The organism is Paenibacillus sp. FSL H7-0918 (genome assembly GCF_038007025.1).
GTDB lineage: Bacteria > Bacillota > Bacilli > Paenibacillales > Paenibacillaceae > Paenibacillus_AQ > Paenibacillus_AQ odorifer.
In genome coordinates this window covers 1-57,671 of the sequence record NZ_JBBOWJ010000006.1, presented here as the reverse complement: position 1 = coordinate 57,671, position 57,671 = coordinate 1, and the positions used below count along the sequence as shown (strand labels likewise).

Below are 57,671 nucleotides of genomic sequence, written 5' to 3'. Positions count from 1 at the left end.
GGAAATACCCAGCCACCATGATGTGTTTTTACTAAAAGAATATCTCCCTCTTCATTTATTGCAATTCCACCCACCGCTACAATATGTGTTGGCCAAGCCATAGATAGCACCTCTTTTTTTAGAAGAGTCTAGCAATTTATCGATAATCTGTAAACGATATTTTTCTATTCCATAACGCTTTAAAAGCTTCGCACTGTTCTATTAAATCATCAAACTTCCCTTCCCCAACAATTGATCCTTGATCCACTACCAATATCTTATCAACGTCTTTTATAAAATTAAGCCTGTGGGCCACAATGATGATAGTTTTATCCTTAAATTCATTCAAAATCGTCTCCATAAGACTTTGCTCAGTGATATTATCAAGCGCTGACACGGGCTCATCCAGAATTAGAATATTTCTTTTTTGGGCAATGACTCTGGCAAACGCTAATCGCTGTCTTTCGCCTCCTGATAATTTGAGACCTTTTTCGCCCACCAAAGTATCTAAGCGATCCGGTAAATGGCTTACTTTTTCCTGCAAATGAACTTTTCCCAGAATCTCATATAGCTCTTCATCCGACAGAGTATCCTCATCAAATACAATATTATCCCTTATCGTAGCATCAAAAATCGGCGTATCTTGGGATAGATAGGAAATATGATCATAGTAGCTATTCAAACGAATCTCATCGATATCCTTACCGTCCAGTAAGAGTTCACCTTCGCCCTTTTTTAATAACCCCACAATCAATTTAATCAGCGTAGATTTCCCGCCTCCACTTAATCCGACAATAGCAACGGAAGCTCCTCGCGTAAGCGAAAATGACAGGTTATTCAGAATCTGCACATTCCCATAAGTAAAGGACACCTCCCTAAACTCAATATTGCCTTGGAGCTCAGTGATGGCTTCTCCGGATTCCAAGTTCTTATCTTCTGGGGCAGCAATAAATTCCTCGAATCTTCTGTAGGTCACTTTATTCAGTCTGTAATCTACAAATAAAACATTAAAGATGGCAATTGGGGTATAAATTTTATCGATGAACATAAACAATGCGACCACAATACCTAGTGAGGTCTCGCCTGCGACAATGCTTTTCACACCATAAATCAGGACAACAACTTTAATGATCGTGACAAATAACTCGAATATAGCAAAAAAAGCTTCATGGATCATTTTTAGCTGAGCATTTTTATGAATGATAGTGCGTGCAGTCTGGCTTAATTTATCGATCTCTTTCTCATATCTCTTGTTGGTTCTAAAGACGACCAATTCCATAAACCCGCGGATAGAGAATCTGGACATCTTTTCTTGCTCTTGGAGAATGGCAGCCTTCATGGCATACAGAAATTTCAACAACAGATTTGTTATCAGAAAGACAACCACGTAGCCAGCTGCAATCACTAACATGATCCTTAGATCATAGAAGCTGATAAAGACTAGACTGAATAGAAGAGTAGGTAACAACTCATGTAATGTTTTGAGAAAAAAAGAAAAAATAATGCTGTTTCCAGCCGCTGCCCCGTTCTCGATCACCTTAATCATCTGCCCTGTTCCCATATCCTGATACGCTTGATAATCCATTTTTGATATTTTGGACAGTGCAAGAATCTTTAACCGCTCCGTGATGCTGTTCGATAAAAACACACTCGGGTATTCGTCTATATAATTCAGGATCGCCACCCCAGCTAGCAGAAACCCATACACCATAATTAATGTGGATATTTCACCAAAACTGTTGATTACCGTGGCCTTATCTAATATTTTTTGAAAGACAACAACCCCTAAACTACTTAACAGCTGAATGGCAAAACCCAATAAAATATAACCACATACCCACCACTTTAGATGAGCTAGACTCTTTTTTAACATATCATTTATCCCCTCTTTTAATTGAATGCAAAAAAGCCAGGCGCCCCTATCCCACTGTAAAAAACCATCCACAAATAAACGGTTCTCTAAGTTAAATAGGTTAAGTGCCTGGCTCTACAAAAATAGCTGCCTATGGCACCGTTCAAAGCTCTAGTTAGTTGTAACCAAAAGGGTAGATTCCCCCCTTGATAGCTGGTACGCGTTTCACCCAGCCCGATAACTAGTTCCTTGTAACGGTACGGAAAGACATCCATTTCACCTCAATTAAAAGAATTGTTCCTATTATAATTCTGTAAGCCTTTTTATTCAAGAGTTCCGTTTAACGATACGTAGTCCGGCCACTTGGCCAACCTTATGTCCTTCATGAGAAGCAAACTTGATCGTAACTGCTGATTTGCCGCTCGTGATCGGCTGCGGGAGTTCATAGCGAATCGTCTCCAGCTTATTCATCTCCTCAGACTCAAGAGTGCCTACACCAAGTTGCTCCCCATCCGCCAAAATATCAAATGCCAGCGAAGTATCGTTCGACTTCAGATACGTGACCACCAGATCCACTTGCTCATCCGGCAAAACTTCCATCGTGAAGGAGAACCAGCCATTGATCCAGCTGTCCCGATACTTGCGATTGTGGATTTTACCTAAGCCTACAAATTCACCTGTGAAATTATGATCGCGTTCAGGCTGCATTTCAGCAGGTTGTACCGAATCGACAGTTAACTGCTCAAGCAGCAAGTTATTCTCCACGGCTTCGCGATATTCAGCCTCTGCCAGCTTCCACTCTTCCGGTGTAAATAAATCCCAATACACGGAATAACAATGATCATGCATAGGGTAGAACGGACGAAGCTCATGATCCCCTGTATACCCTAAACCTTTCATCCGGAACACATTTTTGCTCACATTAGATTGGATGAGGTTGTCCGTCAGTGTGTCCCGATCTCCGATTAATACGGAAGCAAGGGCGCGATCGCTATTGGCCTCTGCATTTATAGGCCCAAAATCACCTGCGAGCACAAGTGGCCCGTAAAGGAATGCAACTCGGTTCGGATTATCCGGCATCGTCTCGATTCTCACCGACATCGGAATATCGTATTCGACAACGTCTCCATCCTGCCACTCTCTATCCAAAGTAAAGTAGTTAGATTTGCCTACATTTACTTGAACATCTTCACCATTTACGCTAACACTCATCCCTTGCTCAGCCCAGTAAGGATATCTTAGCTTTAATGTGAATTTCGTTGGCTGTGCTGCACTGATCCGCAGTACACCTTGTCCCTCTGCCGGGAACTTGGTCTCTTGCTGCAAGCTAATGCCTTGCTCTTTCCAAGCCACTGTAGAAGGTACGTACTGATTGACATAAAGCTCATCTGCACTATGGAAGTATATCGCCGAGCCATACATAGAATGGCTTTCCATTCCCGAACCTACACAACACGTAAAGCTTTCGAACTGCGAATTAAACGATTTATGTCCACCCATCTCGAGAGATACGAAGTAACATACCCGGCCATCTACCGGCTCCTGAGAGGCTAAGATGTGATTATACATCGCACGTTCGTAGTAATCTGCATACGCTGCATACGCATCCCATTGGAACATATGCTTAGTCAGCTTCAGCATGTTGTACGTGTTGCATGTCTCACAGGAACCTTCACCCAATCGATCATTTAACTTATCCGGTTCACCAAAATGCTCATTATAGCTGTTGCCACCGATCACATAAGAATGATGATTCACGACCCGATCCCAGAAGAAGCGGGAAATACCTGCATAATGCTCCTGCCCAGTTACCTCATATTGTCTAGCAGCTCCGATGATTTTTGGAATCTGTGTATTAGCATGTCTTCCAGTTAGGGTATCTTTTTCTACGGCCAGATCATTAAGCACTTCCCCATGATAAAAGCTTTCCGCTAACGCGAGGAAACGATCTTCTCCGGAATCCTCTGCCAAATCCGTCAGCGCTTCATTCATGCCGCCAAACTCACAACGCAGCACCTCTTGGATCTGATCTTTACTCAGCCCTGCAAAAATATCCTCAAGCCACAGCCCCAGCTTCGTTTCAATAACGAGCGCCTTCTGATTGCCGGCCAATCGATAAGCATCGCGAAGACCTGCAAACAGCTTATGCATCGTGTAAAGCGGCACCCAACCTCCGTTGAGGTCAAAGCCCTGTGAGCGAATGTCGCCTGCCTTCACTTCCTCAAATAACTCCTTGCCACGAGGAATGCCGGAAATAAAGCCATTGCCATGCGCATCCTGACATAGCTCTAATTCATCTACTACATAATTCACGCGTTGTAGCAGCTCTTCATTTCCCGTAGAGGCATACATTAACGCACATCCAGAAATATAATGGCCTAACGTATGGCCGCTAATGCCCTGAGATTCCCAGCCCTCGTAGTGAGCAGCCTTAGGCTCTAAGCCAGCATATTCGCGAAAACGCGACAGAAGCCGATCTGCCTCAAGCTTGAGTAAATAATCAGTATTTAACTCCATCGCATGGAGAAGTGCACCTGAATCAATTCGTACGTTCTGTAGATCAAAAGCTTGCGTCTTCAATGAAATCGCTCCCTCGCAATCTTGTCAGGGTTAGATGACAAGTGTATATTTGTATCCATAAGATAACACCGGAACGTTGATTTGTCGGTAGATCAGTCGTACAAATAGTGGACAAACCCGACTTATTGATTGCTAGGAGGACCGCATGACCTACTTAAAAATAAATGCAGATGTACCTGTTCATTTTACAGCGGCAGGTGAATTTATCTCAGAAACACCATGGAAGCATGTGGAGCGTGTTATGGGGAACTACGAACTAATCATTGGGGTGAACGAAACGGTATATTTGAGTGAGGAGAACAAACAATTTGAAGTAGGTCCTGACGAAGCTTTTCTGCTCATGCCTAATCGCACACATGTCGGCTATAGAGAGTCACGACCCGGGGTTAAGTTTTATTGGTTTCATTTCGAACTGACAACCGAGGGGTTATTACTGAGTGAGGAGGAAATGAAGCCTGAGGCAGAAGAAATCTTTTCGCGCACACAGCGCTTATGGTCCGTACATGATCTATATCTGCCCCAAATCATAAAAATCGAACATAGTGACCGGATTCATATTCTGGCGAATCAAATCCTTCATGTGGCCAACTCGGGGTATTTAACCTATTCCAGCGTTAATTATTTGCTGACCTCGCTTTTAATTGAGCTGTCTGAGCATGCACTTCAGCCGTTCGCCAGTAAGCTGATCCGCGCACAGCAAGATGTCACCTTCGTCAAAATAGCTGAGTGGACAAGGATACATGCAAGCGAACCGCTTACCGTGGCCATCATCGCGGATAAATTCAATTACAACAAGGACTATTTAGCTCGGCTATTTAAACAGCATACCTCCATGGGGCCATTGGAATATATCCATTCAGTACGTGTGACTAAAGCGAAGGAGCTACTAACCAGAACCGCATTAAGCGTGAGGGACATCGCGACAGAGACGGGATTCACCGACGATAAATATTTCATGCGCCTCTTCCGAAAATACGAAAACATGACGCCCACCCAATATCGTAACGCTTATCATAAGACGTTTATGAATAATGACTGAAGTAAAGCCACCCCTAAATATGGAGTGGCTTCTTGTTTGGGTATTGTCTATTGGATAGAATGAACTTCACACCAATTACGTAGGAATTGCAGATTAGTATTGAAGTAATGATCGTTTTGCCACCCACAACTCCAAACCTGTGCGTTCCCTGTGTGCAGACCCATCAACCATATCTCCCGGATAGCAACAAATATAGGGATTGCCTTTAAATCGTTCTCAGATAATACTTTATGCTTTTGGTATGAATCCAGGAAAACAGTCCATTGTTCATTGTCAAAATGCTCTCGTTCTTTCCCTCTAACCCTTGACCACAGAAACACGGAAACATCATAGGCCCTCCAGCCAAAACCTCCGCAATCAAAGTCGAAATGAGTCAGGGTATCCTCGTAGAAATGTACGTTCGCTCCATGAAGATCACCATGACATGCCCCCCAATCCAGCTCTGATGAGATTTCAGCTATGCTATTTGCCAATACTTCCGACAAAGATTCTAGATAATCGATATCCTCTTGCCTGTGGGATAAAGGCTTGCGAATCGATTGAAGCGGTTCTTGAAGCAGATGATCTAGATTAAGCGTAAATCTTTGCTGCCCACATTCGAAATCATCCATAGCCAGATGCATCTTAGCCACTTGTTCACCGTATAATTCACAGCTAGCTTTTTCATCGGAATAATTGCCTTTTGCAAAAGTAAACAGAACTGCGTAACGTATTCCTTCAGGAGCCTCCAGCTCAATTAGGTAACCACCCTCCCTGCTGATTACCGGAGCCGATACAGGGATATTCTTCTTATTTAAGTGATTCAATAACTCCAGTTCAAAATCAATCTCATGTTTATTTCGCCAATGAGCTTTATAGATCCTAAGAATGTATTTATCAATAGAGGTCTTTAGTAAATAGGTATCATTAAGTCCGTTCTCATAAAAACTACACTCCAAAACATCCCCGATTTCATAAAGATCATTAATTACGGGTACTATGGCATGGGAAGAAATTACGGAATGATACACCGGCAGTTTCAGCATATAAATCACCCTTCAACGTTAATTGCTACTCACTATTTATTTTCACGTTTGGCCCGTATAAAGGCGAGGGATTTATTAAATATAGCTAAACTTTCCGCATCGTTAATTTAATTGCTCTATAATGCTCTGCTTCGATATTGATCGTCTAACAAACTGAACCATACCAGTCTGGACAAGTAAAATAACCAAGAAATACAGGAAAATAGCACTCCAAGGGAATTGGTATTGAATGTAGGAAAGCCCCCCCATATTCCCTGCACTCTTACTTATCATGTATCCCATTAGATTGCCCGTAAAAAGAGCCATCGTAAAGCTTCCAACCACTAAAAATCCTGTTTCATAGGTTAACATAGCCATTAATTGTTTTCGGCTCATTCCTATGGCTTGCATAAGGCCTAGCTCCCCTTTTCTTGCAGAAATAGTGGTGATTATGGTGTTCAAGAGATTGATCATACTGAATACTGCTATAAAAACCATAAAACTATACACTGAAATAGTGATAGTTCTAAAAGCAATTCTATTGGATTCCACAACTTCGGAAAAAGACAATAATTTGAGTGTATCCTCATTGAGAATCACACCCTCTAACTCACTCTTTATTAACTCTTCATTCGATTTATCCATAGTAATAACTTCGTAGCTCTTATTGCTATTAAAAGGGGCTACAGTTTGCATTACTTTGGGTGGAAGATAAAATGAAGTTCCTGAATTCTTATCCGTAATATCTCCAATGATCTCAAAATCATGTTTAACCTTCTCCTGATCATTAGCAATTATGAATGAAATATGATCACCGACAGCGTAATGAGCCCCGTAATAATCTAAGTCACTACTGGCGCTGTTAAGGAGAATGTAGGATGCATCCGACGAATCAACATCTGGGATCTTCCCCTCAGCCAAATGACTACTCCATCTTTCGTTGTTTAACGTAGGGATATTCTCAATACTGACTATCGCGGCCCCATCATCCGTTTTTATTCCTTCGATAGCAGCTTCAATATACTGATGTTCGATTACGTCCTCAACTTCATTTATAGCTAGGATTTTATTTTTTAAAGAAGTAGATAGTTGCCCTTCCGTCTGAAGATCACTTAATGAGGTTGTTTCAGAATACAACTCATTATTAATTTGAATATCAAACCGACCATGATTCGGAAAATATTTCTCTGCTTTTGAGATTGGATCGACCGAGTTTAATAATGTCCCCAAGGAAACAAATAGCGTTCCGCTTAAAAAAAGAGACAGCAAAGTTAACACCGTCTTTTTCCTGCTTCTTGATAAGTTCAATGCAGCTAAAGAAAATGGTGTGAGTCTTTTCGAGTTTCTTTTCTCCTTTTTTGTATTAACATCGGCATCTACATGTCTAATCGCTGTTATAGGAGAGATTCTTGATGCGAATTTAGATGGTGCGTTTAATGAAGCTCTAACTGTTACTTTGGTGAGCAAACCGGCTAAAAAGGCAAGTGAAAAACTTGGAACTGCATTCCAGTGAAAGCCACTTAAAATCCAGCTCATTAAACATCCTAAGATAACTCCAATAGGGATATATTTTCTTGAAAGATTTTTCCCTTCATATAGAACTAGCTGTTTTATCTGCTTTTTTGTTGCACCGATTGCTCTAAGTTGTCCGTATTGTTTAATTCGCTTAGTAATTGAAATATAAAAGATATTGTAGATAACTAGCCAACAAGCCAGTGCGATGATCAGCATGATAGACAGGATGGATATCACAGTGCTTCCTGACAGATTATTACTGTCCAAATTTACATTATTGATCTGAATATTTCTCTCAGAGATACCCATTCGCTGCCCTATTTCTTTGATTTTTGACTTCAGTTCCTCGTTGGAATAACTGCTGCTGTTGTTGATGCTAATTGCCGCGGAGTAATCCTCTTTGGAAAGAAACGGATCTGCCTCAACGAACGCGCTTGATACCAGAGCATTGTAGCCGATTCGATTCTCGTTACCTGATGCGGTTGTTTGCAGAATTCCAGAAATCACAAATTGGCTGGTTTGAAATTCTTTGCTGGCATTGTTTCTAAATTGCAAAGAAATAGAATCGCCAAGCCCCAGGCTTCGATCATCGGATAACTGAAAGTCTTTTTCTATTGCAATTTCATTTTCTTTTGTAGGGAACTTCCCCAGAACGATATTGGCATTTGATAAATCCATCATGGCTTGATCCGTGTAGAGAATGGACAATAAGCGTTCTTCTTTTTTCTCTCTGCCTATTTCCTTATAGAGTCCGATTTTATTAATTCCCTCTATTTCTTTCAATCGTGAGATTTCATTGTTATTGAGATTATAGAATAAAGCCTGGAAATTCGACTCATGTTGTAGGTTAGTAAAAGAATTATAACCAAAGGTCATTACAACAGTTAATAAAAACGCAGCTAAAGCTATCACACTGCCTACAAAGTAATTTTTGGTTTTTTCCGCTTTTAAATTTGCTTTTGCAATTCTTATCATTGCTGTTTTATTCTGTATGGACATTGATACATCATCCTCCTATCGTATAACGAATATTCCTCCCTTTGCATCATCAAGTGAATACTTTCACTATTTATTCTATAGATAATATTCTCCAACAAAGATCAATCACCCTTTAAATAGATGATATATACTATATTTACTATTCATATAATATATGGATACAACAAAAAAGACTTCCCCCTCTGGAGCGTTTGAGTATCTCCAAGTTAGTGGAAGTCTTTTTATGCTCAATATGCCTTGTGTAGCAAACATTTAGATTAATAAATTACGCCTCGGTACTTCTCTCCTGAAGCGCACCGACCAACGGATTCCACCGCCAGCGCGGAGTCAATCCTTGCAGATGTACACCTCCAAACCACTCATCGCTGCCATTCTTCTGCACCCAGTCTTCGTTTCCAGCTATTACACTCTTACCTAGCTCTGTTAATACAAGCTCACAGTCTTTAAATTGCATTACTGAATCGTTATAAACAGGGAACTCATTGCATCCATGGGTTTGTAGCAAAGGGTACGTGCCTTGTACCATCTTTCTTAGGATATGCCAATATTGCAGGTCGCCCATTCCTAAGATGTTAAGCTTATCACCCACATTTTTGAACAGCTCATAGGGTGATTTTATTCCCTCACGGATCATCTCCAGCGTGATTTGTTCTACGATGCCAAGTCCGTTTGTAGTAGAAGGAAAGCGCGATAAATGCGCCCGGAAGGCGTCATGTGCAAAGGGTAAAGCCGATGTATCTGTAGTTAATCGTTGTTGCAGCAATTCTGGATTCGGTGATACATAGGCTTCCCAGAGTGCTTGACCTGCTTCTAATTCTTTGGCTCCGATTAGCTTCCATGTGCCTGATAATGTTTCCATCTGCTCTATAGAAAGTTGTCCAAGTCCTCGAAATAACTTTATTCCCGGATACTCTCCAATGCATAGTAAGCTTAGCTTGGTGGTTAACATTTTCTGCTTCGAGAACCAATGGAGTAAATAACTGAGCATCGTCTGATCGAAAAGGTCATGCTCGAACCATAACACCACTTCTTCATATTTATGGAAATCAGCTAAAATCTTCTCTTGCCTCTCACTATTGGCGATAAATTCCCTCTGCGGAATCCCCATCGTTTGTTCCAAATATTGCGCTCGAACAGCGCGGTTATCTCCATCGGCAGGATCCAAGAATACCGGCCCATGCGAATATACCTCTCTCCACACTAGTACATCACCTTTCACGATTCCTTGCCGCAGCTTCTCTCCCACTACATCTCCATTTACAATGTGAAGCACAGCTTTTCCCCCTTCGTACAAATGGTTGAATACGGAAAGAACATCTGCCACAGGCAATGCACCTTTCAGCTTGCGGCGGGCATCAAAAAGTCGCTTCTTCAATACCGAAACCGAAGTCCCCAGAAAGTCAGCAATCTCTTGTAGTGAGTAGCCTTGAAAATAATATAATTGAACGGCAATCCGCATATTGGACGTTAATGCAGCTATAGACTCGTGAACCAGCCGTTGGGTTTCCTTTTTCTCAATAATATCTGCTATAGAAAATGGAGATTCTGTCGCTTGCGCAGCTTCCTCGTAGGGTAATGCAGGATGCTGCTTTCTTCGCAAGATGCGATAACATTGCCGCACCACAATCGCTTTAAACCAGCCCGGGAATGCCTCTACTGCTCGTAATTTATTCAAATGCAAAAAGGCTTCTGTGAAAGCTTCCTGCACAGCATCTTCCGCTAATTGATAGTCACGCAGCTTTTCGAACGCAACTGCATTGGCCATCGGTGTAAAGTGCTTAACAATCTGTTCAAAAGCTTGTCGGTCTCCTTGTTTAGCCTCTTCGATATACTGAAGCATCTGTCCTCCGCTCCCTTCTTCCGTATTATATACAAGTGCCAATGAAGTTCCTAAAGGTTACGGATGGGATTGAAAAGTCAGACGTTATTTATTTTTTCCTATTACATCCTTTGCAACTTCTAGAGCTGAAGAGGCTCGCGGCCAACCTACATAAAAAGAAAGGTGGGTGATGGCCTCCACGATTTCTTCAAGTTGTAAGCCGTTCTCTAAAGCCAAGTGCAGATGATAGGGGAGTTGTTCCGTCATGCCCCCCATCACCAAGGCAGAAATCGTAATCATGCTACGATCCCGAAGTGATAATTGCTCACGTCTCCATAAGTCCCCAAATAACACATTTTCCGAGTAGTCGACGAATGCCGGAGCGAACTCCCCTAACGATTCCCGTACATTTGTGACGATTTTCTGATGCGCCATATTACACCTCCCTAACCGGAGGTTGTAGCATTTGAGCAACACCGTTACCAAACGACCAATCTTCGAATTCCGTATCGACGAGCACAATGAATATATCTTCTTTTCTGATGTTTAGCGTCATCGATAATTCCTCGGCTAGCCTCGCGTAAAAGCTTTTCTTCTGTTCCGTTGATCTTCCGGATTTTAGCGTAACTTGGATATATATCAGTCCGTCGCTTCGTTCAATATTTAAATAATCTTTACTATAAAAAAATTCCCCCGCTTTATGCGCATGAAAAACCTGAAACATATCATCCTCCGGTACATGGAAATGCTGAATTAACGCGCTCATAATCGCTCTGCATATTCCTTCTAGCTGATGAGTGTCGTATTGTTGCTCCAGATAACTGACTCTAATGAATGGCATTATAATTCACTCCTTCTTTGGAATTCTTTTATTGTACTCTCAGTATTTTGATTTATATAATTGAATAAGATAATAATCTTAATCAATTATACCGATAGAGGTGACAATCGATGGATCTAAAAGAACTGATGGCTTTTAAGACCATTCTTCAAGAAGGCACTTTCTCACGCGCTGCAGAGAAGTTGAATTATGCACAGTCTACTATTACCAACCAAATTCAACGACTTGAAAAAGAACTGGGCATACAACTCTTTCACAGAGGCTGGGAAGTAGAACTGACAAGTGCCGGGCAAGTTTTTGCAGGGGAAATCGATAACCTTATTCAACATTGGAACTATGTAACAGAACTCACCAAAGCTTTACAGCATGACGAAATTGGTACACTTCATATCGGAAGCATTGAATCCATGATGGAATCCGTCCTACCGAACGCCTTGCGAAAGTTTCAGGAGCAAAAACCAAAGATGGCATGTAACTTCATTCAGGGTAACACTGATTCCCTCTCACAACTTGTTCTACAAAGAGAACTGGATTTCGCCATCTGCGGTGAGCCGTCCGACCTGTCTTTCTTTTATTTCGAACCGCTTTATCACGAGAAAATCGCTTTTATAGTAGATGAAAATCATCCTTTAAACGGACGAGACGATATTTCATTTCGAGAAATTCTTGAATATCCAATTATAGCTGGAGGACGCACTTGCTTATATTACCTTCGGTTAGCTAAGCAATTTTCGAGATTCGAATCAAAGCCCACTTTATCCACCATAAGCCAAATTTCTGCTATTCCTCATTTTGTAAGAAAGAACCCTGGGGTGGGGGTAGTGCTTGATTCGACAGCTTTAATGACAGATATCGTAAAAATAGATGTTGAACTAAGCGAGCCGTTCATTCAAGTGGGTATATTGCAGCGGCGCAACCGAGAATATCTAGCAACATCATCTAAAGAACTAATCCTACAAATCATAAAAGAAGAAATTGAGAGGATTAGTAATGCTAATCCTACGCTCCACATTTGAACCTCAAGCTAGTTCCATATATGATAGCTTTATCATCGTTATCAGGGGAGGATTCATAGAAGTGGCAGTATTAATCAATGAACAAATCAGAGCATCCGAAGTAGTTCTTACAGGACTTAGGGGTGAGAAGCTGGGTATCGTCTCACGGGAAGAGGCGCTGGCCATGGCCAGATCAGCGGGAGCTGATCTGGTATGCACCTCGCTAATGAGCAGCCCACCGCCCTGCAGCCTAACTGCAAAGGGCAAAGCAAAAGCGGCCGCGCAGAAAGAAGCAGCCTCAGCACGCAAGGCCAGTGGTGGCTCAGCTGCAAAGGGCGGCAGCAAGGAGAAGGTCAAAGAGCTCCGCTTCACTGCTCATATTGAAGAGCATGACTACGATACGAAGCTCCGTCAGGCCGAGAAGCATCTACGCTCCGGCAAGCCGGTGCAATTAGTTGTCAAAGCATCCGGTGCGAAGGAAGCTGCTGCCTCCAAGGCCGTATTGGAACGACTAGTGACTGACTTGAAGGAAGTTGGAACGAAGGAAACTGGCATACAGACAGGCGGCAAAGGTTCACAGGTGAAATTAAATCCACGGTGAAGAGTGGAATTTCAGATAATTTAGGCTCAAAACCAAAATTAGTAGACCATTTCATGAAAAAGCTGCTGCTATCAGCAAATGTAGCTTAATTGCGAGCAGAATTCAGAATTGCGTTTGGACACCACAGCCCTTATTCGTAACTATTTCGCTGTTCTGGGATGCTAACGGACTTCAGAGACTTTATATCACTAAAATAGCACGATATTCCCTCCATTTATGGAAAATAAGATCTCTCGAGTCCGCAACTTCCTCCAAAAGGCTTAAAATGTACAAATAGCTGCATCTAATTCCGTTAGCACAATAGCAAGTGGAAATCAGGAACTGGGCAAGGGGCATGATTCTTATATGCAAGCAAAAGCGCCTTCGGTGTCCCTAAAGAACAGTAAGCGCTTATGCGAGAAATAGAAGGATAATGTCTCGTGCCAAACTTATACTTTCTTGTATTATTAAAAAAGGCCATCCTCTGCGGGATGGCCTTTCACTTCATAGACAATGTTCTTGCTCGCTCTTAATCAGTCACCTTAAACATGATTACCCATTAATCCCCTTGGGCGATAGTTCATACCCCCAGCATAGAGGTGGGAGACATCTCCCAATCCAATACATCTGGGAACTGCATAGTGCTCGCTGCGCTCTTCAAACAAGATCGTCGTTACCGAGCTTGGAGCAAGCCAAAATACGGACCAAGCCAAGGCTAAAGGAATCTGCAATAAATGGGCTAGCCATGCAAGGCCAAAGCCACCATGACACACAACTCCAATCTTCTTGGTAGAAGGCTCGAGGATACGATATAGGCCATCCTCTCTTTTATAGTGGTGGCGAAGCAAGAATTGATCTGAAGCCGCTTGTAGTTCGCTAAACCGCAATCTGTATTCCTCTTGTTTTAACCAATGATCTGTTTGATCAGACCATTCTCTTTTTCCACTCGATAGTTCACTAATATGTTCTCCGGGACTATCCCATATAGGCGCCATTTGTCCATCCAACATAACCCCTGTCCAATCCAATTCACAAGTCCAAGGTTCTGTCTGAATTACAAGTCCCGTCTCTTTGGCCACATAACTTGCTGTTGTCTGTGCTCTACCCAATGGTGAAGCATATAATTCATCCAGTCCGATAGATCCCATGCGTTTTCCCAATGCCGCTGCTTCCTGATGCCCGAATTCCGTTAGATCATCTATGGAATAGTCCGGATCACCATGACGAATCAGAAATATTTGCATAACAATGCCCTCCTCCCCTCAAATCCAGCCTTTTTCTTCCGCCAGCCGTACCGCCTCAATCCGGCTTTTCACTTCCAGCTTATTGAGTATTTCAGAGATGTAATTGCGGACAGTGCCATAAGACAGATGCAGCGAAAAGGCTATCTCGCTCGCGGTTTGCCCTTCTCCAGCCAGTTTTAAAATCTCGCGCTCCCGTGCTGTTAATGGATTCTCCTCCCGCAGACTGCCGAAGACTAACTCAGGAGATACCTCTCGATGTCCAGCCATGACACGACGAATAGATTCAGCTAGCTTATCTACAGGCTCGTCCTTCAACAAATACCCTTGAATACCAGCCTTTACTCCACGCTCAAAATACCCTGGACGGGCAAAGGTGGTCAAAATAATAATTCGGGTCGGACAACCCTTACTCCGCAATATTTCTGCAACCTCCAGCCCGCTCTTGAACGGCATTTCAATGTCCATGAGACAGACATCTGGCTGAAGCTTGTCGATTAAAGCTAACGCCTCCGCCCCATCACAAGCTTCTCCGACTACTTCGATATCGTCTTCAAGATCCAGCAAAGAAGCCATCGCTCCCCGAAGCAGACGTTGGTCCTCCGCTATAACAATGCTTATCATGCAGTCTCACCCCCTTGTGCATCTTTTACGATTAGCGGGATGGTAACGATCAGCGTAGCTCCCTGACCCTCAGCTGAGCTTAGCGACAGGGAGCCATCAATCAGGGATAGACGCTCTGCCATTCCCTTCATGCCATTTCCATCGCTAAGCCCACCATTCCCTCTCTCCCCATGCTGTAGACCAATGCCGTTATCCTTAACGGTAATTCGCACTTCTCCAGCCAGCTTTGCCACTCCTATGAAGCATTTGTCCGCTCTACTATGCTTTACGATATTAGTCACTGCTTCTTTGATACAGAGGCTGAGGATATTTTGCGTCAGATCGGATACCCCCTCCAGAGAGATATCCCCTTCCACTTCTAAGGCGATCTCTGCCGTCCGCAGCATCTCTCCAGCTTCAGCCAGTTCCTCTGCTACTGAGACCGCACGCATTTCCGACACTAGCTCACGCACTTGACGGAGCGCAGCCCGTGAAGTGCGCTGAATTTCTCGTGCTTCCTCTTGAGCTCGCTCCGTATTTTTCGTCACCAGCTTCTCTACGAGTTGGCTCTTTAACGTAATCAAGGACAAGGTATGGCCAAGGGTATCATGCAGGTCACGGGCGATTCGCATTCGTTCCTCACGCTTCACCAGCTCTTTAATCACCTCATTGGCTTGATCCAGCTCTTTCTCCAGCTTCTGATTCCGATTCATGGACCTCACTCCGAACGGACTAATCAACATAATAATAATAAACGGAGCTAAAAACATCACGCTTCCCCACTCCATCTCACGACCCACTAAGACCAGCACCGAAAGGATCATGATCACAAAAGAAGCAAATGCAATTTTGAACCCTTTATTCTCCGTATAATATGCGATAAAATTTGCGGTGAAAAAGCCCATGTACAGATTATAGGGGGTATAGAACAAACTAAGCACCACGATGATTAACATTTGAATAAATAACCAAACATTAAACACTCCACCCCGCACCCAATACAGCTGGCGATAGCTGATGGCAAACACCGCTATCATAATCCCGCCCAGGATGAGCTTCATTCCAGTCTCCCCGCGCAAATTCAGGATGGGCAAAACCAGATAAACAGCCCATACAAAAGGGAAAAAACCCTGTTTTTGTGGAAATAACCGGAACTTCGCACGCTCAGCCATTCATTCACACCGCTTCCTGTTTTTTTCGAATATAGACCGATAGTAACATAAAAACTACCAAATATCCGAGTAAAATCAAGACATTACTCCACGTCGGAGCTGATCCACGAACGATCTCCCAGGCTCCATTCCCATAGTTATAGGAAGGCAACCAATGACCAATCCGCTGCATTAATCGTGGCAGTATCTCAATCGGCATCCACATGCCTCCTGCTACAGCAAGAGCCATATAAATCACGTTGCTGACTCCACTGGCTGTATCCACCCGTTTCATAGCACCTACAAGCGTACCAATCGCTAAAAATGGTAGAGAACCGATCAGGATCCACAGCCCGCTAAGCACCCATTGACCTGCGGATAAAGAGACGCCATTGATTAAATAGCCTGCGATAAAAATACAAATGACCGAAAACAGATGCATCATCGTCTGTCCGAACATTTTTCCGAAAAAATAGATCGATCCCGGCAGCGGTGTAATCCGAATAAAGGTGGTCCAGCCTTGTGTTCGTTCTTGCACCAACCGGATGCCAAGCGTCATAATGGCTGAGCCCATTACACTGAAGGTCGCCATAGACATTAAATAATGAGCACGCCACGTTAGGTCATCGCTACCTGTATTGACCACCCGGGTGAAGATGAAATAGAACATGATGGGCATGAGCAAAGACCAGAACACATAATAGGGATTACGGATGATCCGCAGCATTTCCGCTTTACACTGTACAGTTATTAGTCTCATGGTTAGACAGCCTCCTCTTGGTTCATGGTCAATTGTTCAAAAGCCTCATCCAAACGTCCCTGATCAATTCGAACATCCTTCACAGGAAGTCCAGCCACAAAAATCGCTTTAAGCGCCTCATCTGTATCCTCTGTGGTCACGTGAATGCGGCCATCTTTTTCATAACAATCCTCTATAGCAGCTAAATCTAGCAGGTTTCTGCGCAATTGCGAGCGATCACCCACAGGCAGGAAGGACACGGAACGCTTCACAATCCGCGATTTAATCTCATCTGGACTTCCGTCCGCAACTAAGTGGCCTTTACTGAATAATAGAATACGATCCGCAATATCTTCTGCTTCCTGCAAATAATGGGTCGTGAACACAATCGTTTTTCCTTGCTCCGCAAGTCCACGAACCGTTTCCCAGAACCGCCGCCGGGAAGTAATATCAAGTCCGACTGTAGGTTCATCGAAAAAGATCAGCTCCGGATTACCCGCGAGGGCTAGCGCAAAGCCCAAACTACGCTTTTGACCGCCCGAGAGCTTCTCGGCGTATCTATTCAAATCGGCTGGCGCAAGTCCAGTAGCCTTAATTAGAAACTCCATATCCATAGGCTTTGGATAATAGCTGCGGATCAGATCAATGATCTCCCGCACCTTTAGCCGATCCATTACACTTACCTCCTGCAGCATCGCTCCAGTCTTTTCACGTACTGCTTTATCCTTCGGATGATGACCGAACAACTCCACTGTACCCTCGGTAGGCTCTATTAGCCCCAGCAGCATGCCTAATGCCGTTGTTTTACCCGCTCCGTTCGGTCCCAGAATAGCTGTAATCGAACCTTTAGCAATGTTAAAGCTGATATTATCTACGGCCTTTTTATCCTTATATATTTTGCTGACCCCGTGCATTTCTATAATATTATCCATAACGTAATCCCTCCGCTTCCGAATGCGTTTGATCTATTTCAATCATATGGAAAAAGAAGACATGACATTAGTATGGACTGTCATTTCTTTAAGATGACAACTGTCACCTTCCTGGCTTCGAATAAAAAAAAAGAGGCTGCCCTATCAGTAGAATAAACTACTAATAAGGCAGCCTCTTTAGGTGAAGAAAGTTTAGTTACCTCCGAAGGAATCCTTTTTCCAGCAGAAACTCCTTCATATGCAGCCGTGCTGGCTGTGACAATCGCTCCGCCATAATGGCCGACCAAGGGGTGTCTTTGGCGCCGTGGGTCCGCTCACGCATATAGTCTGAGGAGACTTTATCGTACGTTTTGACCTGCTCCACAGTGGTTTCCACATTGTAGCGATTACGATGCAGAACAGCCTCTAGTGGAAGCCGCGGACGCAGGCCCGAAGCTCCGTCAGGATAACCTACACACATCCCGAATAGCGGATAGACCAATTCAGGCAGTCCCAGCAATTCCGATACCTCCGCGATCCGGTTACGGATTCCACCGATATATACAATTCCAAGTCCTAGTGATTCCGCAGCCACTGCAGCATTCTGTGCAGCAAGCGCAACATCAACGGTAGCTACAATCAGGTTCTCAGCAGAATCTTCATAAGAAGTCTCTCCCTGCAAATGAGGTTTCGTCACCTCGCGCAGCCGATACAGATCAGCGCACCAGACCAAAAACACTGGGCATTGTTCTATATAAGCCTGATTGCCCGCTAGTCCCGCAAGCTCCGTCTTTAGTGCCGGGTCAGTAACTGCAATAACACTATAAGCCTGAACATTGCTTGAGGTTGAAGCCATCTGAGCTGCTCCAATAATAGCGCTAAGCTGATCTTCACTTACTGGCTTATCCTGAAACTTGCGGACAGATGCATGTTTCATTAACAGAGAAATTGTATCGTTATTTACTTGCACTGTGGCCACTCCCTAAATAGTGATGGTGATATTACAGCTTTACCCGCTGTAGCCGAAGTGCATTCAAAACAACAGACACGGAGCTAAATGCCATCGCAGCTCCTGCCAGCCATGGGGCTAGAAACCCAAGTGCAGCAATCGGTATTCCTATTGTATTGTAAGCAAGCGCCCAGAACAAATTTTGTTTAATATTTCTCATCGTTTTGCGGCTCATCATGATCGCATCAGGAATACTCTTCAGATCCCCGCGCATCAGCGTAATATCAGCTGCTTCCATAGCTATATCCGTTCCTGTCCCAATCGCCATACCCGTATCGGCAGTAGCCAGTGCCGGAGCATCGTTGATCCCATCCCCAACCATGGCAACCTTAGTCCCATTCTGTTGGAGCTTGCGAACCTCTTCGGCTTTGCCCTCTGGCAGAACCTCTGCTAACACTTTTTCGATCCCTGCCTGCTTCGCAATAGCCTCAGCTGTAATTTTATTGTCACCAGTGATCATTACGACTTCAATACCCATATCATGGAGCGCGGCTACAGCCGCTTTTGAGGTCGGTTTAATCGTATCAGCAACGGCCACAATCCCAGCGATTTCACTCTCTACCGCTACTAGCATAGCTGTCTTTCCCGACTCCTCCAGCTTCTTCATAATTGGAGTCCATTCTGTGATATCAAGCTGATGATCTTCCATCATCCGCCGCGTGCCTACCATAACCTGCTGATCGGAGACAACGGCCATAATTCCACGTCCGGGCACATTATCAAACTGCTCAGCAGTAGGCAAAACCAAACCTCTATCAGTAGCGCCAGCAACAATAGCTTCCGCAAGTGGATGCTCAGATAGCTTTTCAGCAGCTGCAGTTAAAGCTAACAAACGGTTTTCCGCGTTTTCTTTTCCATAAGCTGCAATTCCAGTAGTAGTCACAACATCGGTAAGCACGGGTTTACCATTCGTCACTGTACCTGTTTTATCTAGCACAACGGTCTGAATCCCTTGCGCTCCCTCTAAATGCTCCCCGCCCTTGAAGAGAATTCCAAGCTCTGCTGCCCGGCCCGATCCTGCCATAATGGAGGTTGGCGTTGCCAGACCTAGCGCACATGGACAAGCGATTACGAGCACTGCAATGGCTTTTTCGAGGGCATCAGCGAACTGGCCAGGGGCTGCCCAGAAATACCAGATCAGAAAAGTTATTACGGCAATACCCACAACAATCGGCACAAAAATCCCTGAGATTACATCGGCAATCCGCTGAATCGGAGCTTTGGAGCCTTGAGCTTCCTCCACTACTCGGATAATTTGAGCCAGCGCAGTGTCGCGACCCACTTTATTGGCTTTGATTCTCAAGATACCGTTCTTATTCATAGTGGCACCGATCACGGTATCCCCTGGTTTTTTCTCCACAGGAATACTTTCTCCGGTCAACATCGACTCATCCACAGAAGAAGACCCCTCGACAACTTCACCATCCACAGGTACCTTTGTTCCGGGCTTCACCAATACAATATCACCAGGAATAACTTCATCTGTCGGGATATTCATTTCTTGCCCATCCCGAATTACGAGGGCGGTTTTTGCCTGAAGACCCATTAAGCTTTTGATTGCGTCAGAGGAACGGCCTTTCGCCAGCGCCTCAAACCATTTACCGACAAGGATAAGTGTAATGAGTACAGCACTCGTCTCATAATACATTTCTACAGTATGATTCATTCCCTTCATGCTTAAGGAATCAATGGTCAGATAAAGACTGTAGAAATAAGCTGCCGACGTCCCTAATACGACCAACACATCCATATTGGCACTCCGGTTACGAAGGGCTTTATAAGCACCGACGTAGAACTGCCAACCGATGATAAATTGCACAGGGGTAGCCAGTACAAGCTGGAACCAAGGATTCATAAATATATCCGGTGTTGGAATCCAGCCGGTGAAGGAGAAATGACCAGCCATCGCCCATAACAATGGGAACGAAAGAATTGCAGAAATGATCCATCTCCACTTTTTATGCTGAATTTCTTTTCCACGACGATCCACATGATCCTTGCGGTCTTCTTTAAGAGAAGCTTTATAGCCGATACTGCTTACCTTCTCCATGATCTCCCTTGGACTGATATTACCGGGTGTATATTCTACATGTGCTGTTTCCAGCGCTAAATTCACATTAACTGCTGCTATACCCGGTGTACGGCTCAACACTTTTTCAATCCGTGAGGAACACGCAGCACAGGTCATCCCCGATATATCAAAATCCGCAGATTCTTTAATAGTGTCATAACCAAGAGAACGGATTTTATCCTCAATTTGTGGCAACCCTGATACTGTCGGATCAAATCCAACTGTAGCCTGTTCCAAGGCTAGATTCACATTCGCACGAGATACGCCGTCCATTCGGGACAAACCCTTCTCAATTCGGGTTGCACAAGCGGAACAGGTCATGCCTGTAATCTGTACAGTTGCCTGCTGTTCGTTTGGTGAAGCTGTTGTTTTGGTTTTATCCATGATTTCCACGCCTCCACATACCCCTATAGGGTATGATAATTTCTAAAAGAAAAGGCATTGGAGCTTTGGGTAGCTTCCCCATATCACTCCAAGCCTTATTACTGTGCTTCAAATTAAACTACGTCATACCCTTGATCTACAATTGCTTCTTTAATCGCACCAAGGCTTACTTTGTTCTCATCATACTCGACGGAAACTTTCTTAGCAGCAAGATCAACTTTAGCTGTGGCTCCAAGATTGCCTACGGCTTTCTCTACGGAGTTAACACAGTGACCACAAGACATTCCTTCAACGTTTAATGTAGCGTTTGACATTAATATAACCTCCAATAAATGTTGTGAAGCTATGCTCTAGAAGCATTAGCTTATTATTTCATTAATTTGTTAACCGTAATTAGGAGCTCGTCGATAACCTCATGTTCGCCAGCTTCGATTCGCTCAACAATGCAACTTTTCATATGTCCTTCTAACAGCATCTTACCGACACCATTTAACGCCGCCTGTACCGCTGCGAGCTGGTTGAGTACATCATCACAATAGGTATCCCGTTCAATCATACCCTTTACCCCGCGGATCTGGCCTTCAATCCGGTTGAGGCGCGTATTCAAGTTATTCTTGAATTCTGCCGAATGATGACTTTTTCGTTCTCCTGATGATGAAGAATGACAATTTATGTCGCAGGATTCTGCAGCTTGCTCTTTCTTGGCAGTAGACATAAGAATCAGCCTCCTTGGTTATAATATAATATACCCCCGTAGGGTATGTCAAGAGGCATTCCTAATTCATCCACAGATGATCTCCAAGGGTAGTTTGTCCCTATATTACCGCCGTATTCTTCTACGGTTGGCTATACATCTCTATTTTTTTAAAAAAACTATTGCCTCCCTATTCAAATTTGAATATAATAAATTTTGCTTCTAATTATGAACATTTTTCGAACAGAACTATCACTATTAAGAAAAAGGAGCTGCGAAGCATGCATACTAAAGAAAGTAATCTTAAACTCGTAGTGGTTGGCCTGCTGCTTGGTATTCTTATGTCCGCAATGGACAATACCATTGTAGCTTCAGCTATGGGAACGATAGTCTCAGATCTTGGCGGTCTGGATAAAATCGTATGGGTAACCTCCGCTTACATGGTAATGGTAATGGCCGGAACCCCTATCTTCGGCAAGCTCTCTGATATGTATGGACGTAAACGTTTCTTCATTTTCGGATTGATTGTATTCCTGATTGGCTCGGCTTTGTGCGGTACTGCCACCAGTATCACACAGCTCAGTATTTACCGTGCCATTCAAGGGATCGGCGGCGGTGCACTAATGCCAATCGCCTTCACCATCGTTTTCGACATTTACCCGCCTGAAAAAAGAGGAAAATTGACCGGTCTCTTTGGAGCCGTCTTCGGAATCTCCAGTGTACTTGGACCTTTACTCGGTGCCTATATTACCGACTATGTTGGTTGGCAGTGGGTATTCTACATTAACCTGCCGCTAGGAATTATTGCACTGTTCCTGATTGCAACTTCTTATAAGGAGTCGATCTCCCACGCTAAACAGCGCATTGACTGGGGTGGAGCCTTCACTCTGGTTGGCGCGATTATCTGCCTAATGTTCGCTCTGGAACTTGGTGGTAATCAATATGCTTGGGATTCCAGTGCCATCCTTGGCTTATTCGTAGGTTTTGCTGTTCTCTTGCTGGCGTTTATCCTTATTGAGAGAGTAGCTGCTGAACCTGTGATCTCGTTCGCTATGTTCCGCAAACGGTTGTTTGCAACAAGCAGCGTGACCAGCCTATTTTATGGCTCTGCTTTTATCGTAGCTACTATTTACATTCCTATCTTTGTGCAGGGTGTATTTGGCGGCTCAGCTACGAACTCAGGGCTGATCCTTATGCCGATGATGATCGGTACGGTCGTTGGCAGTCAGACCGGGGGGCTGCTTACAACAAAAACCAGCTTCCGCAACATTATGATCCTATCCGCAGTCTGCTTTGTCGCAGGGGTCTACAGCCTAAGCACTTTATCACCAGATACCTCCCGCCTCATGCTTAATGTATTTATGGCTCTGACTGGGTTCGGCGTAGGCTTTTCCTTCTCCGTGCTGAGTATGGCAGCTATCCATAATTTCGATATGCGCCAACGGGGATCGGCAACATCGACCAGTACCTTCATGCGCTCCCTTGGAATGACGCTGGGAATTACGATCTTCGGGATTATTCAGCGGAATAGCTTTACTAACAGTCTAAGCGATGCTTTTGGCGGTAGTGAACAGTCAGCAGCTTTCGGAGATCCACGCGCTGCGTTAACACCTGAAGCAAGAGCAAAGATCCCTGCTGAAATATTAGAAAAAATATCAAGTGCGTTATCCACCTCTATTGCACAAACCTTTATGTGGGCTTTGATTCCTGCAGTGCTCGGTCTAGTCTTTGTACTGCTCATGCCAAAAGACCGTCTTACCATTCCTGCTAAAGCTGTTCAGGCGTCCGAGGGCAAAAGGTAACCATTATGTCCATGAAATTAGCCATTTTAGGTTTACTGCTGGAGCGGAACATGCATCCCTATGAAATCACATTAGTGATGAAGGAACGTTCCATGGACCGGATCACGAAGCTGCAGATGGGATCACTCTATTATGCTGTGGATAAGCTTGCACAAGATGGTTATATAGAAGCTTTAGAGGTCATCCGCAGCAGTGATCGGCCGGACAAAACAATCTATGCCATAACGGAGCAAGGTAAAGCTTTATTCGAACAGCTTATCCTGCAACAGATTAAGAAAAACGAACCCTTCTATCATCCGATGTATATGGCCCTGGCTATGTCCCGTCATATCGATCAGAGCAAGGTTGAGAAGCTGCTCGAGGAACGCCTCCGGGAAACAGAACATCAGGTTAATCTGGCTTATCAGGTATACGAGGAGCATATCTCCATCGTGCCTCGTTCTGCCCTGCATCTAATGTACGGTACATATGAGCACACCCTGACTGAGCTGAAATGGCTGCAGCGCCTATACGATGATGTTGTAGCACGCAAGCTAAAAGACATAGGGACACCGTTGAATTTAGAGGCCTAATGGCCTCTTTTTTCTGTTTAAGGGAGTCAAAATACGTTTATTAACGAGCACAATAGCCATTAAATCTCAAAGAAAGGCGAGGCGGTAAAAATGACTCAAGAAAAACATCAGCGGAATAGTGACAAACGGGATCACCCGGAACAATATCCAACAGAGAAAGAAAGTCTATTCGATCTTCATGAAAGTGAGCAGAATGTAGACCCGATTCCGATGGAAGATTTGACGCTGGAAAAGCACGAAGAAAAGAATAAAGAAGAGACCAAACACCGCTCTTCCAGCGACAAAAAATACCATACGGGCTTCTGAGAGTGTACAATATCTACAAGTACGCAATCATAATTTCCAAGGAGGAATCACATTGTTGAAAGCGTTACCTTTAAACAAGCGCGGGATTCCCGCAAGCCGCATTGCTTTAGGCTGCATGGGGCTAGGCGGTGACTGGGACCATGAGCCGATTACTGCGGAGAATGTTAAACAGGGACATGAAGCGGTTGATGCCGCCCTTTCCATCGGCATCAACATGTTTGATCATGCAGATATCTATACTCGTGGGAAGGCGGAGAAGGTATTCGGTCAGATTTTTAAGGATCGTCCAAGACTACGTGAAGAAATCATAATTCAATCTAAATGTGGAATTAAGCTAATGGAGCCTGGAGACAGCACTAATACGTTTGATTTCTCTGGCCAACATATTCTGAACAGTGTAGATGGAATATTGTCACGACTTGGGACCGAATACATTGATATTCTTCTACTGCATAGACCTGATCCCTTAATGGATCCCGAAGAAGTAGCCTCCGCATTACATCAACTGAAGGCCGCTGGTAAGGTTCGTCATTTCGGGGTTTCCAATATGAGCGCCGCTCAGATCAAGCTGCTGCAGACTTATTGCGATGAACCTTTTATCGTAAACCAGCTGCATATGAGCTTGGCTAAGATCAGCTGGGTGGATGCTGGAATCAGTGTAAATCGTGAACCCTGGAAGGATATTATCTTTCCTGAGGGAACCCTTGAACATTGTCGAATGGAGAACATTCAGCTTCAAGCCTGGGGGCCACTCGCCCAAGGTCTATTTAGCGGGCGTTCATTAGAGGATCAACCGGAGAATATCGTCCAAACAGCAGCTATGGTCCAACAGCTTGCAGATGAAAAAGGAACAACACCCGAAGCCATTGTACTGGCTTGGCTAATGACACATCCAGCTGCCATTCAGCCTGTTATTGGAACTGTGAATCCGAAGCGTATTACTGCCTGTGCCGATGCGGACAAGCTGGAGCTTAGCCGTAAAGAATGGTATGACCTGTATGTTAGTTCACGCGGTTCAAAACTTCCGTAACATATACATTTATATTCTCAACTTCATTACTCCGCTTATGCCCGGCTCGCGTTACTACTGCGAGCCGGGTATTTTTTTGCGAATCACTCTAACTTATCGTTCTTTATTGAGAATATATTTAGTAATCGAGCGATATATGGAGTTATTTAGAGATAAATTATCATTTTCGTTCTTTATAGAGTACAAATGCGCGTTATTGGCAGTTTTCTTTTTGATTTATTCCATGTATGATTCATTACAGAAGTTGTTCTTAATAAAGAACGATAATAACGAACCAAAGAAACAGACATTGAGGGGAGGTATTCCTCTGAGACCCAGATCAGCAAGGAGAAGACCTAGAAGAAACAGGAAAATCGGATTACGTATACTGCAATCAGGAATGGCTGTCTCCGTCTTATTTCTATATACCTCGCAGCAAGTTGGTGGTACCTATGGAGGCTTTGGAGCCGCTACGCAAACCACTAGCACGATTAGCTTTTGCGAAGTATTTCCGAATTCGATCAAGGCACTGCTTACAGAGTTCAAAGAGCATGTTAATCGAGCGCTCACTTTAAAAGAATCACTACAGCCCTTTTCCTCATCAGCTAACTACTCGGACGTTTCGGGAATAGAAGGGATGTCGCTGGAAGAGCTTGATGTCGCTGCAGAAGAGATTTCTTCGCAAATAGCGGCGCTTCAATCCCAAATAGATAGCGTTAACGAGCAACTGGCGGCTAACAGCCAAATTTGGAATCAAATCCACAATGAGCTAAGTGCAGCAGCAGCCTTACTCTTCCAGATAGGAGGATATATGACTTCTCTAGATTCCAACTGTCTAGAAATCAAGGACGAGCAATTTTTCAGAGATTTACAAAGCAGCCTGAATCAAAGCGGTGTGATCTCGGAATCCTTGAATGCTTCCTTAAATGGAGTTATTAGTTACCTAACCTCCATACACGATGTCGGTCTTCCATTCGCTTCGGTAGTTACCAGTGATGTTTATGGACAACTTGAATTACGCGAAGGAGAGTTCCCACAGCCACTGCCATTCCTGATTACCTTCACTCAACCAGACGGCGTGATCTCTAGCGACCTCACCTCATCTTATGAAGCTCTAAATACCGAATTGACTAACCATAAAGAATCGGCAACCTCAGGTATCACTACCCTTCAAGATAAACTCCAATTGATCAGTCAGACTCGCGAGCAAAAACTAGAAGAGCTTGAAAAAGCTCGGCTAGAAGAAGAGCAAGCAAAGAAAGAAGAAGAAGCGAAAAAAGAAGAAGAACGTTTGGCTGAGGAGAAAAAGCAACAAGAAGCCGAGGATAAAGCGAAGGCTGAGGCAACCCCTCCAACATCAGGTGAAACTGCTCCGGAAACCCCAAATAAAGAACAACCTGAAGCCCCAGCCACTGATCCGGTTAAGCCGGAAATTGACGAAGAGCTCACAATTCCAAAAGATGTCCCTCAGCAAGAGGCTCCACAAGAGACGCCAAAGGCGGAAGACAGTACGACTACCCCGCCGGTAGCAACCCAAGCTCCTTCGGACCCTCAACCTGAGAAAGGTGGAGAATAAGATGCGAATTAAAAAAATTATCAATAATACCCTATCGAGCTTAATGCTTGTGATCTTTATTCTGCTGGTGGCAGCCGTAGTGTTATCCAAGGCCTCCGGCGGTGAACCTGCTTTCTTCGGATATGAGATCAAAACCGTACTCTCAGGATCGATGGAACCAGGAATTCAGACAGGCTCAATTGTCGCATTAAAACCCGGAGGGGATATGAATCGTTTCAAACCAGGCGATGTCATCACCTTTAGGAATGAAGATAATCTGCTCATTACTCACCGGATTGTAGAAGCGACCGTCAATAACGCTACTGGTGAAGCTGTTTATCGCACTAAAGGCGATAACAACGACGCGCCCGACATGAACCCTACCAGTTCTGTGAATGTTGTAGCTCAGTATACCGGGGTCACTGTACCCTATGTCGGTTACGCTATGAATTTCGCGGTTTCCAAAGCTGGAAGTGTAGTCCTCATGATCGTGCCTGGCTTGATGCTTCTGCTCTATGCTCTGTATACCTCTTGGAAGGCTGTAGCTGCATTAGAAAAGAAAAATGCTGCCCTACTGCCAGCCTCACCGCCCCCAACAGAAACACAGCCCTAAGTTGATTGTCCACTTCCGCTTACGAACCGGAAGATACAATATATAAATTTTATAAAAAATTCAAACACAAATTTGAGGAGGAATTTTATTATGGGTATCAAGAAAACATTGGGTCTTGGCGTAGCATCTGCAGCACTGGGTTTATCATTAATCGGCGGAGGAACCTTCGCATACTTTAGCGACACTGCGCAAAGCACAGCTACATTCGCAGCGGGCACGCTCGATCTGAACTCCGACCCTTCTGTCATCGTTAATATTCCTAACCTGAAACCAGGTGATACTGTAACTAAATCCTTCAAATTGAAAAACGATGGTTCGCTCGATATCGGATCTATTATTCTGAATACATCGACTCAAATCACGGATGCTAAAGGAGATAACTATCTGGATTTAGCCGAGTTCATTAAAGTTAAATTCCTTAGAAATAATGATAAAGGAGTACCTATCGTCTCTCCTGAAAATGTAGTTTATGAGACTACACTTGCTGCTTTAAAAAGTCAGCATCCGGATCTCGTAAAAAATACAGGTTGGGATCAACTCTTTACCGAAGCATCCGGTATTAAAGCCGGTACCAACGACAGCTTCTCCGTCCAATTCGAATTTGTGGAAAATAACCAAGATCAAAATATTTTCCAAGGCGATAGCTTAACACTGACTTGGGATTTCGTAGCTAAACAAGGTGCGAAAAAAGACTACTAAGATCAATAAAGTAATTTAATAAAATACTCGAAGAGCAGCAGATCCTGAATCCGGCCACGGATAAGCAGATTGCTGCTCTTCTCTTTACAATAAACTTTGTCCGATTTATTGATATTTGCTATACTAATAACAAAAATTACGGAGGGGCGTCAGCATAGTGCCACAGAATATGGGCCAACGTATCCAGCAGCTCCGCCTAGACAAGGGTTTCTCCCTATCTGAGCTTGCGGACAGAGCAGATGTGGCTAAGTCGTATCTTAGCAACGTGGAGAGAAACATCCAATCCAATCCATCCATCCAGTTTATCGAAAAAATCGCTGACGCGCTTCAGGTATCCATTCATGCCCTACTCTATGGAGAACCCAATGATGCAGAGGAATCACATTTAGATTCGGAATGGTTCCGATTGGTGCAGGAAGCTATGGACTCAGGCATTAGCAAACGCGAATTCAAAGAATTTCTGGACTATCAGAAATGGAAGCTCGATCAAAAGGATTAATACTTCCTACTAATCTGGTACGATCCTCTCTTCTACTAAATCATATCGAAAAAGGACACAGCGAAGAACCGCTGTGCCCTTTTTCGATATGTAACCCCTCTAATGTATTACTGCACGATCTGCACAGTTTTCTCATGAAAGAACTGGCGGATTTCATCTGCCTTAATGCCAGCCTTCTTAGCTGCTAATAATAAATGTACCCACTCTTGATCCAGATCAATAAACTGCTGTTCTCTGTTGCTACCCTGGTTGGACTTTTCCAAAAAATCTCCCCCTAAGATTTTACGTCCCCAGGCAATCCGGCTGTCATAGTATCTCTACCTTAGACCCGCGACTTTGTGCCCCTGCCTTTCGGCAAGTTTACCTTTTACTGGACCCTTTTCACGAAAGGATCTACTTAAAAAACTATAAAATTACTATCTGCAATAACATTATACAAAAAGAAAGCGGAAAAGTGTGTCGATTCCTGGTTACTTTCTATTTTAAAAACGAAAAATAAAAGATTTTTTTTCAAAGATCTTGTCCGATTATCACGATACTCGTCCGTTACATAAAATAAATTGTACTAGCAAAATAAATATTTACTGACCTAATAGTTAAAAATAAGGATAATAGAATCATTTTAATAGGCCTTTAGAATGGGTAATGAGAAGAAACACCCTTCTTTTCATTAGAACAAGCTAACCCATACCATTTTGCGAACGTATTGGACGAAAGAATGAATTGATTACAGTGGCCGAAAGTAGCACAATAAGATGAGAAATGAAACCGCAATCATCACAGCTCCAGTAAGCGTTGACACAAAATGTCACGTATGGAGTTCATCCGTTAAGGAGGATGTATTCATGGCAGCCAAAGAGCCCTATAACGAATCCATTTGGAGTAAGTATTACGGACCCAATTTAGGCTACATTCAAGAAAGATATGAACAGTTTGTGAAAGATCCCTCCACCGTAGAAAATAATTATCGCGAGCTTTTTACAAATTCGGGACCTCCTCCCCTAACTCCGGATAGCGAACCGGCTCCTCAGCCGCGCATCTCGGGAGACACCGAATGGCTTAGAAAAGCAGTAAGAGCTTCCAAGCTAATCGCCAATATTCGTATATATGGCCATATGGCCGCTGAAATTGATCCGCTGGTACGCGATCAGAATCCCATGGCAAAATATCTTGAGCTTGAAACCTATGGGCTGACCCGCGAAGACCTGATCGCACTGCCTGCCACGCTTATATGGGAAAATGCGCCGAATGATGTGCATACCGGATGGGATGCCGTGCAACGTATGCGTCAGGCATACACCAAGACTATCGCCTATGAATTCGGGCATGTGCATGAAGAAAAAGAACTGCAATGGCTAAATAGACAGGCAGAATCCACCAGCTCACCAGCACCCCTAAATAATACAGAACGCAAAGAGCTCCTGTACCGCCTGATTCAGGTAGAGCAATTTGAAACCTTCCTCCACAAGACTTTTGTAGGTCAGAAGCGTTTCAGTCTTGAAGGCAATGATGCTCTTGTGCCGATGTTAGATGAAATCGTACGTGCTGCTGCACATGACGGTGCGGAGCATATTTTGATGGGCATGGCGCATCGCGGCCGCCTCAACGTTCTTGCACATATTTTGGGCAAACCTTATGATATCATATTTTCAGAGTTTCATCATTCTCCGAACAAGGAGCTTTTCCCTTCCGAAGGCTCCACAGGCATTAACTATGGTTGGACAGGTGATGTGAAATACCATCTCGGTGCAGACCGTGCTGTCCGTGAAGGAGAAACCGTACGCACAAGAATAACACTAGCGAATAACCCAAGTCACTTGGAATTCGTCAATCCTGTCGTGGAAGGTTTCACTCGTGCCGCACAAGAAGATCGGAGCACTGCAGGACTGCCGAAGATTGATACCAGTAAAGCTATGGCGGTGCTGATGCATGGCGATGCTGCTTTTCCAGGTGAAGGAATTGTTGCAGAAACGCTTAATATCGGCAAACTTCAAGGTTATCAAAATGGTGGGACGATCCATATCATTGTTAATAACCGAATTGGTTTTACGACTGAAAGTGAAGATTCCCGTTCTACGCATTATGCGAGTGACATCGCCAAAGGGTATGAAATCCCAATAGTCCATGTCAACGCTGATGACCCAGAGGCCTGCGTAGCAGCTGTACGTTTAGCTAGCGCATACCGCCATCAATTCAAAAAAGATTTCGTAATTGATCTCATCGGCTACCGCCGTCATGGTCACAACGAAATGGATGATCCTGAAACCACACAACCTATTGTCTACGGCAAGGTTCGCAATCATCCAACCGTCTACAAGGTTTATGCAGAGAGACTGAAAAACGAAAAGGTTCTTACCGCCGAAGACGTACAAAAGATGAATGCTGAAGCAGAAAGCGTATTGCAGCGTGCGTACGATACTATGAAGGAAGGCAATCATAAGAAAAAAGAACCCAAAGCCTTCATTCCTCTACAAACGGACCGCGCAGCGGCAAACACTACAGCGGTATCCATCTCCAGCCTGCAGGAGATCAATCGTGAACTGTTGACGGTTCCTGCTGGATTCCAGGTTTACCCGAAGCTGGAGCGCATTTTACAACGTCGTAAAGATGCACTGAATGAGGGTGAAAAGGTCGACTGGGCACTGGCTGAAACATTAGCCTTCGCTACCATTCTGAAAAATGGAACGCCCATCCGACTGAGCGGTCAAGATGCCCAGCGCGGAACCTTCGCACATCGCCATCTGGTGCTGCACGACAGTAAAACAGGAGATTTATTCTCTCCGCTACATCAGCTAAGCGATTCCCGTGCCTCCTTTGGCGTATACAACAGTCCATTGTCAGAGGCATCAGTATTAGGCTTTGAATATGGTTATAATGTGTTTGCACCGGAAACCTTCGTAATCTGGGAAGCACAGTATGGTGATTTCGCCAATGCGGGTCAGGTTATTTTTGACCAGTTCATTGCCGCTGGACGCGCCAAATGGACACAGCGCAGCAATCTCGTCATCATGCTGCCGCATGGCTACGAAGGACAGGGACCTGAGCACTCCAGCGGTAGGCTGGAACGGTTCTTGCAGCTATCCGCTGAGGAGAACTGGACGGTCGCTAACCTGACTACCGCTTCGCAATATTTCCATCTGCTGCGGCGCCAAGCAGCGTTATGCGGGCAGGAAGATGCTAGACCGCTAGTCATTATGACGCCGAAAAGTCTCATTCGGAATACGCGCAGCACTTCTGCCGGAACCGAGCTGGCTTCAGGACAATTCAAGCCTGTATTAGCTGAATCTTTGCTTGGCCAGAAACCAAGTGAAGTTAAACGGCTCGTAGTTTGCAGCGGTAAAGTCGCTATCGACATCCAAACAGAACTGGAAGCAGCACCGGATAAGGATTGGTCATGGCTGCATGTTCTTCGCCTAGAGCAGCTTTATCCGTTCCCGGAACAGGAGCTAAGCGAACATTTAAACTCCTTCAGCTCCCTTCAGGAAATTGTCTGGGTGCAAGAAGAGCCGAAAAATATGGGCGGCTGGAGCTATAGTGAGCCTCGGTTACGCGCCATCGCACCGAAAAATGCCGGCGTAAGATATATCGGCCGTCCGGAACGTTCCAGCCCGGCCAGTGGTTATGCAGATGTGCATAGCTTCGAACAACGTAGAATTGTAACAGAAGCCCTAAAATCAAATTCGAACGTACAAGCGGCTGTACCGTCCTCTTAAGAGGACGGTATCACAATAGCGTAAACCATTATGTTTGGGGAGGAAACGGCCTGTGTCAGAAATCTTAGTACCCGATCTGGGAGAATCCATATCCGAAGGAACCATCTACAAATGGCTGGTTAAAGAAGGCGACACGGTAGGTCAAGGCGATGTGCTCGCTGAGCTGGAAACGGATAAAGTCAATCTGGAAATTAGTGCAGAGGTGGAGGGTGTCATCTCCACCATCCTGCGTCAAGCGGGCGAGAACGTAGCCGTTGGCGAAGCCATCGGCATCATTGGAGCCGCAAGCGGCAGTACGCCGCGGGCCGCTGCAAGCGAAGCCGAAGCGCCTAAAGCGGCTCCGGCAGGCGGCAACGCAGTAGCAGCCGCCGCGCCTGTAGCTGCGCCCGAAGTGCCTGCAGCAGGTGGCGACAGCCATGCTGCATTGGCATCGCCGGGCGCACGCAAGCTGGCACGGGAGCGCGGCATCGACCTCGGCGAGGTTAGCGCCCGTGATCCTATCGGCCGGATTGGTCAGGCCGATGTGTCCGGTCATGGTGCAGCAGCGCCGCAGGCCGCTGCACCGGTGGCTCCGGCGCCGCAAGGCAAGCCGGAGCCCTATGGCAGCGAAGCCGGCAGCGGGCAAAGCCACGCCGGACGAGGGCAAAAACGTGGAGCGCAAGCGCATGTCACGCAGACGGCTCACGATTGCCAGCCGCTTGGTCGAAGCGCAGCAGACCGCGGCCATGCTTACCACCTTCAACGAGGTGGACATGACAGCGATCCTCGACATCCGCAAGCGTCGCAAGGATGCATTTAAAGAGAAACATGAAGTTGGACTAGGCTTCATGTCCTTCTTCACCAAAGCCGTGATCGGTGCGCTTAAAACCTATCCACTGCTGAACGCCGAAATCGACGGTGAAGATCTGGTCGTTAAGAAATTCTACGACATCGGTATTGCTGTTGCAGCGAAAGAAGGACTTGTAGTTCCCGTAGTCCGTGATGCGGATCGGCTCAGCTTCCCGGAAATCGAGCGCCAGATTGGCGAGCTCGCTTCCAAAGCACGTGCCAATACGCTCAGCCTCTCCGAGCTGCAAGGCGGAACATTCACCATCACCAACGGTGGCGTATTCGGCTCCTTGTTATCCACACCGATTCTGAATACACCACAGGTGGGTATTCTAGGGATGCATAAGATCCAACTGCGTCCAATCGCGCTGGACGAAGAAAGAACCGTAAACCGTCCAATGATGTACATCGCCCTTTCCTATGATCACCGGATCGTTGACGGCTCTGAAGCGGTAAGCTTCCTGGTCAAAGTGAAGGAATTGCTGGAAGATCCGGAAGCACTACTGCTAGAAGGCTAACGCTCTTCGAATTTTCGAAGATATAAGAATATTAAGAAGGTATCCCTACAGCTCTCGCTTTGGGGATACCTTCTTTTATATCTGAATCCAATTGCTGCCTTCCCTGCATACGATTTAACTGTATTTTATACACTTATTTATTTCTGATCCGCTCATAGCCTCTTCTCTAATTGCATTCTCTACAACTAAAATCCGTAAAAACGTCTATTTCCACTAATCTAACCAGTAATAGCTGCATCAAGTACAACTAAAGGGCCTATATACAGCTATTGGTGAACTTTAATTGCACATAATACAACTAACTTAGCGCATGCACCTACTAACTACTAACTTCAAACTTCAAACTTCAAACTTCAAAACTCTACTTCAATAGCTCCTCAGCCAGCTGTAAAAATTGCTCCTTGGTCAAAATCTTATCTCCATAGCTGGTGAGTGTATAATACGCATCCTGCTTCTCGTTATACCAATTTAGATAATCATAGCTGACCTCTTCCCTTACTACCTTGTTATAGATAACTTCTGTCCCTGCAACTGTGAGCTTATTAGCTTGATTCTCAGGCGTTTGTTCCACGAAAACCTTGCCGCCATGCATGAGCGTTGCTGAGATCCCTATAAAAGCATTGTTCTTCGAATATGTTACACTTAGCCCCCCTGGCTCGGACCACGGTATAGCCTTCATAAACAAATTGCGGGTCCCCTTGTCCTTATTTGCCTGAGCGGTAAGATCATTTAATGTTTCCTTATACAAAGTACCTAGCTTAGCTGTATCCGTAGTCGGAGAATTAGGATGGATTACACCATATTTAAAAGCGTACCCCGCTGCCGTTTCGGGAAGCATTGGCGCCCCTGTTCTTTTGATTTCTTTTAAAAAATCAGAATACGCATCTATCCGCTGCTCTTTATACTTAAACTGCAATTCTGTCGCCAAGCCTGCTGCACCTGCTTTATTTTTCACAAGATAAGCGATCAATTCACCCGGTTTAGCGAACTCTTCTGCTTGCTGCGCATATTTATCATAAGAAGCCCTTTCTGCAGATTCAGTCGGCGCAACATGTTGGACCTTCACTACTCCTTCACTATTGCGGATTTGGATATATTCAGACGCAGCATACGCAGTCACAGAAATCAGCAGAAACAGCGTTAACATACTGGCCACTGCTGTTGTTTTATTCATCACCCTCAGCGAGAACGATCGCTTTCGACCTGTTATGCCAGTAATACGCCCCATGACCTTCTCTTCTACATCTACCTCATCCAAAAGTTCATTGCCCGCCGAGGCATAAATTATATCTTGGTATTCATTGCTGATTTTGTTTCTTTCCATATGATCTCCTCCTCTGACTTCATAGCTTCCTGAACCTTTAGCTTGATCCGATTCATTCTTTTAGTTAGCGCATTGGGACTGACCCCTAGAATCTCACTTATCTCAGCATAAGTTTGTTCCTCAAACACCCGCAGAATAAGCATGTTTCTCTCCTCAAGCGACAATCCCGCTAAAGCCGCAGACAATGAAGGACTATACAACCGAGCATCCAGCTCCTGTTCAGGACTTGCAGACAGTACTTCCGGACGAAAAATACGCATGACTTGCTTATGCAGACGACGCCTGCGCAGCAGATTTAAGCAATGATGATATGCGATACGATAGAGCCATGCCGAGAAATGCATTTGCGATTTGTATTGCCGGATAGATTGATAACCCTTTACCAAAATATCCTGAACCGCGTCCTCCGCATCCTGCTTGTTTTCTAACAAACGATAGCAATATCGATAGATCGGCTTTTGGAATGACCTGACAATTAAAGCATACTGCTCGGAATCTCCCTTTTGAATCCTAACGATTAGCTCTTCCAACTCTGTCGAGTCTAGCGAATCCTGTGGCGATGTAAGCACCTCCTTAACCCTTATATCTCTATAACACTTGACCACCGAAAAAAGTGCCTATGTAAACCAAACTAAAGGAAATTTTATAAAAGCTGACAGTCACGGCTTCGGAGAATGTTTGAATCACTGACGGCTGGTGTCCCCGGATTTCTTACTTATACCATTATGCACGGTTAAAATCTGGTGAGTCTATGCTTAGCAGATGCATAACAAAACCTCCCATTAGACCTGATAACTCCAGGTTTGCTTCTAATGGAAGGTTTTTTAATAAGGCTTATTATTCTAAGACTGAGGTGTAACGTCAACGTCTGCTAAATTGTAAATTGTTGCAAAGGTTACTCTCTTATCATGGAAGGAGATAGAGTGATCGTAATCGTCTTATCGAACGGGGTCATAAAATTGACCAACACCGCCTTGCAGTTATCCTGCAGCTTCGCCTCACGCACCGTAGCCGCCAGATGTCCAAGCTCGCCCCCTGACAGTTCAATCCAGTCCTCTTCACAACTATAGCGGAGGTTACCGCCGTTCCAGAGATAATGGTCCTCTCCGACAGCCTGCAATTCACCCGATGTGAAACATCCTTCCCGTCCAAAAATAAAAGACAGCTGAGTCATAACCTCCGTAGGTTCCTCAGCATGCAATCGCAGGGTCCACCCTCTGTCCGTGCGTTGAACCTCCGTCTCCACACGGAATGTCTGTTCATGCGTAAGTGCGCGGCTCTGATGCGGTAGCAGATACCAAGGGCTTACCGGCTCCCCAGATGTTTGCGGAAGCAGTTCACCTTCTACAGGACCGTAATAACCCTTCTTTTGTTCTCCTGACAGGTGGTATCCGTCAGGTAGTTTGATCATTTTCTGCATCGGGACATATCCCGGATTAAAGTAAGAAGCCAGTTGCACTGCAAGCAGCCTGACGGCACCGTGACGGAGTGCAAAAAAAGACGGCGTCTCCGTGATTAAGGTCACGCTAGTGTTCCCGTCCCTGTAGCGCGCAACCGGTGCTCCGAAATCAGTATGCAGCCGGCTGTGGTAAATTCGCCCTTGATGGCCGGACTTCTCCATATCCTGCAGATAGCCGTGTCGCGGAAAATCGCCGTTCAGTATTTTCTCATATTTTACAGGCAGAGCTGCCGAATCTTCAAAAGGTTGCTGAAGCTCCGGCTCCAGCAGCATACGTACAAGTACGTTGACAGAGCAGACCCCCGGATTTTCCAGTGCTCTGCCTGCCCATTCGGCCATCCCCGCAAACAATGGCTCCTTATCGGAACGGGCCAGAATAGCGTACGGTAAATAATATGGAGACAGGTCGTGAAAGCTCCCCAGATCCTGGCGTCCAGAATAATCGGTCACAACTTCGCCCTTAGGATGCACCAAATAGACCATCATGTGTAAATTCAGACGAACTGGCTCCAGCAACTGCGGCCGATCCAGCAGACGAGCGGCATGAATCAGCATGATGTCGCTGACCGCACTATAAATACCGTTGCTGCGCTCCGTCCATTCTCCATCAGGTGTAATATCCATCCCTTCCGCCAACCACTGTTCCGCCCGTTGGACAGCCTCCTCCAGTCCGAACAGTTCATGCAGAAATCCCAGTGCTGCACACAATACCCAACGGTGGTTCGGCGTGTGACAGCCCCCTGTAAGCATGACGGGAATAGTTCGCTTAAGAAACAAGAGCATATTATCAAGCACCTGTTGCAGTGGCGCCCAATCCTGCGACGCCAACAGTTGGTATAGCTGAGCATAGCCGACGATGACAAAGGCTGTATCCGGGGGAGAATGATAGTTCGTCCAGCCCGGAGAGATCGAGCCATCCTCATGTTGTGCACGCAGCACGAACTCCGTCGCCAGCAGCAGGCGGGCCAGCAGCAGCTCATCACGGTAGAATGCGGAATCCGGGTTAACCAGAGCCGCTCCCCAATAACACATATCGGTTGGTGTGCCGGTCGTATGATTAACCCAGGCAACGCCAGTACCCGGATCTATTGTCCCTCCATAATAGCGGCTCGTCGGATCAAGCACCTGCCGGGATAATCCCTCCACTGCCGCTCTATCATTACTGGCTACCAGTTGCTTATACATTATAATTCCCTCCATGTTAACAATCTGCTCAATGTCTGGGTGGTAACAGGAGCTGAAGCCGCGCCAGCTCTTGTCGGATACGGTCAGGAATTTCCGTGAACAGTTGATTCCAAGAAACGAACAATTCCTCCCGGTCCGCATATTCCCAGCACGAATAGGACAGGGAAGGCGTGAACCCGCAGGTTTGCAGATAACGGTGGACAAGACGGTCAGTTTCTCCATCGGACGCCAGAATGCCGTGAAAAAAGTCGCCATAAATCAGACCCTCCGCACCTGTTCTATCCTGTGTACTGGATGCGAATCCCGGTAACAGCTCAAAGACTTCAGGGAACGGGGCAAGAGCATGCTTGCCGGGTTGGACATATAGATCTACCCGTGTCCCGCTTAGATTGCTGCCCCCGCGCAGCAGCGCTTTAAGGAATTTCCCGTGAAAGCTCGCTTCGGCATCCACCACTTCCCCGTCTCTACCGATATAAACCCACACATGCTCCAGATCATATAAATGCTGAATATCATAATCGTAATAAATCGCGTATTCTACAACGGTCAACACATCCGGATGGTTCACAGCTAGACGGCGCCGGAAGGAAGGAGACTCCCCCTCCTGCCGCAACACCGTTATACCGAGACGTACCGGAAAAAATGGCTCGTTCTGATCGAATAATAAGCGCGGAGCATACTTCATAGCTAACCTACGGTCTTCATCGTTCAACATCAGACCTGCCCTCTACGCGCCAACTTGGCCATAAGCAGCCGATGACTTTCAGCAATTTCTTCCGGCTGGCAAGCTGCCTTCAGCTCATACACCTTGACCCGCGCCCGTTCAATCATCGGCAGATAAGCATCATAGAATTCCATATTCCCGCTGTTTACATAAGGGCACCAGTGATCAGACAGACCGATGGTCTCATGAATGTGAACACCTACAATATCATCCATCAGACCTTCCATTTCCCCCACACTGTCGTACAAACCCAAACGGTCCATCATAATGGCATGCCCGGTGTCATACCATATGCCCACAGGCGCTCCTTTTAGCGCCTTAATAATCGTTTTGGCTTCCGCAAGCGTCGGAATCTGCTGCGGTTTGGAACGTGTTTCGATACCAAAGCGTACGTTTAGCCCCTCAGAAACTGCCCGGTTACATACTTCATCTAGGCTTTCAATAATTTTCTGCACATAGCCGGCGCTATAGGCTTCCCGCCGCTCCATCAGTTCCGCCCATTTGCTGCGATAAGCGTTAGAATCTCTACCCTCTCCGTTATAAATCTGCTCCAGCTCTTTGCTGATATCATTTGGAAAGGGTACCTCACCGGGATGCACAACAACAGCCTCTCCTCCGTAACGCTGAGCGTACTTAGCCGAGCCAATCAGCAGCTCAATCGCCCGCTGCCGCTTCTCCTCATCCTCAAAACCTAGCAGCACGGAATCTGTGCCATAATCGGAGTCCTGCACATGCGGGAAGGTGTTGTGGACACTGGAGATCCCCATCTCCCCCCGCTCAAGCATCGGCTCGATCGTTTCCAGCATTTCCTTAGTCACATTATAGTTCAGCTCCACTCGCTGAAAGCCCAGATCGCGGATTTCCCGCAGCATTTCACTGCCGATGGAATGACGCTTAATGTTCCAGCAAGTTGAGAACGAAAATATGCCTTTGTCCTCCATAATTATGTTCTCCTCCCTTGTTACAGCTTACGGTTCAACCTTTTACGGCACCAAGCATTACACCGCTGACAAAATATTTCTGCAGCCATGGATATACGGCAAGGATCGGTACTGTTGCAAAGATAACGGTGGCCGCTTTTAGGCTCTCTGGTGTCAGTGGGGTCCGGTTGGCACCTTCCATTTGTGTCAGTTCGGATACCATGTTGTTCTGCACCATCTGGAACAGCTTGAGCTGGAGCGGATACAAATCCGGATTATTGATATACATCAAAGAATCCTGAAAGCCGTTCCACCTTCCCACTGCGTAGAAAAGCGCCAATGTGGCCATAACCGGCATGGATAGCGGCAATATAATACTCATCAGGGTACGAAGATGGGAACTGCCATCGATTTCGGCCGATTCCTCCAGGCTGGCAGGGATGTTATTGAAAAAGGAGATCAGGATAATCAGGTTAAAGGGGCTGACCAGACCTGGCAGGATAAGCGACCAGACCGAATTAATCAAATGCAAATCACGGATCAACAAATATTCAGGAATAATACCGCCGCTGAAAAACATAGTGATAACGATCAGATACATAAAAAATTTACGGCCCTTCAATTTTCTTTTGGTCAGCGGATAAGCTGCTGCGACAGTGAAAAGCATACACAGCACCGTTGTGGCAAACGTCAGAATAACCGTAAAGACAAGAGAGCGGATCATCGCATTATTGGAAAAAACATTAATGTATGCATTCCAGTTCAATTCAATGGGGAAAATCGTTACTTCTCCAGAAGTAATTGCCCGGTTGGAACTAAGCGACACGGCAATCACATGCAAAAACGGAGCCAAGCAGAACAAAACGAACAAGGCAACAAACGTTATATTGACGATATCGAATATCCGGTTTGAGGTACGTTCACTCATAGCACTCCGCCTCCTTCTTTCTTTATCATAAAATACCGTCTCCGGTCACTTTTTTCGAAATATAGTTGGAGCCAAAAATAAACACCAGTCCCACCACGGCCTGGAACAATCCGACTACAGTAGCCAACGTATATTGTCCGGATTCTAGACCCACCCGGTACACAAAGGTACTGAGCACATCAGAATACTCACGCACAGCAGTGTTACCGATAATGTAAGGGCGGTCAAAGCCGATGCTGACCATCTTTCCCAGATTGAGGATAAGCAGCGTCACGATGGTTGGTTTTATGCTAGGAAGCGTAATGTAGCGGATTTTCTTCAGCCTTGTCGCTCCATCCACTTCAGCAGCTTCAAACAGCTCTCGGTTGACACCGGTTAACGCCGCCAGATAAAGGATAGTCCCCCAACCGGCACTTTGCCAGACGCCTGTGAATAAATAAGTGATCAGCCACGGATTTTTTTCAGTCAGAAACGGGATGGGAGTAAGGCCTAAGCTCTCCAGCACACCGTTCACCATACCGGACTGGTTGCCGAACAATTGATATACGATCCCCCCGATGATCACCCAGGAAATAAAGTGGGGGATATACAAAATCGTCTGCGATATTTTCTTGAACCACACCGAACGAATTTCGAACAGCATAATCGCCAGGATAATCGGAGCCGGAAAAGAGACAAGTAAATCCAGAAAATTCAGCATAAAGGTATTGCGCAAGGTGGTGTAGAACTCTCTCATTCCAAAAACCTCGCGGAACGCATCAAAGCCAATCCATTCGCTGCCTCCAATCCCCTGAAACAAATTGAAATCCTTAAAAGCAATCTGCACACCATACATCGGACCATAGCGGAAGATCAGGAAATAAATAATAGGCAGCGAAAGCAGCGCGTACAATTGCCAATACCGTCTAAAGTATGTCGCTTTGCTCAAGTCGTTTTCCTCCTAAGGAGAAAAACCGGGTGGAGCGCAGCACCATCTCCCCCCGGTTTTCACTATATATTTGTTTATTGAGCCGAAAGTTCCTTAAACGACTTCTCCAGTTCCTCTTTCAGCTTGGTTCCGCCCAAAGTCATGTAATCTTTCATTTCCTGCTCGTAAACCGCTTCAAACTGCTCTGGTTTGGCCATTGCCGTCTTTACAATAATTACGTTGAGCTTATCTTTGAGCGTTGTGCCATATTGCGATTCCGCTTCTATCGGCTTGCCGAAGACGAGCGGCCCCACCGTGTCAGCGTTGGCGATAGCGATAGATTGAGTCAGCATCTCCCGGTTACGTTCCGGAAAGCCCAGCGCCCATGCTTTTTCATTAGTGGCCTGATCACCGATGTTTTTGCCGTTGGAGATAATGGCCATGTCGCCAGCATTAAATAGACGATCGGCGAACTCCTGGGAAACATCTGTTTTGGCCACTGGAATACCGTCTACCAGGTCGTAGTTTTCACCTTCAACGCCATTTTGGATATCAATCAGATTATTATCCGAAGCCATCCAATCGAGATACTTAACGGCTTCCACGGCGCGTTTACTACTCTTCGGAATCATGATGTACATGCCGTTGGAGGCATACCGGGATTTAATGTGCTTGTTATCAACGTTGGCGTTGGTTAAGACGTCTACCGGCAGCACCTTGCTTCCCTCTACATTTTTGTAGAGATTATCCAGGGTACCATCGGCATAGAACAAGACATCCACATCCTCCGACCAGTAGCCTACATTGCCGTTCTGGATATCCTTGGCCAACTGTGTTTTATCCTCGTCCAGACTGAAGTCCTTACTGATCATCCCTTCATTGTAGAGCTTATTAAGAAATTGCAGGGCATCCTTAAAGCCCTCATGCAGCGGCAGCTCATAACGTTGGCTGTAGGTCAGATCGCCGCTGATCGGCTTCATGAAAGAGAAAATCAACGTCTCGAATTGGGCTGGTGCCAGTGCCATGCCCATCGGGATGTTTTTGCTGCCGAGATTGCCCGGATCCTTTTCTTTAAACGCTTTCAAAGTAGTGTACAGCTCATCGGTCGTCGTTGGCACAGGCAGTCCTAATTTATCTAACCAATCCTGACGGATGTAGGAGCTATAACGGCCTGTGATCGCCCGTTTACCAGGGATCGCATACTGCTGACCTTCAAGCTGGCCGAACGCCAGCGTATCCTCGCCAATAAACTTTTTCAGATTCGGGCCATATTCATCGAGAATTTCTCCGACATCAGTCAAGCCACCTTGCTGGGCATACCGATAAAACACACTGGAATCATACGTAAATACGATATCGGGCACATCCGTATTGCTCGCCATCAAAACATTCAGCTTGGTAACTTCCTCAGAACGCTGGATAGGTACAAATTCTACATCAATGTTATTCGGATCTCCGAACTTTTCCTGCACTAGTTTAGTTAAGTAGTTATTGGTAATGGTATGAGGGGCTGGGCTGTTGCCGCGGTCAAACACTTCCACCTTTAATGTAACGCGCTTGGCACTTTCGCCGGCTGGGGCACCCTCGGATGCTGTGTTGTTTTTAGAATCATTGGAACAGCCTGCTAGCAGAGAAACGCCCATTATTGCGGTTAATCCGATCCCGATTGCTTTCTTCAGAACTCCTTGATGTACGTTCACTGTCATTTTTCCATCCCCTTCGCCCTTGCAGGCTTTAATGGTGTATTTATGATCCCCTAGCCTTAACTCTATCCATCCCCAGCGGAATCCATATCACGTGATGCTTTTTACTGCCGTGCTACTGGGTCGCTTGTTGTTCTGGATGCCCACAGTATTTCATGAATTCCGGCAGTCTGACAATAAACCTCTTTCGGATGCTCATATCCCAGCAAAATCGGACTTCCGGTTTATCCATACAACCATTTTCGTAGAATAAACCGCTTTCAAAAGTGTGAAAATAAAGACCGCATCGGTGTTCGCGCCCTCATCATAGAGGTTGGCGTGCACAGATGCGGTTATAAAAACTATTGTTCACGTGCTATTGGATTAATAAAGTCGGCAGCCTATAGTCTGGAGGTCCCGCGCCCGCGCTTTAAAGAACGGTAGTCACCCGGCGTGATTCCTAATACTCGTTTGAATACCCTGCCGAATGTAATTGCATTCGCATACCCCACCTGAAGTGCGATATCCTGCAGCGAACATTCCGTTTCCACTAAAAGCTTTTCGGCTTCCTTCATGCGTAGCTCTGTAAGAAAATCAACAAATTTCATTTTAAATTCTGTTTTAAATAGATAGCTGGCATATTTGCCGGATACCTGAAACCGGTCGCTCAAATGCTTTAGGGAAAGATCGGGATTTGTAAAATTCTCTTCAATATAATTCTTCATCTCGGTTACCATCGCCCGGTAGCTTTTAGTTTCACTGACAGAAACATAAGTGCGGAATAAATCAGTCAAATACTCAAACAAAATCCCCTTCATTTCATCTATGGATTCTGCCTCTTCCAGCCGCTTCAGCTGCTTCTCCGCATTTTCTGCTGACAGCTCATCCTGCAGCTGCTCAGACATGACAGCCACTTCCCGGCTCAGCATCTGTAGCATGGCCTGAATTAGAGAGCGGATATCATCATCTTGTAAATAATCCTGTTTAAAACCATCAAAAACACCTTCCAGCAGTTCCCGCCATTGGCCGCTCGACATCCGGAACTGCTTAACAAACTCGGCAATCATTTGTAGATACTTGAATGTCTCAAGAAGCGGCTGGCGCGTTTCTCCAAATTCCGTTAAAGCGATGTCTTCGTGCATTAAAAGCTTGTGCTGCATCACATTCTCCGCTGCCGCATAGGAATCCCGGATCTCCCCTGGACCAGCCGCCAATGGCCCGATAGCGAAACTTAAGGAGAGGCGCAAGTTCTGCTCCACCCAGGTGCGGCAGTCCTCAGCGAACACACGGATTTTCTCTGCCATCTCTTCATCACTTCCTGTGGTCAGGAAGAGAATTGCCGCCCGGTCAGTCCCTATCCACTCCGCCCAAGCTTGCAATTCCGCACTCCGCGCCAATTCTTGAAAGACATTCATCAGGGCAAATTTAAGCGTGTTCTGATCTCCCCTTGTATACCGATCTTGAAAAACCTTGTCGTAGCGGTTGATTTCGCTTAGCACAACCATAAAGCGGGTTGTGGAATGAGCTCCGGAGAGCGGCGACAGCTCTTCCATCCGCTGAACGACATTGTCCAACCGCTCGCTTTGCAAGAGATCGTTGAAAAGCTTGCTGCGCTGTAACAGCAAATTCTCTCTGCTTTTCTTATCATAATCCGTCATATGGTTGATTAGATCTTCCAGCACTCCGTCAATGAGCATCATTTCGTCCGGTCTGTCGCTGGATTGGTCCAGCTTGCGAATTTGATGACCTTCAATCCGGTTCATAATCACCTGAATTGGCTTATAGTTCCGCCGCGTAACATAGATCAGGTAAAAAATCGCGCACACAACCGTACCTAAGGCAATAGCTACCCAAAGGTAAGAAATCACTGACACCCAGCTGAATAGACTGCCCGTTTTGATCCCGCTGGTAAACGTCCAGCCAAGCCTTTCCATATATAAAGTGTTCAACTGCTTCCCATTCTTGGCACCTTCACTGTCCGAATGCGCCTGATAGACCACCTGTCCATCTGCGCCAAATATGGTCAGAAAGGACAACTGTTCATTGACCATACCGTCAACGATCTGTTCCATTCCGCTCATTTTGAGATTAATTACGAGCACTCCCTCCGAGCCGAAGGGCAGCGGCATACCTTTATTTATGGTAAGCACACGTATAGACGTACGCTGAAATTCATCTTTGTATTCCCTAACAGGCTGCCAGCCTTCCGATAAAGAGCCGGAGGTGATGCGGCCAATCCAATCCTCGTCTACAAATCCTGAAAGGTCCTTTAATCCAGTTTCTGTTAAAACGCTTTCATTTCTCTTGTCATAAAGATAGATGGACTGAATATAGGGCGATTCACGCGTCAAGTTGCGTAGATTCTGGGCAACAGCGTAGACGGTCGCCATATCAATCTGGTCTTGATTGTTAAAATAACGTTTATAAGCATCGCTGCGTTCAGCAGCCTCCAGCACTGACAGTTCAGCTTCCTTGATCGTTCGGTCCACATTATCCATAAGATAGCTGGCGGTGATACGGTCCGCTTTTTTGGTTTCCATTCGTGAAATATCATTAATAAATACAAAAGAGGCAAAAATCAGTATCGTCACAGTAAGCAAAAAAATAGGAAAATAGGACAGCAGCAATCGGCGATACCAGGAACGGAACAATAGATAACCCCCTCTGTACAACCGTTAGGATACCCGGCCACGGTTCAGCCGTTAATGCACGAGTAGTTCATAGATATTTGGCTGCACCATCATGGAAATGGAAACTCTTCCGCCTAATTTGCTGCCATTATAACACATACAACATGAGCCCGACCAACGAAGCCATTCGTATTTTACACCTGCTCACTAAAAAGGCGAGGTGCGCACAGCCATAGCCGTGAACCCCCGCATATAAATCTGTCCGAGCAGCCGCCAAGCACCAAGTGGTAGCCCTCCTCGGCCTATAAACCACTCAGATCTCTGATATAACGGCGCGCCTTGATCGCATATTCCAGCGGATCGGCAAGTGCCGGATCCTGCTCCGCTTCCACTACAAACCATCCCGTATAAGAGTAACTTGCCAATTCGCTGAAAATATCCGCAAAGGATATACATCCATCGCCAGGTACGGTGAATGCGCCCGCTTTTACAGCCTGGAGAAAACTGAGCTGATCCCGCAGCACACGCTGAACAACCTCCGGACGTATATCCTTTAAATGGACATGTTTAATCCGAGGTAAGTGGATGCGCAACACCTCTAAGGGATTCTCACCGGCAAAAGCTAGATGACCGGTATCGAACAGCAGAGACACCTCTTCCGGTTCCGTGAGCTCCATTAGCTTAGCAATTTCGGCCCCAGTCTGCACCCCTGTCCCCATATGATGATGGTATACAAGCGCCATACCTTTTTCAGCAGCCAGCCGGCCAAGCCCACCCAGTCCATCGGCAAGTGCGGCCCACTCAGCTTCTGTGAATACAGGTTTATTAGCAAACAGCGGCGTATCCATTTGTCCCTGAATACTCCGTCCTTGCTCTGAGACGACAATCACCTTCGCACCCATCTCATATAAAAAATCACGATGCGCGCAAAAAGCCTCCACTGTCTCCTCATATGGCCGCATAGTCAGATACGCGCTGAACCAAGCGCTGGCAATCTCAAGTCCACGAAGCTCAAGTGCCCGGCGCAGCCGTTCCGGAGAGCGTGGATACTTGTTGCCCACCTCGCTTCCCTGAAACCCGGCAAGCGCCATTTCGCTAATGCACTGTTCAAAGGTATTGTCTTTTCCCAGTTCAGGCATATCATCATTAGTCCAAGCGATAGGAGCAATCGCCAGCTTGACCGCATGTTCTTTGAACATCCTCGATTCTACCCCTTCCGTTTCACAGTATTACTAATACTAATAACTGCGGGCCTTTCCAAGCTGTTCAAGCTTCTGCTCGTAGGCAGCCCGAACGGCTTCACTGCCGGACACTTCTGGAACACCAACATTCCACCAGGCTCCGTAACCATGTGTCATTGTCTTGGGCAGCACCTTAATGTCAATTAGGGTGGAACGATCCTGCAGCAGAGCCTCCCTCAAAGCGTCACGCAGCTGCTCAGCCGTTGACGCACGGAAGGTCTTCACACCATATCCCGCGGCACTTGCTGCATAATCTATGCTTATCAGTTCGCCGCTCAGCTGACCTTCCGGGCCCCGGTAGCGGAATTCAGTCGCCATGCTATCCAGTCCTTGCTCCATCTGCAGGTTGTTGATACAGCCGAACCCCATGTTATCCAACAGAATGACGTTGATCTTCTTGTTCTCCTGAAGGCTCGTCACTAGTTCCGAATGCAGCATTTGATAGCTGCCATCGCCCACCAATGCATATACCTCCCGGTCCGGCTCCGCCAATTTCACACCGAGTGCACCGGAGATTTCATACCCCATACACGAAAAGCCATATTCCATATGGTAAGTATCCGGCACAGTGGAATTCCACATCCGCTGCATGTCGCCCGGTAAGCTGCCTGCGGCTCCTATCACAATGGCGTCTTTCGGAAGATATTCATTGAGGATCCCGAGTACCTGTGTTTGCGCCAGCGAAGTGTTCAACTTCGTCGCATATTCAGATAGCTTCTCGTCAAGATGTCCGGCAACTTCCGGCACGAAGGAAACTGAAGAACGATCTGGACGATCTGCCTCCTGATTCACCGTATACTCCACGTCAGATAGACGCTTTCTTTCCACTTCCCATGCCTTTTTTGCCACTACAATTTCATCTGTATAAGCGGTGCGGTAACCGCGCTTCTCCAACGTAGCAGACAGCGCCCTAAGACCTTCGGCAGCATCACAGACCACAGCCAGCGCATCCAGCTTGGAGGCATGGTAAAGGGAAGCGTTAATTGTCAGGAACTCCACCTCGGGATGGGCGAACAAACTCTTCGAACCTGTCGTGAAGTCCGTAAACCGGGTACCCACACCGATCACCAGATCCGCTTCTGCGGCCAACGTATTAGCACAGCCATTCCCGGTAACTCCTATGCCACCGAGATTGTAGGCACAGTCGCTTGCCACGGCGCTTTTTCCAGCTTGCGTCTCACCGAATGGGATGGCGAATTTCTCCGCAAACGCACGTAATTCCATTCCTGCATCCGCATACCGGACTCCCCCCCCACAGACCAGCAGAGGTCGCTGTTTACTGGCAATAAGATCAGCTGCCGCAGCAAGCTCATCCGGATGCGGAGTACAGGAAACGATCCGGTGGATGCGCTTGCGGAAGAACTCAAGTGGGTAGTCCCAGGCCTCCCCTTGCACATCCTGCGGCAGCGCAATCGTAACTGCCCCGGTATCTGCCTGATCAGTCAGCACACGCATCGCGTTCAGCAATGCCGTCATCAGCTGCTCTGGCCGATAAATCCGGTCCCAATATTTGCTCACCGCTTTGAAGGCATCGTTGACCGTTATCGACAGATTGTAGGTGTGCTCCATTTGCTGAAGTACCGGATCCGGTTGACGGGTGGCAAAGGTATCGCCGGGGAGCAGCAGCACGGGAATCTGATTCGCCGTCGCAGTGGCAGCGGCTGTCAGCATATTAGCTGAACCCGGTCCTACCGAAGCGGTGCAGGCCATGATTCGCCGTCTGCGGCTCTGCTTGGCAAAGGCAGTCGCCGCATGCACCATTCCTTGCTCATTCCTCCCCTGATAGACCGTCATCTCACCCGGCGCTTCCTGAAGTGCCTGCCCCAGTCCAAGTACATTGCCATGGCCGAAAACGGTGAATATACCGTGTACAAAACGCTCCGATCCATTGCCAAAGTCCACATATTGCTGGTCCAGAAATTTCACCAGCGCCTGCGCCGTCGTTAATCTAATCGTATCCACGTGAAACCTCCCTTTCGCCGTTTTTGTTACTGCCAGCGGGCAGTGACGACTTTTTTGCGTGTATAAAATTCAACCCCGTCGCTTCCATTCGCATGCAGATCGCCATAGAAGGAATCCTTCCAGCCGGAGAAAGGGAAAAAGGCCATCGGGGCTGGCACTCCGACATTGACACCCAACATGCCTGACTCGATATTTTCCCGGAAATAGCGCACTTTCCCGCCGTCATTCGTAAAAATACAAGCCCCGTTGGCAAAACGAGAGGTATTGGCAATTTCAATCGCCTCTTCTACATCCTTGACACGGATCACTGCCAGGACAGGCGCGAAAATTTCCTCCTGCCAGATTTTCATTTCCCGGGTCACTCCATCAAACAACGTTGGGCCGATAAAATAACCCTGTCCCTGCACCGCAGCATCCGCCCGGCCGTCTCTTAGCAACTTAGCGCCCTCGGCCATGCCTTGTTCAATATAAGCGACCGTTTTGTCTTTATGACTTTGGCGGATAACCGGCCCAAGAAACGTGTCGTCGTCCAAACCATCGCCGATGTTCATCTGCTCACATTCACGCAGGAGGATGGAGATCAGCTCATCAGCAACCTCTTCCTGCACCGTTACCACGGAGCAAGCCATACAGCGCTCTCCCGCCGAGCCGAAGGCTGCGTTGACAATCTGTGTTGCTGAAGCCTCAAGGTTCGCGTCTGCCAACACAATAGAATGATTTTTCGCCCCTGCCAACGCCTGAACCCGCTTCAAACACGCCGTTCCCTTCTTGTAGACATATTCGGCCACCGGCTGTGAGCCAACGAAGGAAATCGCCTTCACATCAGGATGCTCCAGCAGGCCGTTTACCACCTCATGCGCACCGTTAACCAGATTGAGCACACCTTTCGGAAGCCCGGCTTCCTCTAACAATTCGACCAAACGTGCTGCCAGCAGCGGTGTGCGTTCGGAGGGCTTCAGCACAAAGGTATTCCCACAGGCGATGGCCAACGGGAACATCCAGCAAGGCACCATCATCGGAAAATTAAACGGTGTGATCCCGCCGACTACACCGATGGGATAGCGATACATCCCAGATTCGATGCCTGTCGCGATGTCGGGCAACTGCCGGCCCATCATCAGCGTCGGCGCACCTGCCGCAAATTCCACACACTCAATGCCGCGCTGCACCTCTCCGTAGGCCTCTTTGAAGCTTTTTCCATTCTCCAGCGTGATCGTCTTCGCCAGTTCATCCCAATGGTCCACCAGCAGCTGCTGATATTTGAACAAGATCCGCGCTCTGCGCGGCACCGGTGTCTTGGACCAGCCTGCAAAAGCCGCCTTTGCCGCAGCCACCGCCCGATCAACATCGACTCTGCTGGACAGCGGAACCCTTGCCATCTCCTCTCCAGACGCTGGATTGTATACCGTTTCTGAGTGCTCCGTAGCCGCCTCTACCCACTGCCCGTCAATATAGTTGTTCAGCACTTGCACGGTTTGCTGTGCCATTCTACTCACTCCTTCATCTCTATTAATGCGATCCCGCGAATCTAATCTAATCTAATCTTGCATAGCTATTCGATCTGGGGTTGTTTGAGTTGTGTCCTCTCCAACCTCGCCTACTTACTCTGCACCTGAAGTGATTTCCTCGTTAGACAATAAAAACGCTTCCAATTCGTCCAAGGTTGGCATGGCATCCGAACAGCTGTGGCGGGAGATGACAATGGATGCCGACGCGCTGCCGCGGCGCATGGCCTCACCGACGCTTTCTCCCCGCATTAGACTGTGAATGAAGGCTGAGGCGTAAGAATCTCCGGCTCCAAATGTCTTCAATACTTTAGCGGGAAAAATACCGCTCCGATGCTTCTGCCCATCCGCCGTGTAGGAGATTGAACCACTCCCGCCATGCTTGATAACGACCAGCTTTGCTTGGTGCGAGAACCAGCGGTTAACTGTTGCTTCGTCATCTGCATCTGTCACATTGTACAGGCTCTCCATCATATTAAATTCCTCACGGGTACCGATGATACAATCGCATTTCTCAGCTGCCAGATTATAATAGACCGCTGTTTCTGCGGCTGACTTCCAAGTATAGGGGCGATAATCCAGATCAAAAAATACAGTGACATTGTGCTTGCGGGCGAACTCCAAAGCGACAAACACAGCCTCACGGGACGGACTTTGTGCCAGTGCAGTACCTGAGATCAGCAGTGCCTTGGACTTCCGAATATACTCTTCCGAGATCTCCTCTGTACTCAGCAGCAAATCAGCCACATGATCCCGGTACATCAGAATGCTGCACTCCTGAGGACTCTTTATTTCAGTAAAAGCAAGCCCAGTCACTGCACCAGTCTGGTCAACACTCACCTGGCTATCATCAATGCCATTCCGTTGCAGATAAGTTCGGATAAAACGGCCCATCTGATCATCGGATATCTTACCGATAAAGCCAGTGCGCATCCCTAGCCGTGCTGCTCCAATTACGATATTGGCGGGAGAGCCGCCGACATATTTGGTAAACGTCAGTGTCTCTTCCATTGGTCTTCCGGTTTCATTAGCGTTTAAGTCAATACAGAGCCGACCGACAGCAATTAAATCCAGCGGTCGTGCAGGATCGAACTGTAAACCGTTCATTATGACGCCTCCTTGAGAAAACTTCAGTAAAATGGATTAATGAGATACAACAATCATCGGGGGATGGGTTAAGCGCTTAACCTAATTTCCATTAGTATAGTTTAGAAATTGGAGTTTGGCAATCCTGAACTTAAACGAAGTTGGGAACTGAACCCATGTACCAGAAAAAAACAAAGAAAAGACCTGTACCTCGCCGCTAAGCGAGGTACAGGTCTTCAGATAGGAGTCGGCGTTCTTACTCCGTTTGTAGAGTTTGTGTCTTCCTAATTCGGTGCCGGTCCGGTGGAATGGCGGACGATCAGTTCCGGCATCAGCATGATCTTGCGCTTAGGACTATCGGGATTGTCGATAGATTCGTTCAGCAGAATCATCGCCTGTTCCGTCATCTCACGCAGAGGCTGAGCAATGCTGGTCAAGGTGGGATGGCAAATTTCAGCCAGCATTGTATTGTCAAAACCCACCACGGACAGATCACGGGGTATTGACAAGCCTGCGCTGCGCGCCTCCTTCAATATCCCAATCGCGAGCAGATCGTTGCAGGCGAATATGGCGGTCGGCCGGTCTTCCTGCGCCTGAACCAGCATCGCGGCAGCCGCTTTGCGGCCGTTCTCCAGCGTGGCTGAAGTATGCGTGAGATTAGCCGGATTGTCAAAGCCAACACCCGCTGCCTTGAGCGCATCCATAAAGCCTTCCACGCGCAGCTTACTCCCCGGTAAATTGTCAGAGATAATGCCGAGCCTGCGATGGCCCAGGGACAACAGATATTCTGTCGCCTGATAGCCTCCCTTATAGTCATCCACCGTGACGCTGTTGCTCTCCATCATCCGGATATCAGCCGAAAATAACACAAGCGGTACGTGATCAGCCAGCAGGCGGCGGACCATATCTGGATTCCCTGTATGAGAAGCAATGATTATACCGTCCACCCGTTTACGCAGGAGCAGTGAGATATACCGGGCCGCCTTCTCATCATCCCGGTCAGTACTGCATACAATCAAGTCGCTTCCCTGCTCCTGAGCATAATCCTCAATACCTCGGGCCGCCTCAGCAAAAAAAGGGTTGGAAATATCGGGAATCATCAGCCCAATCGTTCCCGTTCGGCGACTCGTCAGCGCAGAGGCCACCAGACTCGGCTGGTAATTCAGCTCCTCCATGATCCGATGAACCTTCTCCCGTGTCTTATCGCTAATTCTCCCGTTCTTGTTCAACACCTTGGACACCGTAGCGATGGAGACTCCCGCTTCCCGTGCCACATCATATATCGTAGGTTTCATCGTTAGTGAGCCCGCCTTTACGTTCGTACAATCCTATACCTAGATTATAAGGAACTCTTCTGACAGTGTCTATTCAGCGGTGCAAGAGACTCTCTTACTGTGGCGATCATTTGGTCAATACATCGACACAAAGAAGGAGCCTCCGCCTTGCGGAAGCCCCCTTTTCGTGCGTGCTGCTACACTATTTCTTCTTATCCTTCTGGTGTTGCTGCATCTCGAACAGCCATTCATGTTCCGGATCATTATGAAAAACCCATGTGCGGACCGGACCTGCCATCACATTGAGATAATAAGAATCATAACCCGGCGGAGCCGATACAGGATGATAGCCCTCCGGAACCAATACAATACTGCTGTCAGACACGGCCATCGTCTCATCAAGGCTGCGATCGTCATTATACACCCGCTGCACTACAAAACCATGAGCCGGGTTAACCCGGTGGTAGTATGTCTCTTCCAGGTAAGACTCAGCAGGTAGATTGTCACAGTCATGCTTGTGCGGAGGATAGCTGGACCAATTGCCGCCACCCGTACGTACTTCCACGACCAGCAGGCTCTCGGCTTCACTCTGCTCAGGCAAAATGTTGACCACTCGCCGTGACATACTGCCAGAACCGCGGGCTTCGGCCACAGTATCGCACGGAGCGATCAAACGCGGCGCATATTTGCCCGTTCCTGGTGCAAGGCAAACCGCAAGTTCCAGCTCCGTCAAGGCCGTAACTTCATAATGCCCTCCCGCCGGAATATACACCGCATACGGCGGCAAATCCTCAAATACAGACATACGTTCACCGATCCCGGCGAACAACTGGGCGCCTGCTCTCACATCCGCCTTGCCCGCCAGCAGCACCAGACAGATTTCATTCCCTTCCGCGCTGCGGCTCAGCGTATCCCCAACCTGCAGCTGGTACACTTCAAAACCTACATACTCCCATCCAGCGCTCTCCTTGCTAACTGCCGCTACAAGTCCATCTTTGCCGGGTGCTCCGGCTTTTATGATTAGATTGGACATCTTCACAGACCTCCCCCATCTTCCTTCAGCATCTGCATCCGCTTACAAAGCTTGTGTTGCCGATATTCCCTCTCCGGCACAAGAAGACAACTTGACCGGAAGCCCGGTAAGATAGGATTCCTTAGCGGCTTCGGCAATCCGTTCCGCCTGTTGCCCGTCAAGCCCGCTGCAAATGATAGGCTCCTGCAGGCGGATTGCCCGGGCAAATGCGGCAACCTCTTCCACGAAAGCCTGGTTATACCGCTCGAGAAAGAAATGAAGCGGCTGATCGCGTGTGACCGAAGCAGCGGTTGAAACTTCTACAGTTGTTGGACGGCAGTTATCGGCGGTGGCTGAGCCGCAGGAACCGAACACCTCCACGCGTTGATCATAACCATATACAGCCTTACGGCTGTTATCAATGACGCAGATTGCGCCACTGGCAAAGGTCAGCGTGATGACAGCTGTATCCACATCATCGCAGCGCCCAAACATCGGATCAACGAGATTGGCACCTCGGGTATAAACTTCTGTTACTTCCTCACCCATCAGATAACGGGCCATATCAAAATCGTGAATCGTCATATCCATAAACATCCCGCCGGAAGACCGCACATAAGCCTCACCCGGAGGCTGCGGATCACGTGATGTGATCTTCACAATATGTGGACTGCCTAGCTCTCCTGATTGAACCAGTTGCTTAAGTTTGCGGAAGCTAGGGTCCATTCGCCGGTTGAAGCCGACCTGTAGCAATACACCCTCATCCTCCACTATCTTCAGTGCCTGGTGGGTAAACTCTGACGACAGGCTGATCGGCTTTTCACAGAAAATATGTTTTCCAGCCCGGGCTGCTAGCTCAATCCAAGAGGCGTGGGTATCCGTAGGTGTGCAGATAAACACAGCCTCGATTTCAGGGTCATTCAGAATGTCTTGCCCATTCACAAATGCAGAGCCAAGATTCCGGCTCTCTGCCCAGACCAGCAATTCCTCACTTACCACAGCCTCCGCAATGGATTTCAACTTAAACGACGGCATCACACGCAGATTATCTGCATGAAGCCGGCCAATTCTGCCTGCCCCAATAATGCCAACTACGATCGGATTTACCATATTTGCTTATCCTCCTTTGAGGTAAGCGCTTAACCATCCCGAAAATAGTATACTCCAAGCACAAGTGAAGTTACAAGCAAATATTTCTCCTGCTTTTTTAACTCTCTCCTTAGCTATCTACTCCTCCTCAACAGTAATGTAACGCTTCACCTAGTGCGACTAAAACCATGGCCTGTCCGTAGGCCATAGGGGCAATAATGATTTCCTTATAATCTTCTTTTGCAGCACCAATCGGAGTGCCGCCGGATACAACAAGCACCGTGCCTTCATCGTCAATTCTGTCCAGCACCGCCCGGATCGCTTTCAGGGCATGATCTGCATACGATTCCGGCAACAACCCCCTGCGTACGCTATGCAAAATACCCGCTGCGATAGCTGCTGAGCCTGACGTTTCAGTATAACTGCTAGAGTCGTCCAGCAGCGTATGCCATAATCCGTCTCCGCTCTGGCAGGCTAATAAAGCTGTTGCCTGTGCGTTCAGGATCTGTTGAAGATATTCAAACACTCCACTGTCCAGATACGGCCCCATCAACTCCAGGTATTCAGGCAGGCCGAGTGTAAACCAGCTATTGCCCCGGCACCAGAAGGCTTCACTGAAATTATGCCGGCCGCCAAAATGCCAGCCATGAAAAAACAACCCCGTCTTTTTATCATAAAGGTATTTGATATGCAGCAACAGTTGGTAAAGCGACGCTTGCCGCCATGCGGAATTATCGTATTTCACACCCATTTTTGCCGTGAACAAAATAGCCATAAATAACGTATCAATCCAGATTTCATTATCATTGAGCGTAACTTCATCCTTGCTCGCTCCTGTTGTGACATGCTGATAACCAGACTCCTCCGTCCGCGGCAGGCCATGCATCAACCACTGCACCCATTCCAGGCTTAATTCCTCCGCTTCCTTCAGTTCCATTAATGACAGCAACGGCGCTGTTGTATTGATATTCCGGCTCGGCAGTCCCTTGCCCAGTTGCTTGCTCATCCAAAGCTTGGCATATTCTTGATAACGCTCATCCTTGAAATGCTGCTCAAGCTTTTGAAGTCCGTAAAGCCCCACTCCCTGCGGCCAATCCCATTCCTCCATGCCAAAATCACGGGCAAAATACCCCCGTCGTCCCGCATCCTCCCCTAAATTTTGCAGTTCGGCTTCGTTTTCCGGCCGCTCCAGCTTCAGCAGCTTATCCGTCACGCGGTTCAGCTTTTCAATGATCTCAACTTTACTAATCCGGCTGTTGTTCATCTGTTTCCCGCCCCTTCACCTGCTATTTTGGGTCTTCCCTCATGTTGGGTAGTTCCATTCACCCGTAATATATCAAACCATTCCATACAAAAACTACTTTATATTTGCTGTAATAACCCTCATATATTGCAAATCTTGCTTTTCTGAACCTATAATAAGTGCATATTACAGAATAAGGCGGTGAGAGCATTTGCTTGAAAGCGACTTACTGTACGAACAAGGGTATAGCGTACGTATCAACACGCCCGTAGATCCCCTTTTTTATTATTTTGATTATGACCAGCGTTCTCACGATATCAATATGGAGTTTCAGCATTTTCATGATTTTTACGAGATTCATATCTTGATGGATTCCCGAGCCACTCATATTATCGATGGGAATGTCTGCGCCCTCCAGCAGTGTGACATCGTGCTCCTGCGTCCTTATCGGATGCATAAGACACAATATCCGGAAGGGCCGCCGTTTAAGCGGCTGATCATAAACTTCGCCATGCCCAAGGATATACCCGGTTTAGAGAACGCTTACAAAAGTATGTTTCTCTCATTTTGGGAAGAAATACCGATCTACCGTTTGCCAAAAGAGTTGCGCAAAGCCGTGTTTGATCCTCTTAACGCTATCTTCACCTTATCACACAGCACTTCACCGTTAAATCCAGTACTGATTCACAGCCTTTTCCAACAGTTCCTCTGTGCTTTATACCAGCGTAGAGACCAGAACAGCTATGTCCCAGAGGAGATCGGAAATGCCATTATGCAAAAAATCTACTCGATCACCGCATACATCCATAGCCATTACAACAGCGAGTTGTCCCTTGATTTCCTCGCTAAAGAGTTCTTTATCAGCTCCTATTACTTATCACACCAATTTAAGTTAATTACCGGCTCCACGCTGACAGAATATATTCAGATGACCCGGGTCCGTAATGCCCAGCAATTGCTGATCTACACCCGCCTGAAGATTTCCGAGATCGCCGGGCAATCCGGATTCAACAGCTTCTCCCAGTTCAACCGCATATTCAATAAACTTAGCGGGATGTCCCCATCCGAGTTCCGCAAGAATCAGGTCATATCCAACACTGCTTCGACCACATTTTCCTATTGATGTACTTGCTTACCTAGTTACAAAAAATCCGCTGTGCGTCCGACAAATCTATCTACCCTCTAAGTAACTATATTGAGCAGTAACAGAGGCAATGTTTAGACGCAAAAGAGAGACGAAGGGAAAGGGATAGCAAAAGCGATGGTGCAAGCACACACATGTTGGTATAGATGCAGGTACTGGTATAGGTGCTCGTAGTGATGTAGGTACTGATGTAGGTACTGATATAGGTACTGATATAGGTACTGATGTTGGTGCTG

At 46.6% G+C, this 57,671-nt stretch carries 48 protein-coding genes, 1 pseudogene and 1 riboswitch (1 of these 50 running past the window's edge); of the genes and pseudogenes, 14 read left to right on the top strand and 35 right to left on the bottom strand.

Annotated features, from left to right (window positions below; translation table 11 throughout):
* The 3 genes from MHI15_RS29020 to MHI15_RS29010 form a co-directional block, all read right to left on the bottom strand.
* Positions 1-101, bottom strand: the 5' portion of a protein-coding gene (locus tag MHI15_RS29020) for an NUDIX hydrolase (RefSeq protein WP_076101239.1). It extends 382 nt beyond the left edge of the window; only the first 101 of its 483 coding nucleotides appear in the window; the start codon lies at positions 99-101; its stop codon lies off the left edge, out of view.
* Positions 102-136: 35 nt separating this feature from the next.
* The gene (locus MHI15_RS29015; RefSeq protein WP_341165193.1) at positions 137-1,852 is read right to left on the bottom strand and encodes an ABC transporter ATP-binding protein; all 1,716 of its coding nucleotides are present in this window, start codon (positions 1,850-1,852) and stop codon (positions 137-139) included.
* Between the two features lie 306 nt (positions 1,853-2,158).
* A complete protein-coding gene (locus MHI15_RS29010) occupies positions 2,159-4,411 on the bottom strand; it encodes a beta-L-arabinofuranosidase domain-containing protein (RefSeq protein ID WP_341165192.1) in 2,253 nt (750 codons plus the stop codon).
* Positions 4,412-4,556: 145 nt separating this feature from the next.
* Here MHI15_RS29010 and MHI15_RS29005 point away from each other — a divergent pair, with 145 nt between their 5' ends.
* Positions 4,557-5,450 carry an AraC family transcriptional regulator gene (locus tag MHI15_RS29005; RefSeq protein ID WP_076124617.1) on the top strand — a complete coding sequence of 298 codons (894 nt, stop codon included), beginning with the start codon at positions 4,557-4,559 and terminating at the stop codon, positions 5,448-5,450.
* Between the two features lie 47 nt (positions 5,451-5,497).
* On the opposite strand, the gene MHI15_RS29000 is transcribed toward MHI15_RS29005, so the two are convergent.
* The 5 genes from MHI15_RS29000 to MHI15_RS28980 form a co-directional block, all read right to left on the bottom strand.
* Positions 5,498-6,475 carry a phosphotransferase gene (locus MHI15_RS29000; protein WP_076282338.1) on the bottom strand — a complete coding sequence of 326 codons (978 nt, stop codon included), beginning with the start codon at positions 6,473-6,475 and terminating at the stop codon, positions 5,498-5,500.
* 102 nt (positions 6,476-6,577) lie between these two features.
* Positions 6,578-8,968 carry an ABC transporter permease gene (locus tag MHI15_RS28995; protein ID WP_341165191.1) on the bottom strand — a complete coding sequence of 797 codons (2,391 nt, stop codon included), beginning with the start codon at positions 8,966-8,968 and terminating at the stop codon, positions 6,578-6,580.
* Positions 8,969-9,233: 265 nt separating this feature from the next.
* Complete coding sequence (locus MHI15_RS28990; RefSeq protein ID WP_076124753.1) at positions 9,234-10,808, bottom strand: sigma-70 family RNA polymerase sigma factor; 1,575 nt, start codon at positions 10,806-10,808, stop codon at positions 9,234-9,236.
* Between the two features lie 84 nt (positions 10,809-10,892).
* Positions 10,893-11,222 carry a carboxymuconolactone decarboxylase family protein gene (locus MHI15_RS28985; RefSeq protein ID WP_076124622.1) on the bottom strand — a complete coding sequence of 110 codons (330 nt, stop codon included), beginning with the start codon at positions 11,220-11,222 and terminating at the stop codon, positions 10,893-10,895.
* A 1-nt stretch (position 11,223) separates the two neighbouring features.
* Positions 11,224-11,628, bottom strand: a complete 405-nt coding sequence (locus tag MHI15_RS28980; protein ID WP_076124624.1) for a tautomerase family protein — start codon at positions 11,626-11,628, stop codon at positions 11,224-11,226.
* 110 nt (positions 11,629-11,738) lie between these two features.
* On the opposite strand from MHI15_RS28980, the gene MHI15_RS28975 reads away from it, so the two are divergent.
* Positions 11,739-12,644 carry a LysR family transcriptional regulator gene (locus tag MHI15_RS28975; RefSeq protein WP_076124625.1) on the top strand — a complete coding sequence of 302 codons (906 nt, stop codon included), beginning with the start codon at positions 11,739-11,741 and terminating at the stop codon, positions 12,642-12,644.
* A 61-nt stretch (positions 12,645-12,705) separates the two neighbouring features.
* Positions 12,706-13,224 carry a translation initiation factor IF-3 gene (gene infC / locus MHI15_RS28970; protein WP_076124627.1) on the top strand — a complete coding sequence of 173 codons (519 nt, stop codon included), beginning with the start codon at positions 12,706-12,708 and terminating at the stop codon, positions 13,222-13,224.
* Between the two features lie 521 nt (positions 13,225-13,745).
* Here the strand turns inward: infC and MHI15_RS28965 are convergent.
* The 9 genes from MHI15_RS28965 to MHI15_RS28925 all read right to left on the bottom strand — a co-directional run bounded on the left by MHI15_RS28965 (position 13,746) and on the right by MHI15_RS28925 (position 22,027).
* Positions 13,746-14,447, bottom strand: coding sequence for a histidine phosphatase family protein (locus MHI15_RS28965; protein WP_076124628.1), 702 nt, complete (start codon positions 14,445-14,447; stop codon positions 13,746-13,748).
* Positions 14,448-14,465: 18 nt separating this feature from the next.
* On the bottom strand, positions 14,466-15,068 hold the full coding sequence (locus MHI15_RS28960) for a response regulator transcription factor (protein WP_036682756.1): 603 nt from the start codon (positions 15,066-15,068) through the stop codon (positions 14,466-14,468).
* Positions 15,065-16,219, bottom strand: coding sequence for a sensor histidine kinase (locus MHI15_RS28955; protein ID WP_076124630.1), 1,155 nt, complete (start codon positions 16,217-16,219; stop codon positions 15,065-15,067). Before MHI15_RS28955 ends, MHI15_RS28960 begins: the two co-directional genes overlap by 4 nt.
* Positions 16,220-16,223: 4 nt before the next feature.
* A complete protein-coding gene (locus MHI15_RS28950) occupies positions 16,224-16,958 on the bottom strand; it encodes an ABC transporter permease (protein ID WP_036682760.1) in 735 nt (244 codons plus the stop codon).
* A 2-nt stretch (positions 16,959-16,960) separates the two neighbouring features.
* Entirely contained in the window at positions 16,961-17,869 is a 909-nt protein-coding gene (locus MHI15_RS28945; protein WP_076124631.1) for an ABC transporter ATP-binding protein, read from the bottom strand.
* 196 nt (positions 17,870-18,065) lie between these two features.
* Positions 18,066-18,818 carry an oxygen-insensitive NADPH nitroreductase gene (gene nfsA / locus MHI15_RS28940; protein ID WP_076278919.1) on the bottom strand — a complete coding sequence of 251 codons (753 nt, stop codon included), beginning with the start codon at positions 18,816-18,818 and terminating at the stop codon, positions 18,066-18,068.
* Between the two features lie 31 nt (positions 18,819-18,849).
* Positions 18,850-21,312, bottom strand: coding sequence for a heavy metal translocating P-type ATPase (locus tag MHI15_RS28935; RefSeq protein WP_076278920.1), 2,463 nt, complete (start codon positions 21,310-21,312; stop codon positions 18,850-18,852).
* A gap of 113 nt (positions 21,313-21,425) precedes the next feature.
* Positions 21,426-21,626, bottom strand: coding sequence for a copper ion binding protein (locus MHI15_RS28930; RefSeq protein ID WP_076124634.1), 201 nt, complete (start codon positions 21,624-21,626; stop codon positions 21,426-21,428).
* 53 nt (positions 21,627-21,679) lie between these two features.
* A complete protein-coding gene (locus tag MHI15_RS28925) occupies positions 21,680-22,027 on the bottom strand; it encodes a metal-sensitive transcriptional regulator (RefSeq protein WP_076124636.1) in 348 nt (115 codons plus the stop codon).
* A gap of 260 nt (positions 22,028-22,287) precedes the next feature.
* Here MHI15_RS28925 and MHI15_RS28920 point away from each other — a divergent pair, with 260 nt between their 5' ends.
* From MHI15_RS28920 to MHI15_RS28885, 8 genes are all read left to right on the top strand, one after another.
* Entirely contained in the window at positions 22,288-23,808 is a 1,521-nt protein-coding gene (locus MHI15_RS28920; protein WP_036682771.1) for an MDR family MFS transporter, read from the top strand.
* A gap of 5 nt (positions 23,809-23,813) precedes the next feature.
* On the top strand, positions 23,814-24,380 hold the full coding sequence (locus MHI15_RS28915; protein ID WP_036682773.1) for a PadR family transcriptional regulator: 567 nt from the start codon (positions 23,814-23,816) through the stop codon (positions 24,378-24,380).
* Positions 24,381-24,470: 90 nt separating this feature from the next.
* Positions 24,471-24,686, top strand: a complete 216-nt coding sequence (locus MHI15_RS28910; protein ID WP_076278921.1) for a hypothetical protein — start codon at positions 24,471-24,473, stop codon at positions 24,684-24,686.
* A gap of 52 nt (positions 24,687-24,738) precedes the next feature.
* Entirely contained in the window at positions 24,739-25,716 is a 978-nt protein-coding gene (locus MHI15_RS28905) for an aldo/keto reductase (RefSeq protein WP_076124641.1), read from the top strand.
* 379 nt (positions 25,717-26,095) lie between these two features.
* On the top strand, positions 26,096-27,271 hold the full coding sequence (locus tag MHI15_RS28900) for a hypothetical protein (protein ID WP_341165190.1): 1,176 nt from the start codon (positions 26,096-26,098) through the stop codon (positions 27,269-27,271).
* 1 nt (position 27,272) lies between these two features.
* Positions 27,273-27,863 (top strand): signal peptidase I SipW, encoded by a 591-nt coding sequence (sipW, locus tag MHI15_RS28895; RefSeq protein ID WP_076124645.1) that lies wholly within the window; start codon positions 27,273-27,275, stop codon positions 27,861-27,863.
* Between the two features lie 90 nt (positions 27,864-27,953).
* Positions 27,954-28,562 (top strand): TasA family protein, encoded by a 609-nt coding sequence (locus MHI15_RS28890; RefSeq protein WP_036682781.1) that lies wholly within the window; start codon positions 27,954-27,956, stop codon positions 28,560-28,562.
* A gap of 169 nt (positions 28,563-28,731) precedes the next feature.
* The gene (locus MHI15_RS28885; protein ID WP_036682795.1) at positions 28,732-29,061 is read left to right on the top strand and encodes a helix-turn-helix domain-containing protein; all 330 of its coding nucleotides are present in this window, start codon (positions 28,732-28,734) and stop codon (positions 29,059-29,061) included.
* Positions 29,062-29,168: 107 nt separating this feature from the next.
* Here MHI15_RS28885 and MHI15_RS28880 read toward each other — a convergent pair whose 3' ends face one another.
* Complete coding sequence (locus tag MHI15_RS28880) at positions 29,169-29,324, bottom strand: anti-repressor SinI family protein (RefSeq protein WP_232061118.1); 156 nt, start codon at positions 29,322-29,324, stop codon at positions 29,169-29,171.
* A 27-nt stretch (positions 29,325-29,351) separates the two neighbouring features.
* Positions 29,352-29,436: riboswitch (cyclic di-GMP riboswitch) on the bottom strand.
* Positions 29,437-29,906: 470 nt separating this feature from the next.
* Between MHI15_RS28880 and MHI15_RS28875 the strand changes: the two genes are divergently transcribed.
* Both MHI15_RS28875 and odhB read left to right on the top strand, forming a co-directional pair.
* Positions 29,907-32,774, top strand: a complete 2,868-nt coding sequence (locus tag MHI15_RS28875; protein ID WP_341165189.1) for a 2-oxoglutarate dehydrogenase E1 component — start codon at positions 29,907-29,909, stop codon at positions 32,772-32,774.
* 52 nt (positions 32,775-32,826) lie between these two features.
* A pseudogene (gene odhB, locus MHI15_RS28870) lies at positions 32,827-34,120 on the top strand (2-oxoglutarate dehydrogenase complex dihydrolipoyllysine-residue succinyltransferase).
* Between the two features lie 361 nt (positions 34,121-34,481).
* On the opposite strand, the gene MHI15_RS28865 reads toward odhB, so the two are convergent.
* From MHI15_RS28865 to MHI15_RS28785, 17 genes are all read right to left on the bottom strand, one after another.
* Positions 34,482-35,444, bottom strand: coding sequence for a hypothetical protein (locus MHI15_RS28865; RefSeq protein WP_076278923.1), 963 nt, complete (start codon positions 35,442-35,444; stop codon positions 34,482-34,484).
* Positions 35,405-36,013: an RNA polymerase sigma factor gene (locus MHI15_RS28860; protein ID WP_076278924.1), complete on the bottom strand. Its 609-nt coding sequence runs from the start codon at positions 36,011-36,013 to the stop codon at positions 35,405-35,407. Before MHI15_RS28860 ends, MHI15_RS28865 begins: the two co-directional genes overlap by 40 nt.
* 326 nt (positions 36,014-36,339) lie before the next feature.
* On the bottom strand, positions 36,340-38,088 hold the full coding sequence (locus MHI15_RS28855) for a hypothetical protein (RefSeq protein WP_076192700.1): 1,749 nt from the start codon (positions 38,086-38,088) through the stop codon (positions 36,340-36,342).
* Between the two features lie 28 nt (positions 38,089-38,116).
* Positions 38,117-38,803: a hypothetical protein gene (locus MHI15_RS28850; RefSeq protein WP_076278925.1), complete on the bottom strand. Its 687-nt coding sequence runs from the start codon at positions 38,801-38,803 to the stop codon at positions 38,117-38,119.
* Complete coding sequence (locus MHI15_RS28845) at positions 38,803-39,753, bottom strand: sugar phosphate isomerase/epimerase family protein (protein WP_076124657.1); 951 nt, start codon at positions 39,751-39,753, stop codon at positions 38,803-38,805. The genes MHI15_RS28850 and MHI15_RS28845 overlap by 1 nt, the downstream gene beginning before the upstream one ends.
* Positions 39,754-39,787: 34 nt before the next feature.
* A complete protein-coding gene (locus tag MHI15_RS28840) occupies positions 39,788-40,660 on the bottom strand; it encodes a carbohydrate ABC transporter permease (RefSeq protein ID WP_038568356.1) in 873 nt (290 codons plus the stop codon).
* Between the two features lie 25 nt (positions 40,661-40,685).
* Positions 40,686-41,588 (bottom strand): ABC transporter permease, encoded by a 903-nt coding sequence (locus MHI15_RS28835; protein WP_038568353.1) that lies wholly within the window; start codon positions 41,586-41,588, stop codon positions 40,686-40,688.
* A 74-nt stretch (positions 41,589-41,662) separates the two neighbouring features.
* Entirely contained in the window at positions 41,663-43,273 is a 1,611-nt protein-coding gene (locus MHI15_RS28830; protein WP_076124659.1) for an extracellular solute-binding protein, read from the bottom strand.
* A gap of 377 nt (positions 43,274-43,650) precedes the next feature.
* Entirely contained in the window at positions 43,651-45,900 is a 2,250-nt protein-coding gene (locus MHI15_RS28825; RefSeq protein WP_341165188.1) for a helix-turn-helix domain-containing protein, read from the bottom strand.
* Positions 45,901-46,181: 281 nt separating this feature from the next.
* On the bottom strand, positions 46,182-47,078 hold the full coding sequence (gene iolE, locus MHI15_RS28820; RefSeq protein ID WP_076278927.1) for a myo-inosose-2 dehydratase: 897 nt from the start codon (positions 47,076-47,078) through the stop codon (positions 46,182-46,184).
* 39 nt (positions 47,079-47,117) lie between these two features.
* The gene (iolD, locus tag MHI15_RS28815; RefSeq protein WP_341165187.1) at positions 47,118-49,082 is read right to left on the bottom strand and encodes a 3D-(3,5/4)-trihydroxycyclohexane-1,2-dione acylhydrolase (decyclizing); all 1,965 of its coding nucleotides are present in this window, start codon (positions 49,080-49,082) and stop codon (positions 47,118-47,120) included.
* A 26-nt stretch (positions 49,083-49,108) separates the two neighbouring features.
* Positions 49,109-50,569, bottom strand: a complete 1,461-nt coding sequence (locus tag MHI15_RS28810; RefSeq protein WP_076185626.1) for a CoA-acylating methylmalonate-semialdehyde dehydrogenase — start codon at positions 50,567-50,569, stop codon at positions 49,109-49,111.
* Between the two features lie 114 nt (positions 50,570-50,683).
* Positions 50,684-51,694, bottom strand: a complete 1,011-nt coding sequence (gene iolC / locus MHI15_RS28805) for a 5-dehydro-2-deoxygluconokinase (protein WP_341165186.1) — start codon at positions 51,692-51,694, stop codon at positions 50,684-50,686.
* 263 nt (positions 51,695-51,957) lie between these two features.
* Complete coding sequence (locus MHI15_RS28800; protein ID WP_341165185.1) at positions 51,958-52,968, bottom strand: LacI family DNA-binding transcriptional regulator; 1,011 nt, start codon at positions 52,966-52,968, stop codon at positions 51,958-51,960.
* 181 nt (positions 52,969-53,149) lie between these two features.
* The gene (gene iolB, locus MHI15_RS28795) at positions 53,150-53,980 is read right to left on the bottom strand and encodes a 5-deoxy-glucuronate isomerase (protein ID WP_341165184.1); all 831 of its coding nucleotides are present in this window, start codon (positions 53,978-53,980) and stop codon (positions 53,150-53,152) included.
* 42 nt (positions 53,981-54,022) lie between these two features.
* Entirely contained in the window at positions 54,023-55,069 is a 1,047-nt protein-coding gene (iolG, locus tag MHI15_RS28790) for an inositol 2-dehydrogenase (protein WP_076185618.1), read from the bottom strand.
* Between the two features lie 127 nt (positions 55,070-55,196).
* On the bottom strand, positions 55,197-56,312 hold the full coding sequence (locus MHI15_RS28785; RefSeq protein WP_341165183.1) for a glycoside hydrolase family 88/105 protein: 1,116 nt from the start codon (positions 56,310-56,312) through the stop codon (positions 55,197-55,199).
* A gap of 190 nt (positions 56,313-56,502) precedes the next feature.
* Here MHI15_RS28785 and MHI15_RS28780 point away from each other — a divergent pair, with 190 nt between their 5' ends.
* The gene (locus MHI15_RS28780) at positions 56,503-57,414 is read left to right on the top strand and encodes a helix-turn-helix transcriptional regulator (RefSeq protein WP_341165182.1); all 912 of its coding nucleotides are present in this window, start codon (positions 56,503-56,505) and stop codon (positions 57,412-57,414) included.
* Positions 57,415-57,671 lie beyond the last annotated feature (257 nt).

Coding starts and splice junctions, on each gene's coding strand:
- MHI15_RS29015 (WP_341165193.1), bottom strand. CDS start 1,852: ATGTTAAAAAAGAGTCTAGCTCATCTAAAGTGGTGGGTATGTGGTTAT.
- MHI15_RS29005 (WP_076124617.1), top strand. CDS start 4,557: ATGACCTACTTAAAAATAAATGCAGATGTACCTGTTCATTTTACAGCG.
- MHI15_RS29000 (WP_076282338.1), bottom strand. CDS start 6,475: ATGCTGAAACTGCCGGTGTATCATTCCGTAATTTCTTCCCATGCCATA.
- MHI15_RS28995 (WP_341165191.1), bottom strand. CDS start 8,968: ATGTCCATACAGAATAAAACAGCAATGATAAGAATTGCAAAAGCAAAT.
- MHI15_RS28990 (WP_076124753.1), bottom strand. CDS start 10,808: ATGCTTCAGTATATCGAAGAGGCTAAACAAGGAGACCGACAAGCTTTT.
- MHI15_RS28985 (WP_076124622.1), bottom strand. CDS start 11,222: ATGGCGCATCAGAAAATCGTCACAAATGTACGGGAATCGTTAGGGGAG.
- MHI15_RS28980 (WP_076124624.1), bottom strand. CDS start 11,628: ATGCCATTCATTAGAGTCAGTTATCTGGAGCAACAATACGACACTCAT.
- MHI15_RS28975 (WP_076124625.1), top strand. CDS start 11,739: ATGGATCTAAAAGAACTGATGGCTTTTAAGACCATTCTTCAAGAAGGC.
- MHI15_RS28965 (WP_076124628.1), bottom strand. CDS start 14,447: ATGCAAATATTTCTGATTCGTCATGGTGATCCGGACTATTCCATAGAT.
- MHI15_RS28960 (WP_036682756.1), bottom strand. CDS start 15,068: ATGATAAGCATTGTTATAGCGGAGGACCAACGTCTGCTTCGGGGAGCG.
- MHI15_RS28955 (WP_076124630.1), bottom strand. CDS start 16,219: ATGGCTGAGCGTGCGAAGTTCCGGTTATTTCCACAAAAACAGGGTTTT.
- MHI15_RS28950 (WP_036682760.1), bottom strand. CDS start 16,958: ATGAGACTAATAACTGTACAGTGTAAAGCGGAAATGCTGCGGATCATC.
- MHI15_RS28945 (WP_076124631.1), bottom strand. CDS start 17,869: ATGGATAATATTATAGAAATGCACGGGGTCAGCAAAATATATAAGGAT.
- MHI15_RS28935 (WP_076278920.1), bottom strand. CDS start 21,312: ATGGATAAAACCAAAACAACAGCTTCACCAAACGAACAGCAGGCAACT.
- MHI15_RS28930 (WP_076124634.1), bottom strand. CDS start 21,626: ATGTCAAACGCTACATTAAACGTTGAAGGAATGTCTTGTGGTCACTGT.
- MHI15_RS28925 (WP_076124636.1), bottom strand. CDS start 22,027: ATGTCTACTGCCAAGAAAGAGCAAGCTGCAGAATCCTGCGACATAAAT.
- MHI15_RS28920 (WP_036682771.1), top strand. CDS start 22,288: ATGCATACTAAAGAAAGTAATCTTAAACTCGTAGTGGTTGGCCTGCTG.
- MHI15_RS28915 (WP_036682773.1), top strand. CDS start 23,814: ATGTCCATGAAATTAGCCATTTTAGGTTTACTGCTGGAGCGGAACATG.
- MHI15_RS28910 (WP_076278921.1), top strand. CDS start 24,471: ATGACTCAAGAAAAACATCAGCGGAATAGTGACAAACGGGATCACCCG.
- MHI15_RS28900 (WP_341165190.1), top strand. CDS start 26,096: ATGGCTGTCTCCGTCTTATTTCTATATACCTCGCAGCAAGTTGGTGGT.
- sipW (WP_076124645.1), top strand. CDS start 27,273: ATGCGAATTAAAAAAATTATCAATAATACCCTATCGAGCTTAATGCTT.
- MHI15_RS28890 (WP_036682781.1), top strand. CDS start 27,954: ATGGGTATCAAGAAAACATTGGGTCTTGGCGTAGCATCTGCAGCACTG.
- MHI15_RS28885 (WP_036682795.1), top strand. CDS start 28,732: ATGGGCCAACGTATCCAGCAGCTCCGCCTAGACAAGGGTTTCTCCCTA.
- MHI15_RS28875 (WP_341165189.1), top strand. CDS start 29,907: ATGGCAGCCAAAGAGCCCTATAACGAATCCATTTGGAGTAAGTATTAC.
- MHI15_RS28865 (WP_076278923.1), bottom strand. CDS start 35,444: ATGGAAAGAAACAAAATCAGCAATGAATACCAAGATATAATTTATGCC.
- MHI15_RS28855 (WP_076192700.1), bottom strand. CDS start 38,088: ATGTATAAGCAACTGGTAGCCAGTAATGATAGAGCGGCAGTGGAGGGA.
- MHI15_RS28850 (WP_076278925.1), bottom strand. CDS start 38,803: ATGTTGAACGATGAAGACCGTAGGTTAGCTATGAAGTATGCTCCGCGC.
- MHI15_RS28845 (WP_076124657.1), bottom strand. CDS start 39,753: ATGGAGGACAAAGGCATATTTTCGTTCTCAACTTGCTGGAACATTAAG.
- MHI15_RS28840 (WP_038568356.1), bottom strand. CDS start 40,660: ATGAGTGAACGTACCTCAAACCGGATATTCGATATCGTCAATATAACG.
- MHI15_RS28830 (WP_076124659.1), bottom strand. CDS start 43,273: ATGACAGTGAACGTACATCAAGGAGTTCTGAAGAAAGCAATCGGGATC.
- iolE (WP_076278927.1), bottom strand. CDS start 47,078: ATGTTCAAAGAACATGCGGTCAAGCTGGCGATTGCTCCTATCGCTTGG.
- MHI15_RS28810 (WP_076185626.1), bottom strand. CDS start 50,569: ATGGCACAGCAAACCGTGCAAGTGCTGAACAACTATATTGACGGGCAG.
- iolC (WP_341165186.1), bottom strand. CDS start 51,694: ATGAACGGTTTACAGTTCGATCCTGCACGACCGCTGGATTTAATTGCT.
- MHI15_RS28800 (WP_341165185.1), bottom strand. CDS start 52,968: ATGAAACCTACGATATATGATGTGGCACGGGAAGCGGGAGTCTCCATC.
- iolB (WP_341165184.1), bottom strand. CDS start 53,980: ATGTCCAATCTAATCATAAAAGCCGGAGCACCCGGCAAAGATGGACTT.
- iolG (WP_076185618.1), bottom strand. CDS start 55,069: ATGGTAAATCCGATCGTAGTTGGCATTATTGGGGCAGGCAGAATTGGC.
- MHI15_RS28785 (WP_341165183.1), bottom strand. CDS start 56,312: ATGAACAACAGCCGGATTAGTAAAGTTGAGATCATTGAAAAGCTGAAC.